Annotated in this window: 51 protein-coding genes (1 of these 51 cut by a window edge); 23 read left to right on the top strand and 28 right to left on the bottom strand. The window is 65.6% G+C overall.

Features of this window, described 5'->3' with window-relative positions; genetic code table 11:
* The 4 genes from pcaQ to mdlC form a co-directional block, all read right to left on the bottom strand.
* Positions 1-225 carry the 5' portion of a pca operon transcription factor PcaQ gene (gene pcaQ, locus R6258_RS11915; RefSeq protein ID WP_318450525.1) on the bottom strand. 699 nt of this gene lie to the left of the window's left edge, so the window shows 225 of its 924 coding nt (coding positions 1-225); it begins with the start codon at positions 223-225; the stop codon falls past the left edge of the window.
* 108 nt (positions 226-333) lie between these two features.
* Complete coding sequence (locus R6258_RS11910; protein WP_318450523.1) at positions 334-1,785, bottom strand: aldehyde dehydrogenase; 1,452 nt, start codon at positions 1,783-1,785, stop codon at positions 334-336.
* 52 nt (positions 1,786-1,837) lie between these two features.
* On the bottom strand, positions 1,838-2,857 hold the full coding sequence (locus R6258_RS11905) for a TRAP transporter substrate-binding protein (protein WP_318450521.1): 1,020 nt from the start codon (positions 2,855-2,857) through the stop codon (positions 1,838-1,840).
* A 65-nt stretch (positions 2,858-2,922) separates the two neighbouring features.
* Positions 2,923-4,509, bottom strand: coding sequence for a benzoylformate decarboxylase (mdlC, locus tag R6258_RS11900; protein WP_318450519.1), 1,587 nt, complete (start codon positions 4,507-4,509; stop codon positions 2,923-2,925).
* Positions 4,510-4,605: 96 nt separating this feature from the next.
* Between mdlC and R6258_RS11895 the strand changes: the two genes are divergently transcribed.
* Complete coding sequence (locus tag R6258_RS11895) at positions 4,606-5,505, top strand: LysR family transcriptional regulator (RefSeq protein ID WP_318450517.1); 900 nt, start codon at positions 4,606-4,608, stop codon at positions 5,503-5,505.
* A gap of 75 nt (positions 5,506-5,580) precedes the next feature.
* Here the strand turns inward: R6258_RS11895 and R6258_RS11890 are convergent, their stop codons facing one another.
* From R6258_RS11890 to R6258_RS11855, 8 genes are all read right to left on the bottom strand, one after another.
* Positions 5,581-6,873, bottom strand: coding sequence for a TRAP transporter large permease (locus tag R6258_RS11890; RefSeq protein ID WP_318450515.1), 1,293 nt, complete (start codon positions 6,871-6,873; stop codon positions 5,581-5,583).
* A gap of 1 nt (position 6,874) precedes the next feature.
* Positions 6,875-7,402 carry a TRAP transporter small permease gene (locus tag R6258_RS11885; protein WP_318450512.1) on the bottom strand — a complete coding sequence of 176 codons (528 nt, stop codon included), beginning with the start codon at positions 7,400-7,402 and terminating at the stop codon, positions 6,875-6,877.
* A 29-nt stretch (positions 7,403-7,431) separates the two neighbouring features.
* Complete coding sequence (locus tag R6258_RS11880) at positions 7,432-8,469, bottom strand: TRAP transporter substrate-binding protein (protein WP_318450510.1); 1,038 nt, start codon at positions 8,467-8,469, stop codon at positions 7,432-7,434.
* Between the two features lie 118 nt (positions 8,470-8,587).
* Entirely contained in the window at positions 8,588-9,769 is a 1,182-nt protein-coding gene (locus R6258_RS11875; protein ID WP_318450508.1) for an alpha/beta fold hydrolase, read from the bottom strand.
* A gap of 175 nt (positions 9,770-9,944) precedes the next feature.
* Positions 9,945-11,162 (bottom strand): 3-oxoadipyl-CoA thiolase, encoded by a 1,218-nt coding sequence (gene pcaF / locus R6258_RS11870; RefSeq protein WP_318450506.1) that lies wholly within the window; start codon positions 11,160-11,162, stop codon positions 9,945-9,947.
* A 2-nt stretch (positions 11,163-11,164) separates the two neighbouring features.
* Entirely contained in the window at positions 11,165-11,938 is a 774-nt protein-coding gene (locus tag R6258_RS11865; protein ID WP_318450504.1) for a CoA-transferase subunit beta, read from the bottom strand.
* Positions 11,938-12,756, bottom strand: a complete 819-nt coding sequence (locus R6258_RS11860; protein WP_318450502.1) for a CoA transferase subunit A — start codon at positions 12,754-12,756, stop codon at positions 11,938-11,940. The genes R6258_RS11865 and R6258_RS11860 overlap by 1 nt, the downstream gene beginning before the upstream one ends.
* Positions 12,757-12,914: 158 nt before the next feature.
* Positions 12,915-14,255 (bottom strand): adenylosuccinate lyase family protein, encoded by a 1,341-nt coding sequence (locus R6258_RS11855; protein WP_318450500.1) that lies wholly within the window; start codon positions 14,253-14,255, stop codon positions 12,915-12,917.
* 168 nt (positions 14,256-14,423) lie between these two features.
* Here R6258_RS11855 and R6258_RS11850 point away from each other — a divergent pair, with 168 nt between their 5' ends.
* The 14 genes from R6258_RS11850 to nadC (R6258_RS11785) all read left to right on the top strand — a co-directional run bounded on the left by R6258_RS11850 (position 14,424) and on the right by nadC (R6258_RS11785) (position 28,834).
* A complete protein-coding gene (locus R6258_RS11850; RefSeq protein WP_318450781.1) occupies positions 14,424-15,203 on the top strand; it encodes an IclR family transcriptional regulator C-terminal domain-containing protein in 780 nt (259 codons plus the stop codon).
* 42 nt (positions 15,204-15,245) lie between these two features.
* The gene (locus R6258_RS11845) at positions 15,246-16,028 is read left to right on the top strand and encodes an IclR family transcriptional regulator (protein WP_318450498.1); all 783 of its coding nucleotides are present in this window, start codon (positions 15,246-15,248) and stop codon (positions 16,026-16,028) included.
* A gap of 22 nt (positions 16,029-16,050) precedes the next feature.
* Positions 16,051-16,998, top strand: coding sequence for an AEC family transporter (locus R6258_RS11840; protein ID WP_318450496.1), 948 nt, complete (start codon positions 16,051-16,053; stop codon positions 16,996-16,998).
* Between the two features lie 96 nt (positions 16,999-17,094).
* Entirely contained in the window at positions 17,095-17,466 is a 372-nt protein-coding gene (locus R6258_RS11835; protein ID WP_318450495.1) for a hypothetical protein, read from the top strand.
* Between the two features lie 272 nt (positions 17,467-17,738).
* Positions 17,739-18,716 carry a PDR/VanB family oxidoreductase gene (locus tag R6258_RS11830; protein WP_318450493.1) on the top strand — a complete coding sequence of 326 codons (978 nt, stop codon included), beginning with the start codon at positions 17,739-17,741 and terminating at the stop codon, positions 18,714-18,716.
* Positions 18,717-18,741: 25 nt separating this feature from the next.
* Complete coding sequence (locus R6258_RS11825; protein ID WP_318450491.1) at positions 18,742-19,947, top strand: Gfo/Idh/MocA family oxidoreductase; 1,206 nt, start codon at positions 18,742-18,744, stop codon at positions 19,945-19,947.
* A 44-nt stretch (positions 19,948-19,991) separates the two neighbouring features.
* Positions 19,992-20,489 (top strand): MarR family winged helix-turn-helix transcriptional regulator, encoded by a 498-nt coding sequence (locus R6258_RS11820; protein WP_318450489.1) that lies wholly within the window; start codon positions 19,992-19,994, stop codon positions 20,487-20,489.
* A 43-nt stretch (positions 20,490-20,532) separates the two neighbouring features.
* Positions 20,533-21,282 (top strand): class II aldolase/adducin family protein, encoded by a 750-nt coding sequence (locus R6258_RS11815; RefSeq protein ID WP_318450487.1) that lies wholly within the window; start codon positions 20,533-20,535, stop codon positions 21,280-21,282.
* A gap of 336 nt (positions 21,283-21,618) precedes the next feature.
* The gene (locus tag R6258_RS11810) at positions 21,619-22,878 is read left to right on the top strand and encodes a Rieske 2Fe-2S domain-containing protein (RefSeq protein ID WP_318450485.1); all 1,260 of its coding nucleotides are present in this window, start codon (positions 21,619-21,621) and stop codon (positions 22,876-22,878) included.
* 63 nt (positions 22,879-22,941) lie between these two features.
* Positions 22,942-23,934: an ABC transporter substrate-binding protein gene (locus tag R6258_RS11805; protein ID WP_318450483.1), complete on the top strand. Its 993-nt coding sequence runs from the start codon at positions 22,942-22,944 to the stop codon at positions 23,932-23,934.
* Between the two features lie 80 nt (positions 23,935-24,014).
* Positions 24,015-25,016, top strand: a complete 1,002-nt coding sequence (locus R6258_RS11800; protein ID WP_318450482.1) for a TAXI family TRAP transporter solute-binding subunit — start codon at positions 24,015-24,017, stop codon at positions 25,014-25,016.
* Positions 25,017-25,049: 33 nt separating this feature from the next.
* Complete coding sequence (locus tag R6258_RS11795; RefSeq protein WP_318450480.1) at positions 25,050-26,966, top strand: TRAP transporter fused permease subunit; 1,917 nt, start codon at positions 25,050-25,052, stop codon at positions 26,964-26,966.
* 95 nt (positions 26,967-27,061) lie between these two features.
* On the top strand, positions 27,062-27,958 hold the full coding sequence (locus tag R6258_RS11790; protein WP_318450478.1) for an EamA family transporter: 897 nt from the start codon (positions 27,062-27,064) through the stop codon (positions 27,956-27,958).
* 27 nt (positions 27,959-27,985) lie between these two features.
* Positions 27,986-28,834 carry a carboxylating nicotinate-nucleotide diphosphorylase gene (nadC, locus tag R6258_RS11785; RefSeq protein ID WP_318450476.1) on the top strand — a complete coding sequence of 283 codons (849 nt, stop codon included), beginning with the start codon at positions 27,986-27,988 and terminating at the stop codon, positions 28,832-28,834.
* A gap of 99 nt (positions 28,835-28,933) precedes the next feature.
* On the opposite strand, the gene aroQ is transcribed toward nadC (R6258_RS11785), so the two are convergent.
* Genes aroQ through R6258_RS11770 form a run of 3 tightly spaced genes read right to left on the bottom strand, consistent with a single transcriptional unit; the run spans position 28,934 to position 32,132 of the window.
* The gene (gene aroQ / locus R6258_RS11780; protein ID WP_318450474.1) at positions 28,934-29,365 is read right to left on the bottom strand and encodes a type II 3-dehydroquinate dehydratase; all 432 of its coding nucleotides are present in this window, start codon (positions 29,363-29,365) and stop codon (positions 28,934-28,936) included.
* Entirely contained in the window at positions 29,362-30,228 is an 867-nt protein-coding gene (locus tag R6258_RS11775) for a shikimate dehydrogenase (protein ID WP_318450472.1), read from the bottom strand. The genes aroQ and R6258_RS11775 overlap by 4 nt, the downstream gene beginning before the upstream one ends.
* Positions 30,229-30,287: 59 nt before the next feature.
* Positions 30,288-32,132 carry a bifunctional sugar phosphate isomerase/epimerase/4-hydroxyphenylpyruvate dioxygenase family protein gene (locus tag R6258_RS11770; RefSeq protein ID WP_318450470.1) on the bottom strand — a complete coding sequence of 615 codons (1,845 nt, stop codon included), beginning with the start codon at positions 32,130-32,132 and terminating at the stop codon, positions 30,288-30,290.
* 392 nt (positions 32,133-32,524) lie between these two features.
* Here R6258_RS11770 and R6258_RS11765 point away from each other — a divergent pair, with 392 nt between their 5' ends.
* The 4 genes from R6258_RS11765 (at position 32,525) to R6258_RS11750 (ending at position 36,305) form a co-directional block, all read left to right on the top strand.
* Complete coding sequence (locus R6258_RS11765; RefSeq protein WP_318450468.1) at positions 32,525-33,526, top strand: tripartite tricarboxylate transporter substrate binding protein; 1,002 nt, start codon at positions 32,525-32,527, stop codon at positions 33,524-33,526.
* A 66-nt stretch (positions 33,527-33,592) separates the two neighbouring features.
* A complete protein-coding gene (locus tag R6258_RS11760) occupies positions 33,593-34,069 on the top strand; it encodes a tripartite tricarboxylate transporter TctB family protein (protein ID WP_318450466.1) in 477 nt (158 codons plus the stop codon).
* A 12-nt stretch (positions 34,070-34,081) separates the two neighbouring features.
* On the top strand, positions 34,082-35,581 hold the full coding sequence (locus tag R6258_RS11755; RefSeq protein WP_318450464.1) for a tripartite tricarboxylate transporter permease: 1,500 nt from the start codon (positions 34,082-34,084) through the stop codon (positions 35,579-35,581).
* 52 nt (positions 35,582-35,633) lie between these two features.
* Positions 35,634-36,305 (top strand): HAD family hydrolase, encoded by a 672-nt coding sequence (locus R6258_RS11750; RefSeq protein WP_318450463.1) that lies wholly within the window; start codon positions 35,634-35,636, stop codon positions 36,303-36,305.
* A 10-nt stretch (positions 36,306-36,315) separates the two neighbouring features.
* Here R6258_RS11750 and R6258_RS11745 read toward each other — a convergent pair whose 3' ends face one another.
* The 5 genes from R6258_RS11745 to ampD form a co-directional block, all read right to left on the bottom strand.
* On the bottom strand, positions 36,316-37,107 hold the full coding sequence (locus R6258_RS11745) for a hypothetical protein (RefSeq protein WP_318450462.1): 792 nt from the start codon (positions 37,105-37,107) through the stop codon (positions 36,316-36,318).
* A gap of 156 nt (positions 37,108-37,263) precedes the next feature.
* A complete protein-coding gene (glnE, locus tag R6258_RS11740) occupies positions 37,264-40,326 on the bottom strand; it encodes a bifunctional [glutamate--ammonia ligase]-adenylyl-L-tyrosine phosphorylase/[glutamate--ammonia-ligase] adenylyltransferase (RefSeq protein WP_318450460.1) in 3,063 nt (1,020 codons plus the stop codon).
* Positions 40,327-40,575: 249 nt separating this feature from the next.
* Positions 40,576-42,651: a dihydrolipoyllysine-residue acetyltransferase gene (gene aceF, locus R6258_RS11735; RefSeq protein WP_318450458.1), complete on the bottom strand. Its 2,076-nt coding sequence runs from the start codon at positions 42,649-42,651 to the stop codon at positions 40,576-40,578.
* Positions 42,652-42,770: 119 nt separating this feature from the next.
* Positions 42,771-45,455, bottom strand: a complete 2,685-nt coding sequence (aceE, locus tag R6258_RS11730) for a pyruvate dehydrogenase (acetyl-transferring), homodimeric type (protein ID WP_318450456.1) — start codon at positions 45,453-45,455, stop codon at positions 42,771-42,773.
* A gap of 306 nt (positions 45,456-45,761) precedes the next feature.
* Positions 45,762-46,322, bottom strand: a complete 561-nt coding sequence (gene ampD, locus R6258_RS11725; RefSeq protein ID WP_318450454.1) for a 1,6-anhydro-N-acetylmuramyl-L-alanine amidase AmpD — start codon at positions 46,320-46,322, stop codon at positions 45,762-45,764.
* Between the two features lie 76 nt (positions 46,323-46,398).
* Between ampD and nadC (R6258_RS11720) the strand changes: the two genes are divergently transcribed.
* Positions 46,399-47,253 (top strand): carboxylating nicotinate-nucleotide diphosphorylase, encoded by an 855-nt coding sequence (nadC, locus tag R6258_RS11720; RefSeq protein ID WP_318450452.1) that lies wholly within the window; start codon positions 46,399-46,401, stop codon positions 47,251-47,253.
* A 13-nt stretch (positions 47,254-47,266) separates the two neighbouring features.
* Here the strand turns inward: nadC (R6258_RS11720) and R6258_RS11715 are convergent, their stop codons facing one another.
* Together R6258_RS11715 and R6258_RS11710 are read right to left on the bottom strand one after the other, a co-directional pair.
* A complete protein-coding gene (locus R6258_RS11715) occupies positions 47,267-47,857 on the bottom strand; it encodes a GNAT family N-acetyltransferase (RefSeq protein ID WP_318450450.1) in 591 nt (196 codons plus the stop codon).
* 80 nt (positions 47,858-47,937) lie between these two features.
* Entirely contained in the window at positions 47,938-48,504 is a 567-nt protein-coding gene (locus tag R6258_RS11710) for a cupin (RefSeq protein ID WP_318450448.1), read from the bottom strand.
* Between the two features lie 184 nt (positions 48,505-48,688).
* Between R6258_RS11710 and tsaA the strand changes: the two genes are divergently transcribed.
* On the top strand, positions 48,689-49,435 hold the full coding sequence (gene tsaA / locus R6258_RS11705) for a tRNA (N6-threonylcarbamoyladenosine(37)-N6)-methyltransferase TrmO (protein WP_318450446.1): 747 nt from the start codon (positions 48,689-48,691) through the stop codon (positions 49,433-49,435).
* Between the two features lie 61 nt (positions 49,436-49,496).
* Here tsaA and purC read toward each other — a convergent pair whose 3' ends face one another.
* From purC to dapA, 4 genes are all read right to left on the bottom strand, one after another.
* Positions 49,497-50,210, bottom strand: a complete 714-nt coding sequence (gene purC / locus R6258_RS11700; RefSeq protein WP_318450444.1) for a phosphoribosylaminoimidazolesuccinocarboxamide synthase — start codon at positions 50,208-50,210, stop codon at positions 49,497-49,499.
* Positions 50,211-50,276: 66 nt separating this feature from the next.
* Positions 50,277-51,086 (bottom strand): MBL fold metallo-hydrolase, encoded by an 810-nt coding sequence (locus R6258_RS11695; RefSeq protein ID WP_318450442.1) that lies wholly within the window; start codon positions 51,084-51,086, stop codon positions 50,277-50,279.
* Positions 51,086-52,033 carry an outer membrane protein assembly factor BamC gene (locus tag R6258_RS11690; protein ID WP_318450440.1) on the bottom strand — a complete coding sequence of 316 codons (948 nt, stop codon included), beginning with the start codon at positions 52,031-52,033 and terminating at the stop codon, positions 51,086-51,088. The genes R6258_RS11695 and R6258_RS11690 overlap by 1 nt, the downstream gene beginning before the upstream one ends.
* Positions 52,034-52,070: 37 nt before the next feature.
* Complete coding sequence (gene dapA, locus R6258_RS11685) at positions 52,071-52,955, bottom strand: 4-hydroxy-tetrahydrodipicolinate synthase (protein ID WP_318450438.1); 885 nt, start codon at positions 52,953-52,955, stop codon at positions 52,071-52,073.
* 220 nt (positions 52,956-53,175) lie between these two features.
* Between dapA and R6258_RS11680 the strand changes: the two genes are divergently transcribed.
* Complete coding sequence (locus tag R6258_RS11680) at positions 53,176-53,652, top strand: peroxiredoxin (protein ID WP_318450437.1); 477 nt, start codon at positions 53,176-53,178, stop codon at positions 53,650-53,652.
* 3 nt (positions 53,653-53,655) lie between these two features.
* On the opposite strand, the gene R6258_RS11675 is transcribed toward R6258_RS11680, so the two are convergent.
* Positions 53,656-54,753, bottom strand: a complete 1,098-nt coding sequence (locus R6258_RS11675) for an AI-2E family transporter (protein ID WP_318450435.1) — start codon at positions 54,751-54,753, stop codon at positions 53,656-53,658.
* Positions 54,750-54,995 carry a sulfurtransferase TusA family protein gene (locus tag R6258_RS11670; protein WP_318450433.1) on the bottom strand — a complete coding sequence of 82 codons (246 nt, stop codon included), beginning with the start codon at positions 54,993-54,995 and terminating at the stop codon, positions 54,750-54,752. Before R6258_RS11670 ends, R6258_RS11675 begins: the two co-directional genes overlap by 4 nt.
* A gap of 98 nt (positions 54,996-55,093) precedes the next feature.
* On the opposite strand from R6258_RS11670, the gene R6258_RS11665 reads away from it, so the two are divergent.
* Positions 55,094-56,548, top strand: a complete 1,455-nt coding sequence (locus R6258_RS11665; RefSeq protein WP_318450431.1) for a M48 family metalloprotease — start codon at positions 55,094-55,096, stop codon at positions 56,546-56,548.
* The last annotated feature ends 75 nt before the right edge of the window (positions 56,549-56,623 follow it).

The raw sequence follows: 56,623 nt of genomic DNA, 5'->3' as shown, positions 1-56,623 counted from the left end.
CGGCCCGGCGTGACGCAGCAGCGCCATACCCGAGGGCGTGAGCGTCACGCCACGCGGCCCGCGCTCGAACAGCGCAGCGGCAACCGCGTCTTCCAGCTCGCGGATGGTCTTGGACATGGCCGGCTGGGTGATGGCCAGGGTATCGGCCGCCCGCGCGAAACTGCGCTGGCGGGCGACTTCCAGAAAGGCCTGCAGGTGGCGCAGCTTTATTCGCGGGTTGAGCATGACGCGCAAGGGTCCCTTGGCTATACGAAGCCTCGAATGTAACCCAGCGGCACAACCGGGTCAGCCTTCGAGGCCCGGGACGACGCGTTCGGGCCGGCCCCGAGCGGTTCAGATGGGATACTGGCGAGGACCGAGCTGCATGGTCATCCAGCGCAGCTCGGTGAACGCCTCGATACCGGCCTTGCCGCCGAAACGCCCGTAACCGCTCGACTTGACCCCGCCGAACGGCATCTGCGGCTCATCGTGCACGGTCGGCGCGTTGACGTGACAGATGCCCGACTCGATGCGTTGGGCGACGCGCATGGCACGCGCCGTGTCGCGGCTGAACACCGCCGCCGACAGGCCGTACTCGCTGTCGTTGGCCACCCGGAGCGCCTCCTCCTCGCCGTCGACGCGGATCATCGCCACCAGCGGACCGAACGACTCCTCGCGGTACAGACGCATCTGCGGGGTCACGCCATCGAGCAGCGTCGGCTGCATGATCACGCCCTCGGCCTTGCCGCCCGCGGCCAGCCGCGCGCCTTTCTCGACGGCATCGTCGATCAGGCCGTTGAGCTTGTCACCCGACTCGCGATTGATCAGCGTGCCCAGCGCATTGGCCGCGTCGCGAGGATCGCCGGCCTTCAGGCTGGCGGCCTTCCTGGCCAGCTTGTCGGCGAAGTCGTCGGCGATCGAGGCATCGACCACCAGCCTTTCGGTGGACATGCAGATCTGGCCCTGGTTGAAGAACGCACCGAAGGCGGCCGCCTCCACCGCGGCATCCAGGTCGGCATCGTCGAGCACCACGAACGGCGCCTTGCCGCCCAGCTCGAGCAGCGCCGGCTTGAGCTGGCGGGCCGCCTGCTCGGCGATGAGCCGGCCGACGCCGGTCGAGCCGGTGAAATTGATGCGCGCCACCGCGGGGTGCTCGATCAGCGCCGAGACCACCTCGGCGGCCTGCTCGGGGGCGTTGCTGATCACGTTGACCACGCCCTCGCCGAATCCCGCCTCGATCAGGATCTCGCCGATCAACTGGTGGGTCGCCGGACACTGCTCCGAGGCCTTGAGGATCACCGTGTTGCCACAGGCCAGCGGCGTGGCCACCGCGCGCGTGCCGAGAATGATCGGCGCGTTCCACGGCGCGATGCCCAGCACCGCGCCGCACGGCACGCGCACGCCCATCGCCAGGCTGCCGGGTACGTCGGAGGGAATCACCTCGCCGCCCACCTGGGTAGTCAGGCCCGCCGCCTCGCGCAGCATGCCGGCGGCCACCATCACGTTGAAGCCGGCCCAGGCCGGCGTGGCGCCGGTCTCGCCGACCATGCGTTCGATGAACGCGTCCTGGCGCGCCTCCATCAGCTCGGCGGCCTTGAGCAACTTGGCGCGGCGCTCGCCGGGGCCGGTCTGCGACCAGGCCTTGAAGGCCTCCCCGGCGGCATTCGCCGCGGCCCGGGCGTCCTCGACCGAGGCCGCCGCCGCCCGGGTGACGGTCTCGCCGCTCAGCGGATTGGCGCGTTCGAAGGTCCTGTCGTCCTGGGCGGCATGACGTTCGCCGCCGATCAGCAGTTCCAAGGTATTCATGGTGTGTTCCTCAAACCTTTGTCCGGGTGTCGTTAGCATCCTGACGCAATGCTCAGGCCTCGCACCGCTCGCGCAGGGCCAAGGCTTTTTCGTAGACCGCCTCGGCATTGTCGAGACCGCGCCCCTCAAGACTCTGCAGATAGTTCTCGGTCCCCTGCTTGAGCGGTGCGGCCCAGGCGGGGTCGTTGAGCGGATCCTCCACCACATGGATGGTGTCGCCCTGGGCCACGGCTTCCTCGCGCCCGGCCTTGTCGAGCTTATCGAATACCTGACCCGCCTTGAGCGACCACGGCATGCCGCTGTTGTCGTCGATCACCGCCTGCATTTCCGGCGAGAGGCGGTCATAGGCGTCCTGGCTCATCGTCGCCATGATGGCCCCGGCGTAGTACGGCACCTGCAGGTGATAGTGGGTCAATTCATTGATGCGAAACACCTTCATCGCCTCCCAGGGAAAGCTCAGGCCATCCATCACCCCGCGCTGCAGGGAGGTATAGATGTCCGGCGCCGGCATGCCCAGGGGCTGGGCGCCCATGCTGGCGAGCATTTCACCGGCGACTTCGCTGGGGCGACGGATGCGCAGGCCCTGAAGGTCGGCGGGCGTCTTGATCTCGGTATCGCGGGTGTGCAGATAGGCCGGTCCGGTGGTGAACAAAAACAGTACGTGGCTGTCTTCGTACTCGCCGGCGATATCGCCCTGATCGTAGAGGGTCTGCAGGATACAGGCGCCCTGCGAGGCGCTGTTGACGACGCCGGGCAGTTGGACGATCTCGGTGAGCGGGAAGCGCCCGGCGGTATAGCCCTGCAGGGTGACGGCGATGTCGGCGATGCCGTTGACCGCCGCGTCGTAGGCCTGGTCGGCCTTGGCCAGGGTCTGCGAGGGGTAGATTTCGACATTCAGCTGGCCGCTGGATTGCCGTTCGACCTGCCGTGCCCAGGCTTGGTAGATATCCTGGTTGACCGCCGAGCCGGCCGGCCAGAAATGCGCCAGGCGCAGGGTGGTTTCCGCCCCGGCCGAGGCGCACAGCCCCAGCGTGGAGGCGACGAGCAGCAGGCGTGAGATGGCGTGTTTCATGCGTTGTCCTCTCTTGTCATTGTTGGCGTCCCGCGATCCTGACCGACGCTCCGGGCGCCAGGCCGTCAGGGTTCGATAGTGGTGGTCGGCACCTCGATCAGCATCGGTTTCGAGGCGTCCAGCGCCCGGCGCAGGGCGTCTTGGAAGGCCTCGCGGGTATCGGTGCACACCGCCTCGACACCGTAGCCGCGGGCCAGGGCGCAGAAATCCAGCCCCGGCACGTCGAGGCCCGGCGCATCCTCGGCATCCAGCATGCGCGAGAACCAGCGCAGCGCGCCGTAGGTGTCGTTTTTGAGGATGATGAACACCACCGGCACGTCGTACTGGGCCGCGCTCCACAGGGCGCCGATGGCGTAATTGGCCGATCCGTCGCCGATCACCGCGATGACCCGACGCTCGGGCCGCGCGAGTTGGGCCCCCACCGCCGCCGGCAGGCCGAAGCCCAGCCCGCCGGCCGCCGGGAAGAAGTAGCTGTCGGGATGGCGCATCTCCACGCGCTGCCAGAAGGCGGTGACCGTCGAGGTCGACTCCTTGACGAAGATCGCATCCGCCGGGGCCAGTTCGTCCAGCGCGTCGAACACGCTCTCGGGGGCCAGGCGGCCGGGCTCGTCCGACACCGGCCGCGGCAGCGGCAACGGTTCGGGCATGGTCCGCTCGCTCTGCGTGAGGGCCGGCAGCAGCTTTTCCAGCGTGGCGAGCAACCCACCGACCAGGGCATCGCCCATCGGCGCCCGCGCGGCTTCCTGTGCGTCGCTGGTCAAATGGATCAGCTCGGCCCCCTCGGGCAGGTAGCGGCCCGGTGCGTACTGGTGATAGCGGAACACCGGCGCACCGACGACCAGGATCAGGTCGTGGCCTTCCAGCTTGTCGGAAATTCCCGAGATGGCCGCCGGCAGCACGCCACGGAAGCAGGCATGACGGGTCGGGAACGGGCAGCGCGAGGCGGACGGCGCCACCCAGGCCGGCATGCGCAGGCGCTCGGCCAGTTTCACGGCCAAGCCGTTGGCATGTTCCGCGTCGACCTCGGGGCCCAGCACCACGACCGGGTTGCGCGCCCGATTGAGGCGCTCGGCCAGACCGGCCAGTTGGGTCTCCGAAGGCGTGCCGGCATGCTCCACGTCGCGCCGGGTGACCAGCGCGGCATCCTCGGCGACCTCGCGTGCCCAGTCGTCATGCGGAACCGACACGTAGACCGGCCCCTTGGCAGGCAGGTTGGCCATGTGGATCGCCTGGCTGAGCGCACGCGGCACGTCCTCGGGACAAGCCGGCTCGTAGCTCCACTTGACCAATGGTCGCGGCAGCGAGGGCGCATCGACATTGGCCAGCATCGACTCGACCCCGACCATCGAGCGCGCCTGCTGGCCGGCGGTGAGCACCAGTGGCGAGTGCGAGTACCAGGCGTTGGTCAGCGCGCCCATGGCGTTGCCGGTGCCCGCCGCGGCATGCAGGTTGACCAGTACCGGCCGGCCGCTGGCCAGGGCGTAGCCGTCGGCCATGCCGACCACCACGCCTTCATGCAGGCCGAGGATGTAGCGAAAGTCCTCGGGAAAATCCTTGAGGAACGGCAGCTCGTTGGAACCAGGATTGCCGAAGACGACGCTCAGGCCCTGGCGGCGCAGGAGCTGATAGGTGACGGAATGCACGGTGGGCATGACAGGCTCCGAAATCATTGTGATTTCAAGCTACTCACCCTGCTAGAATCGATCAAATCAATAGATTTTCTACCGTAAATAGATAGTATTTATTCTATGGCGACCGTCGATCTCAACCTGGTGAGGGTCTTCGTCACGCTCTACGCTGCGCGCAGCGTGACGCTGGCCGCGGAGCGTCTGCACGTCACCCAGCCCTCGGTGAGCTACGCCCTGGCGCGTCTGCGCGAGCTGTTCGGCGATCGGCTGTTCGTGCGCTCCCGCGACGGCATGGAGCCCACCTTCACCGCCATCCAGCTCTATCCCGCGCTGCGCGATTCACTCGCCCAGATCGACAGCGTGCTGGAGGGCAACCGGGAGTTCGAGCCCCGCCATTCCCGCAGGCGCTTTCGCCTGGCCCTGACCGATCTCGGCGAAATGGCGCTGCTACCGCGCATCCTCGCCCACCTGCATGCCCAGGCGCCCGAGATCGAGCTCGAAGTCGTCCCTCTGGAGATCGACAAGGCCGAGGACTGGCTGGCCACCGGCAAGGTCAACGCGGTCATCTGCAGCCGACCGATCGCCGCGGCGAGCATCGAGCGTCGGGTTGTGCTCAGTGACGAACGCTACGTGTGCCTGCTCAACCGCGACCACAGCACGATCGGCGATTCCCTGAGCCTGGAGCAGTTCATCCAGGCCCGCCACGCCGTGGTCGCCGCCTCGACCGGGCACGGCCTGGCCGAGGACGTGCTGCGCGAACAGGGGCTGCAGCGCAAGGTCAGCCTGAAGGTATCGCACTTCTCGAGCCTGCCGCGCATTCTCCAGAAGAGCGATCTGCTGGCCATCCTGCCCGAGCAGATCGCCAGTACCTTCGCCCGCGAGGCCCCGCTCAAGGTCCTCGATCTGCCGTTCGAGGTGCCGCCCTTCGAAGTCGCGCTGCACTGGCAGGCCCACACCGCCCGCTCCCCGGCCCAGCACTGGTTCTGCGAGAGCATTGTCGCGGCCATTGCCGGCACATAGCCGGCAAGGAGAGACGCCGACGGCAGGCCGTCGGCGTCTCTCCTTGCCGGCGCTTATCGGGCGTCGTTCAGGACGCTACCCCGTGACCAGGTACAGGCTGAGCACCGGGAACAGGATCAGCAGCGTCAGACGCACGAAGTCCGAGACGATGAACGGTGTCACCCCCTTGAAGATCTCGCCCAGCCCGACATGCGGGGCCATCGCCTTGATCACGAACACGTTCATGCCCACCGGCGGGGTGATCAGGCCGAGCTCCACGGTGAGGACCGTGATCACCCCGAACCACACCGGGTCGATGCCCACCGCCTGGATGATCGGATAGACCACCGGCACGGTGATCACCAGCATGGCGATGGCGTCCATGAACATGCCGAGCACGAAGTACATCGCCAGGATGCACAGCAGCACGACGATCGGCGCCAGGTGCAGGCTGAACAGGTAATCCGAGATCGAGAACGAGATCCGCGACACCGAGATGAAGTAGCCCAGCGTCTCGGCGCCCACCAGCATGAAGAACACCACCGTCGACAGCGCCAGGGTCTCCTGGATCGCCTGCCACAGCCCGGCGCCGCGCATACCCTTGGCCAGCGCGTAGACCAGGGTGGCGAAGGCGCCCACGCTGGCGCCCTCGGTGGGGGTGAACAAGCCGAAGTAGATGCCCAGGATGATCAGCAAAAACACCGCGAAGAACGGCACCAGCCCGGCCAGCGAGGCGAGCTTCTCGGCCCAGCCGGTCGGCTGGCCGGGTACCGCCAGCGACGGCTTGAGGCGCATCATCACGGTCACCGTCAGCGAGTAGAACAGCAGGCCCATCAGCCCGGGGATCAGCCCGGCCATGAACATGTCGCCCACCGACTGCTCGGTGAGGATGGCGTAGATCAGCAGCGCGATACTCGGCGGAATCATGATGCCCAGCGTGCCGCCGGCGGCCAGCGCGCCGGTGGCCAGCCCGCGGTTGTAGCCGTAGCGCTCCATCTCGGGCAGCGCGACCCGGGTCATGGTGCTGGCGGTGGCCAGCGACGAGCCGGAGATCGCCGAGAAGATCCCGCACGAGCCCACCGCGGCGATCGCCAGGCCGCCCTTCCAGCCGCCGCAGATGACGCGGGTGGACTCGAACAGCTTGCCGGCCATGCCCGAGTGCGCGGCGAGCACGCCCATCAGGATGAACATCGGCACGGCGCTGAAGCTGTAGTTGGTCAGCACCTCGACCGGCACCGACTTGACCATCGAGATCGCCGCGTCCCAGCCGATCACCTGCGAGAAGCCGCCCACGCCGATGATCAGCATGGTCAGCGCCACCGGCACGCGCAGGATCATCAGCACCAGCAGCAGGCCCAGGCCCAGCGCGCCGATCGTTTCACTTGCCATCTCAGATCTCCTCGATCGATGCCACGCGGTAGTTGAACAGCAGGCCCAACAGGGCGAAGACCAGGCTGCGCACGCCGAGCAGCAGGCTCAAGCCGGCCGCCGTCGCGTAGATCGGTCCCATCGGCAGGCGCAGGTCCTGGGTGACCTCGCCGTGTTTCCCGGCGCTGACCGCCGCGTCCCACAGGCCGAGGGCCACCACCAGCCCCAGCGCGGTGAAGCCGAGCAGGTAGAAGCCGTTGAGGCGGGTCTTGAGGGTATTGTCGAGGCGATGACTGAACGCCTCGACCACCACCTGCCCCTTCTCGACGTTGGCGGCCATCGCCGCCAGCAGGGCGAACAGCATCAGGTAGCTGACAAGTTCGACGCTGCCCACCACGCTCCAGTTAAGCGCCCCGTCGCTGAGGCGATAGCCGTAGCGCAGCAGCACGTCGACGACGGTGACCGCCAGCATCCCCGCCAGGGCAATGCCGGCAATCAGCCGGCACAGGGCCTCCAGCCAACGACTGAAGCGAATGAGCCCTTGCTGCATGGTTGTCTCCTCGGGTCAGGATCCTGCGTTCAGGAAGATTGCGCGACGCAGGCCTGCTTGGCGTCGAGCGCGGCCTGGTAGACGTCACGCGCCTGGTCGAGACCGCGCGATTCGAGGTCGCTCAGGTAGCCCTCGATGCCATCCTTGAGCGGCTTCTGCCAGTCGGGGTTCTCCAAGGGGTTGTCGATCACGTTGATGGTCTCGCCCTTCTCCACGGCGTTCTTGCGGCCCGCTTCGTCCTCGGCAGCGAAGACCTGACCGGCGTTCTCGGCCCACTTCATGCCGGAGTTCTCGTCGATCGCCTGCTTCTGCTCGGGAGTGAGGCGCTCGTAGGCGGACTGGTTCATGGTGGCGACGAAGATCAGCGTGTAGAACGGTACCTGGGTGTGGTAGTTGAGCTGATCGCCCAGTTGGAAGCTCTTGATGCCCTCCCAGGGAATGCTCAGTCCGTCGATCACCCCACGCTGCAGCGAGGTGTAGATGTCCGGAGCGGGCATGCCCACCGGCTGCGCCCCCATGTTCTCGAGGATGTCGCCGGCCACCGCGGTGGGACGCCGCATGCGCAGTCCCTCGAGATCGCTAGGCTTCTCGACGTTGGTGTCCTTGGTATGCAGGTAGCCCGGCCCGGTGGTGAACATAAACAATACGTGCGAGTCGTCGTATTCCTGATCGATCAGGCCGTCGTCATAAAGTGTCTGCAGTACGCAGGCCCCCTGCGGCGCCGAGTCGGAAACCCCGGGCAGCTCGACGACCTGGCTCAGCGGGAAGCGCCCGGCCGTATAGCCCTGGGCGGTGACACCGATGTCGGCGATGCCGTTGACGGTAGCGCTGTAGGTCTCGTCGGCCTGGCTCAGGGTCTGCGAAGGAAAGAGCTGAACACGCAGCTCACCGCTGGAGTCCTCCTCGACCGCCTTGGCCCACTGCGCGAAAACCTGCTTGTTGATGGTGGAGACTTCCGGCCAGAAGTGCGAGAAGCGCAAGGTTGTCGCGGACTGGGCGGAGGTAGCGGCGACGGCCAGCCCGGTAACGGACAGGGCCAGCATGGCGCGGGTGAAGGTACGGTTCATGGGGAATCCCTTGTTATTTGGCGATGAAACCCATCGACTTTCATCTTTGCGGTTAAACCATGGTTCGTCTATTAGACGAACGTTAGTTCGATTGACGAACTTCTGCCGAGACGCACCTTCAGGGCGCCTTGCCCCAGCCCAGTTGCTTGGCCAGCGAAAACGCATGGTTGGCGGCCGGCACGCCACCATAGATGGCGACATGCATGAGCACCTGGCGCAACTCGGCTTCACTGAGGCCGATACGCCGGGCCGTCTTGAGATGCAGTTGTAGCTCCTCGCGACCCAGCGCGGCGAGAATACCGGTGGTGATCATGCTGCGCTCGCGGCGGGTCAGGTCGTCGTTGCTCCACAGCTCGCCCCAGGCCAGGCGCGTGATCATCTGCTGGAAGGGCGCGTCCAGACTGGTCGCCTTGCCCGAGGCGCGGGCCACGTGCTCCTCGCCGAGCACCTGCTTGCGGGTTTCCAGGCCCGTCGCGTAGTCGACGCCGCGCTCGCCGACATCGTCCAGCGCCACGGCCCAGGTCGCCAGCAGCACGGCCGCCAGCCGTTCGGGCGCCTCCACCGACGGCACATGGCCGACGGCGTCGAAGATCTCCAGGGGCGCGCCGTCGCACTCCGCGGCCAGCGCCTCGAGCGTCGCCGGCGGCGTGGCCAGATCCTCGCTGCCGCCGAGCAACTGGATCCTGACCGTCTTGTCGTGCAGCCGGCCGGTGAAGGTGTCGCACCCCAGCATCTCGCACAGCCGGGCGTAGGACTCATCGTCGCCACGCCCCATCTGCACGCACCAGCCGGCCTTGAGTGCCGGATCGGCCGCGACCCGTGCCGGCGCGAACCAGCGTGGCACGATCTCCCCGGCCATCGCCGCCAGGCCCTCGTCACGCACGCGTCGCGCGCGGGTGTTCCACAGCTCGGCGTTGCCGATCACCGCCCCGGTATTGGTCAGGGTCGCCGACGCCAACCGCTCGGCGTGGGCGGCGATCAGTTGCTGGCCGATCACCCCGCCGATCGAGGTGCCGACGAAGTGGAAGCGACCCGCGCCAGCGTGATCCGCCAGGGCCAGCGCCTCGAGCGCCAGGTCGGCCGGCGTGATGTCGCCGCCCCGCTCGGGCCAGGCCTCGCTGGCCCCGTGCCCCGGCAGGTCCCAGGTCAGCACGCGATAGCGCGGCAACAACCGGGCCAACAGGTCGTCCCACACCGCCTGGGTCATGCCCAGCGGATGCGCCAGCATCACCAGCGGGTTGGCCTGGCTGCCCAGCAGGCGATAGGCGACGCTGCGGCCATTGATGTCGAGAAATGCCATTCAAACTCTCCTACGGCAAAGCGCCGACGCGAGGCCTGGCGCCTTGTTCGACATAGATCGAAGAACGCGGCTTCGCCGCTTTAAGACGGAAGACCGGTGCTGCGCACCTGGACGAGGAGCTCTTCGGTGTTCCCCTTTCTTCTTCCATCTTCGCTCTTCCCTCGTTTCTCTTGCGTCAGACCCGCTCGATCACCGTGGCAATCCCCTGTCCCACGCCCACGCACATGGTGCACAGCGCGAAGCGCTTGTCGCTTAGCGCAAGCTCGTGGGCCGCCGCGGTGATGATGCGCGCCCCGGACATGCCCAGCGGATGGCCCAGTGCGATCGCCCCGCCGTTGGGATTGACGCGCGGGTCGTCGTCGGCAATGCCCAGCTCGCGCAGGCAGGCCAGTGATTGCGAGGCGAAGGCCTCGTTTAGCTCGATGTGGTCGAGCTGGTCGAGCGACATATTCAGCCGCGCGAGCAGCTTGCGGGTCGCCGGCACCGGACCGATGCCCATGATCCGCGGCTCGACGCCGGCGGTGGCCATGCCGTGGATGCGCGCGATCGGTACCAGGTTGTGGCGCTTCATCGCCGCCTCGCTGGCGACGAACATCGCCGCCGCGCCGTCGTTGACGCCCGAGGCGTTGCCCGCGGTGACCGAGCCCATCACGCTGGAGCCGGCGGCGCGGAACGGCGTGGGCAGGGTGGCGAGCTTCTCGAGGGTGGTCTCACGCGGGTGCTCGTCGGTATCGAAGACCAGCGCCTCCTGCTTGCGCCGGGGAATCTCGATGGGCACGATCTCGCGCGCCAGCCGGCCGCTGTCCTGGGCCTGCTTGGTCCTGAGCTGCGAGGTGTAGGCGAACTGATCCTGATCCTCGCGGGAGATGTTGAACTGCTCGGCGACGTTCTCGGCCGTCTCGGGCATCGAGTCGACCCCGTACTGTTCTTTCAATAGCGGGTTGATGAAACGCCAGCCGATGGTGGTGTCCTCCATCACCTGGCCGCGCGAGAACGCCGAGGGCGCCTTGCCGACCACGTACGGCGCCCGCGACATCGACTCGACGCCGCCGGCGATCATCAGCTCGGCCTCGCCGGCGCGGATGGCGCGCGCCGCGGTGCCGATGGCGTCCATGCTCGAGCCGCACAGCCGGTTGATGGTAGTGCCGGGCACGCTGGTCGGCAGCCCCGCGAGCAGCAGCGCCATGCGCGCCACGCTGCGGTTATCCTCGCCGGCCTGGTTGGCGCAGCCCATGATCACATCGTCGATGGCCGCCGGGTCGAGATCCGGCGCCCGTGCCAGCAGTACGCGGAAGATATCCGCGGCGAGATCGTCTGGGCGCACGCTTGCCAGCGCGCCGCCGAACTTGCCGACCGCCGAGCGGATCGGATGACACAGATAGACGTCAGTCATGCTTATTCTCCCGCATGGTGGCGATCGGTCCTGTCCTTGAGTTCACGCAATACGGTCAACTCATTCTCGCTGGGCGCATCGGTGGTCTCGAGCGTCTCGGCGAAGCGGATCTCCCAGCCGGTGGCTTCCTGGACCTGCTCGGCGCTGACCCCGGGGTGCAGCGAGACGACCACCAGTTCCTTGGTGTCGGGATCGGGGCGCATCACGCACAGGTCGGTGATCACCCGGGTCGGGCCCTTGCCGATGTTGGGCACGCCGTCGCGGCCCTTGCCGTCACGGCCGAAGCCCAGCGTGGTGACGAAGTCCACCTCGCTGACGAAGGTGCGCTTGGAGTGCTTGAGGGTGATGAAGATCTCGCCGGCGTTGGTGGCGATCTCGGGCGCTCCGCCGCCGCCCGGCAGGCGCACCTTGGGCGCTGTGTAGTCGCCGATCAGGGTGGTATTGAGATTGCAGTAGCGGTCGATCTGCGCGGTGCCCAGAAAGCCCACGTCGACCTTGCCGCCCTGCAGCCAGTAGCGGAACATCTCGGGCACCGACACGGTGGTCAGCGCGGTCTCGCACAGCTCGCCGTCGCCGATCGACAGCGGCAGCACCTCGGGCTTGGTCTGCAGCGTGCCGGACTCGTAGATCAGCACCACGTCGGGCGCGTGGGTCAGCCGCGCCAGGTTGGCCGCCTCAGAAGGCAGGCCGATCCCCACGAAGCAGGTACTGCCGTTACCCAGCGCGCGGGCGGCGGTCACGGTCATCATTTCCGCGGCGGTGTATTCGGTGGTCATCAGGCGTTTCCTCCCGCATTGAAGACGTTCTTCTCGAGCCATTCGCTGAAGGCGTCGCGGTCGCGGGCGATGGCGTCCCACTCCTTGTAGAAGCGGTTGTTGCGCGGGTAGTAGCCATGGGCGTACGACGGGTAGGCGCCCTTCTCGGCCACCGCCACGGCGCTGATCGCCCAGCCGGGAATCACGCAGGCGTTGGGCGTGGCGCCAAGCTCGTCGACGATCTCCTCGACGGTGACGATGCTGCGCTTGGCCGCCAGCACCGCCTCCTTCTGCACGCCGATGATCCCCTCGACGAGCACGTTGCCCTTGCGATCGGCCTTCTGCGCATGCACCACGCTGACATCGGGGCGGATCGACGGCACCGCGGCGAGCTTCTCGCCACTGAACGGACATTCGATGAACTTGATCTGATCGTTGACCTTGGGCAGGTCGCTACCCACATAGCCGCGCAGCACCGCCAGCGGCAGCCCCGAGGCGCCGGCCTCGTAGGCGCAGGCCATCGCCGCGTGACTGTGTTCGAGGATCTCCACGTGATGCGGGTAGTCCTTCTCCACCGCGTCGCGCAACCGGTGCAGCGAGCCGACGCCGGGGTTGCCGCCCCACGAGAAGATCAGCTTCTTGACGCAGCCGGCGCCGATCAGCTGGTCGTAGATCAGGTCGGGGGTCATGCGGATCAGGGTCAGGTCGCGCTTGCCCTGGCGGATGATCTCGTGCCCGGCGGCAAAGGGGATCAGGTGGGTGAAGCCCTCCATGGCCACGGTGGCGCCGTCGTCGACGTAGCGCGCCACCGCGTCATGCAGGTTGAGGAATTCGGCCATGATGTCGCCTCTCAACGCATAATGTTCGCTTAGTGAACACAGGTTTGTAATACGAACAAGCTAATCCAGAACGACGCGATGCGTCAAACGCGAACGGGCCGCTTGCGCGGCCCGCCGATCTTCCTTTGGAATAGAAAATAGCTTTTAAAAAAAATGGCTTATCTCCGCCCGAGACGCTCAGCGACGCGTTCGACGAGCTGCCGACTACTACCAATGTATAATTCCGGCCGTACCGCCTGGCGTAGCGCCGAGGCTTCGGCGGCGCTGCCCGCGACCCGCGCGTGGGCCAACAGCGCGTCGGCATAGGCGACACCGTCGCGGCGCGCGGTTTCACTGGCCTCGCGGGCCACAAGCTTGGCGTCGTCGCTGCTCAGGATCGTCTGCAGCACGCGTGCCGCCGGCTCGGCCATGATCGCCCCGCCGGTCATCGCCAGGTTGCGCGCCATGGCCTGCTCGTCGACCTCCAGCCCGCCGAGCAAGTGGCCGAGGGTTTCCAGCGCGCCCTCCAGCAGCAGCACGCCATCGACCAGCGGCGCCCATTCGGCGTGCCACTCGCCGAGCCCACGCTCCAGCGGCTGGGCGCCGGCATTGGCGAGCACGCCCAAGGCGCCGTGGATCTGACGCGCCGCGGCGCGGATCCGCGCGCAGCCCACCGGATTGCGTTTGTGCGGCATCGACGACGATTCGCCGACCCCGGCCTCGGCCGGCTCGGCCAGTTCGCCGACCTCGGTCTGGGTCATCAGCGCCACATCCAGCGCGATCTTCTCGGCGGCCACGGCGACGCCATCCAGCGCACAGCCCAGGGCATGGATCGGCTGACGGTCGGTGTGCCACGGCAACCAGGGCTCGCTGAGCCCCAGCCGCCGGGCCATGCCGGTCATCAGCGCGACGCCGTGCTCGCCTTGCCCCGAATGCACGCCCACCGCGCCGCCGAACTGCAGGTAGAGGCCGCTGTCGATCGCCGTATCGAGGCGCTGGCGAGCCTGATGCAGCCCCCACAGCCATTGGCCGATCTTGGCGCCGAAGGTGATCGGCAGTGCCTGCTGCATCAGCGTGCGCCCGACCATCGGCGTGTCGCGGTGACGTTGCATCAGCGCCGCGCCATCGGCGAGACTCTGCCAGACCAGCTGCGAGCAACGCTGCAGGCGCGGCTTGAGCAGCAGCATCAGCGCGCTGTCGACGATGTCCTGGCTGGTCGCGCCGCGATGAAAATGGCCTTTCAGGTCGTCGGCGAGCGCCGCCCGGGCCTGCTTGACGAAGGGAATCGCCGCATTGCCGCCCTTGGCGGTCTCCCGCGCCAGCGCAGCGATGTCGAAGTCGGCCTCGTCGAGCTGCGCGGCTATGGCCTCGGCGCTGCCCGCCGGCAACAGACCGAGCGCCTGCTGCTCGGCGGCGAGCGCCAGCTCGACGTCGCACATCGCCCGCACCAGCGCCGTTGCCTGGCACGCCTCGCGCCCGGTATCGCTCATGAAAGGATGGCGTAACAGCAGGTCATACATGCGCTTTTCTCCAGTTGGCATGCCACTAATGGCGAATTGGCGGACACGTGTTCGCAATTCGAACTCTATGCTAGAGTCACAGCGACCTGCCGACAACGTCTCCGGGTCCACAGCACAGCGCTGTTTTCTATAACGCAACACAGGAATAGTGGCGCCATGACGACGCACATGAAGGATGAGCCCCTGAGTCCCGACGATCGAGACTTCGTCACCGCGCTGGCCAGCGGCCTGGATGTCATCCTGGCGTTCGATCACGCCAACCCGCGCATGACCCTGAGCGAGGTCGCCGCCAAGACCGGCATGAACCGGGCCCGGGCGCGGCGCTTCCTGCTGACCCTGAACTCGCTGGGCTACGTGCGCAAGCAGAACCGCCACTTCGAATTGGCGCCGCGAACCCTGCAACTGGGCTACGCGTTCCTGTCGGCCAACAACTACCGCACGGTGATCCAGCAGCACCTCGAGGACATCACCGCACAGATCGGCGAATCGTCGTCGCTGGGCGTGCTCGACGGCAGCGACGTGATCTACGTGGCACGCTCGGCGGCGCCCCATCGGCTGATGGCGATCACCCTGTCGGTGGGCACCCGGCTGCCGGCAGTCGCCACCTCGATGGGGCGCGTGCTGCTTGCGCAACTGCCCGAGGACGAGCTCGAGGCATTGCTCGAGACGGCCACGCTCGAGCGCTATACCGAACGCTCGATCGTCGACAAGGACGAACTCCGCGTGCGGCTGCGCCAGGTCCGCCAGCAGGGCTATTGCATCGTCGACCAGGAACTCGACTCGGCGCTGCGCTCGCTGGCAGTGCCGGCGTTCGACGCCAACGGCAAGCTGCTCGGCGCCATCAACGTCAGCACCAACGCCGCCCGTATCGACCTGGCCACGCTCACCGAGCGCTTCCTGCCGCTGTTGCAGGAGAAGACCCGCCAGATCGCCATCCAGGTCAGTTGACGTCTCACCGCGCTTCAAGCGTCGTCATGAAAGGAAGGATAGATGGCAGGCAGCCTGATCGAACGCACGCTGCGGGTACTCGAGACCCTGTCCAGCGAACCCGACGGCATTCCCCTGCAGCGGCTGGCCGAACGCCTGGACATTCCCAAGAGCGCCGCGCATCGCATCTGCAACGAATTGATCCGGCTGGGTTACGCCCGTCAGGAAAGCCGCACCGGCCATTACCGGCTATCGACCCGCTTGGTTGCACTGGGCTTTCGCTACCTGGGCAGCACCGGCGCCAGCGACGTACTGCAGCCCATTCTCGACCGACTGGCAGCCGAGACCGGGGAACTGGTGCGCCTGGGGGTGATCGAAGGCGATCGTCAGACCTGGATCGCCAAGGCCCAGGGCACGCGCACCGGGCTACGCTACGACCCCGACATGGGCCGCGAGGCGCCGCTGCGCTATACCGCCTCGGGGCAGGCCTGGCTGGCCAGCCTGGACGACCGCACCGCCCTGACCCTACTCGCCCGACAGGGCGACGACGATCCCGAGCGCTTCGGTCCCAACGCGCCGCGCACCGACGCCGAGCTGCTCGAGCGTCTGGCGCTGGCTCGGGAGCGCGGTTACACCTGCTGCGTCGACAGCTCGGCGCTGGGCACCTCGGCCTTCGGCGCGGTCATTCGCCACCCCATCAAGCGTCATCCGATCGGCGTGATCAGCGTTGCCGGGCCCAGCGTGCGGCTCACCGAAAGCCGCATGCACGAGCTGGCCCCCAAGCTGCTGCAGGCCGTCGAGGAACTCTCGCATTGCAGCCAGTCATCGCAGCTTTTCTCCGAGTGACTCGCTCGACAAGGACGTTGCCGTGCTCGAAATCTTCGCCATCACCACACCGATCTTCCTGCTGATCGGTATCGGCTACCTGGCCGTGATGACACGCCTGCTCGACAAGGGCCAGGTCCAGAGCCTGGGCGGTTTCGTGATCAGTTTCGCGCTGCCCGCGCTGATCATCCGCGCGCTGATCCAGCGGCCGATCGACGAGGTCTTCAATCCCGTTTACCTGGCGGCCTGCGGGCTCGGTTCGGGGGCGCTATTCGCCGCGGCCCTGGGCTTCGCCCGGCTGCGCGGCAAGCCGCTCGGCGAGAGCGCGATCTTCGCCCTCGGCACCTCGTCGGCCAATAGCGGCTTCATCGGCTATCCGATCGCCGCCATGGTCGTCGGCCCCACCGCGGCGATCGCCATGGCGCTCAACATGGTGGTGGAAAACCTGCTGATGATTCCCACCGCCCTGGCGCTGGCCGAGGCCGGCCGACAACAGGGTGGCTCGTTCTGGACCGCCCTGTTCAAGACGCTGCGACGCCTGACCCGCAACCCGATCCTGATCGCCATCTTCAGCGGCCTGGTCATCGCCGTCAGCGGGCTCGAACTACCCGCCCCGGTGTTCAAGACCATCGACATGCTGGCCACCGCGGCAGGCCCCACGGCGCTGTTCGTGGTCGGGGGCAGCCTCTACGGGCTGCAGCTGCGCGGCATGCTCTCCGAGGTCAGCCAGGTGGTGTTCGCCAAGCTGCTGCTGCATCCGCTGGCGGTGTTCCTGATGCTGCTGTGGCTGCCGCCGCTCGACCCGGCGCTGGCCACGGCGGCGGTCATCCTCGCCAGCGTGCCGATGCTCAGCGTCTACCCGATCCTCGGCCAGCGCTACGGACACGGCGAGCTGTGTACCGCCTCGCTGATGCTCGCCACGCTGTTGTCGTTCGTCACCGTGAGCACTCTGCTGTGGTTCATCGAGGCGCAACGGCTGCCCATGCTCTAGCCTTGGCGAACCGCAGGGAGCGGGATCGCGCGTCATGCAGCGGAGTTCGACGACGCCTTCCTTAGAAAGGATGCTGGCTGAACCGCGAGACACACCATGAACGAACGCTCCTTTTCACTCGCCGCCCTGACCGTGCTCGAACTCTCGCCGCCCGAGATGGTCGAGGTCGCGGCACGGGCCGGCTACGACCAGGTCGGGCTGCGATTGGTCCCCGCCACGCCCGAGGAGCATCACTTCCCGCTGGTCGCCGACGCCATGGACGAGATCATTCGCCAGGCCCGTCAGGCGCGCTGCTTCCCCGGCGAGGGCGACATCGATCTGGCCGGCCTGTTGGCGGTGCTGCCAAGCGACGTTCCGCTGAGCCTGGAGATCCCCACTCAGGAACTGCGCGAGCGCGGCGTGAGCGCTTTGACGCGAGCCCGCCGGGCGCTGGCAGCGAGCCGGCGTCTGCTCGACCCCACCTGCTGAAGCGACACCGTGCGGGGCGGCAGCGCCTTGCGCGGTGCCCGCAACACCCTTGCAACCCCCGGCTCATGGACCGCCCCATGCGACCGTGAACCCGGCTCGCCCGCTCGACGTATCGCTTCGCACTCCTTCATCCGCTAGTTGCCTTGGCCGTTTGCCCGAGCCGTCCTCATCCGCACGGCTAAAGTCGCATGTTTCCCCTGCTTGCGTTTTGCCGTCGAAAATACTTAGATATAAAAGCATTTTGTGCCATCAATGACAAAACGGGGTTCCCCATGGCTAGCACTCCCGCCGAAGTTCCCATGAGCGCACTCGAAGTGACGGCGCTGGACATGATCGCCGAAGGGATCTATCGCATCGAATTAGCGCACTCCGAGGGCGCCGAGCTTCCCGAGTTCACACCCGGGGCGCATCTCCACATCCGCGTACCCAATGGTCAGGTGCGTCGCTACTCCCTGTGCAACGATCCCGAGGAGCGCCACCGCTACGTGATCGCGGTCAAGCGCGAGGAAACCGGGACCGGTGGCTCGAAGAGCCTGATCGACGAGACCCGGGTCGGCGACAGGCTGCAGGTCTCCGACCCGCACAACGACTTCGAGCTCAAGGGCAATCCGGCGCGCTACGTGTTCATCGCTGGCGGCATCGGCATCACTCCGATCATGGCGATGATCCACCATCTGCGCGCCACCGGCGGCAAGCCATTCAAGCTCTACTACCTCACCCGAGACGAGGCACAGACCGCCTTTCTCGATGAGTTAAGCGGCCCCGAGTACCGCGGCAAGGTGGTAATCCACCATGACCAGGGCGAACCCGACAATGCCTACGACCTGTGGCCGGTGCTGGAGCAGCCCAAGGGAGCGCACATCTACTGCTGCGGCCCGCGCGGCCTGATGGAGGCGGTACGTGACATGACCGGCCACTGGTCCTCGGCGAGCGTGCATTTCGAGGATTTCGGCACGCGCAAGTCGGCGCCGACGGAGGACGACAAGCCGTTCATTGTGCGCCTTTCCGCAACCGGCGAGGCCGTGCCGGTCCCGGCGGGGGTCTCGATCCTCGAAGCGCTGAGGACCAATGGCCATCATGTGCCCTACTCCTGCGAAAGCGGCACCTGCGGCTCCTGTCGCACGCGCCTGGTGGAGGGCGAGGCGGAGCATCGCGACCTAGTGCTCTCCGAAGCCGAGCGCCGGGACAACATCATGGTATGCGTCTCGCGCGCCCGCTCGGCGGAGCTGGTGATCGACCTGCCGGAGTAAGCCGACCGACCGCGCGGAGATGAATATGACAGAGCCTCGTTTGCAACTCGGCATCGCCGGCCTGGGCCGCGGCTTCATGCTGCTGCTACCGACCCTCGCGGCGCACCCCGGCATACGCCTGGTCGCGGCGGCCGACCCCCGCGAAGATGCCCGCCGGCAGTTCACGGCCGACTTCGCCGCCGCCACCTACAGCGAAGTCGCCGAGCTGTGCGCCGACCCCGATGTAGAAGCCGTCTACATCGCCACGCCTCACCAATTCCATCGCGAGCATGTCGAATTGGCGGCGGCGCACGGCAAGCACGTGCTGGTCGAGAAGCCGATGGCGCTCTCGCTCGCGGACTGCCAGGCCATGATCGCGGCGATGCGCCGGGCCGGGCGCTGGCTGATGGTCGGACACAGCCATAGCTTCGACGCCCCCTACTTGCGGACCCGCGAATTGATCGATAGCGGCGACTTCGGCGCGGTACGGATGATCCACGCGCTCAACTTCACCGATTTCCTCTACCGACCGCGACGCCCGGAGGAGCTGGATACCGCGAGCGGCGGCGGCGTGGTCTTCAGCCAGGCGGCGCACCAGGTCGACATCGTGCGCCTGCTCGGTGGTGGCCGTGCCAGTAGCGTGCGCGCCATCACCGGCCGGTGGGACGCCGCCCGCCCCACCGAGGGCGCCTACGGCGCACTGCTGAGCTTCGACGACGGCGCCTTCGCCAACATGACCTACAGCGGTTTCGCGCATTTCGATAGCGACGAATTCTGCGGCTGGTCCGGCGAACTGGGCCAACCGCGCGACCCGCACCGGTACGGTCACGCCCGGGCACAGCTCGCTCAGGTGCATGGCCCCGAGGAGGAGGCTGCGCTCAAGAACACCCGTACCTATGGCGCGGGCCTGTCGCTGGCCAATAGCCGCCTCGAGGGGATCACCCACAATCATTTCGGCTTCGTCGTGGTGGCCTGCGATCACGCCGACCTGCGGCCCTCGCCGCAGGGCGTACAGGTCTATGCGGATAGCCGGCGCTACCTGGAGACGTTGGCGCCCCCGACGATTCCGCGCCGCGAGGTACTCGACGAATTGATCGACGCCGTGCGCCACGGCCGAGCGCCGGTCCACTCCGGTGAGTGGGGACTGGCGACCATGGAAGTCTGCCTGGGCATGCTCGAGTCCTCGGCCACCGGTCGCGAGGTTGCTCTCTCGCAGCAGGTGGGACTGCCCCACCGCGCTGCGCTAAGGTAGGCGTTGGCTGGGAAGATCCATGGGCTCGTCACAAGGAAACAGCGATGGCACGAAGCAACCGACGAAGCAATAACCAAGAGACCAGAACGGTACTCCGACACTGGCAGGAGGATGTTCCCGACGACCGTCTGGCCCACCTGGTACGCGATGCCGGACGCGTACTCACCAAGAGCCTGCAGGCGAAGCTGGCGGATCACTCCGTCAGCTTCGGCCACTGGTCGTTTCTGCGCATCCTGTGGGTGACCGAGGGGCTCACCCAGCGTGAGCTCAGCGAACAGGCCGGTCTCATGGAGCCGACCACCTACACGGCTCTGAAGGCCATGGAGGCCAATGGCCTGATCGAGCGGCGCCAGCTCAACGGCAACCGCAAGAACATCCACATCTATCTGACCGAGAAGGGCCGCGATCTCAAGCAGATCCTGATTCCGCTGGCCGAATCGGTCAACGATAGCGCGGTGCGCGGCGTCGACGACGACGACCTGCTGGCGACCCGGCGCACCCTGCTCGCCATTATCAGCAACCTGGCGGAAGCCAACGAGTAACGCACCCACCAGACGAAACCCCATACCCAGCCAAGGATATGCGATGAACAACAATACGCCGCAGGCCGTTGCCGGAACGCCGGACATCGACGAGCTTCTGCAGGACCTGGTCCATGCCAACCACATTCTCTTCAACGAAGGCGTTGTCGATGCGTTCGGCCACGTCAGCGCCCGCCACCCCGACCGCCCCGAGCGCTTTCTGCTCGCACGCAACATGGCGCCAGGCCTGGTCGGCGCAGAGGACATCATCGAATTCGACCTCGACGGCACGCCCGTCGATGCCGACGGGCGCAAGGTCTATCTCGAACGTTTCATCCATGGGGAGATCTATCGCGCACGACCGGATGTCATGGCCGTGGTTCACAGCCATTCGCCCTCGGTGGTGCCGTTCAGCGCGGTCAAGTCGGCTCCGCTGAGGCCGATGTGTCACATGAGCGGCTTTCTCGGCGAGGGTGCTCCGATATTCGAGATTCGCGATGTAGCCGGCGAGGCGACGGATCTGCTGATCAGAAGCGCCCCGCTCGGCGAATCGCTCGCCCACTCCCTGGGCAATAACAATGTCGTGCTGATGCGCGGACACGGCGCGACGGTAACCGGCCCGACTCTCAAGCGAGCGGTCTATCGTGCAGTCTACGTCGAGGTGAATGCGCGCCTGCAGGCCGATGCCCTGCGCCTCGGCCCGGTCGAATACTTGACCCGAGACGAAGCCAGAACAGCGATGGAGTCGACCGAAGGTCAAGTGGAAAGGCCGTGGCAGCTATGGAAGATGCGCGCTCAGGCCAACCGCCGGTAGTCACCAGCATTACCTCGCGATAGGCGCTACGCCGCCTATCGCCAATCATGCCGAACCGCCGTCGCAATGGCGGCATTTTTCATGCCTGGACACTCCCTCGGGCGGTTCACGCATCGGGCCTTTTTCTAGACCAAAGTCGCTCCTGCGCGACGTCAAAATACGACTTTTGGCGTGTTTGATATCGCCATCGCTTGGACTATCTTTGATCTATAACTTAGATATCTAAGTATTATGCCGACCAACGCTTAGATGCTGCACCAATGAATCTGGAGATCTCTGGTTATGTTGACTCAACAAGAAAACGAGCTCCTCTGTCTTGTCGAAGGTGATGCCCCGATGGGGCAGATCATGCGCCGCCACTGGCTGCCCGCGTGCCTCACAGAGGAGGTCGCGGAACCGGACGGCGACCCGATCAGGGTGCGCCTGCTGGGTGAAGATCTGGTGGCATTCCGGGATACCGATGGCCGTGTCGGGGTGCTGGACGAAATGTGCCCGCACCGTCGCGCGTCGCTGGTGCTGGGACGCAATGAGGAATGTGGCCTGCGTTGTCTGTATCACGGCTGGAAAATGGACGTAGAGGGCAATGTCCTCGAAATGGCTTCCGAGCCCGCGGAATCGAAGATGGTCGAGAAGGTCAAGCACAAGGCCTATCCGACCCACGAGGAGGCCGGGTTCGTCTGGGTCTACATGGGGCCCGCCGACGAGCAGCCGGAATTCACGGCACCGGTCTTTCAGCCGACGCCGGAAACCAAGATATCGATCTCAAAGGTGATCATCGACTGCAACTGGGCGCAGATCCTCGAAGGCGCCATCGACTCGGCGCACTCCTCGTCGCTGCACTCCACCGACATGGTGCCGGCGCGCATCGGCGGTGCCGAGGCCAACGACAAGCTCTGGCTGCGCCCCTCGACGGACAAGGCGCCACGCCTGCAGTTGCAGAAGACCCGCTTTGGCTTTCGCTACGCCGCGCTGCGCCGGCCGATCACCGATGCCAAGACCCACGACTACGTGCGCACGACACTGTTCATCGCGCCCTATACCGTGCAGATCCCGCCAAACAATCTCTACGACATCGCGATTCTGCACGTGCCCATCGACGATACGCATACCGCATTCCATTTCATCGCCTGGGGCGATGAGGCCACGACGCCGGATACCGAGTCCTGGCGCAAGTTCCTCGGCACGCAGATCGGTATCGACCTCGACGCCCGCTTCCGCAAGTTCCGCACGCGCGAGAACAACTACTGGCAGGATCGACGGATCATGCAGCTCGGCACCAGCTACACGGGTATCCGGGGCATCCCCAACCAGGACATCGCCATGTGGGAAACCATGGGGCCCATAGCCGACCGCTCCCATGACCGGCTGGGCGCCAGCGACCTGGCCATCGTCGAGTTCCGCCGCCAGATGGTCCAGGCCGCCAAGACCATGCAGCAGGGTGGCCCGGCGATCGGCACCAGCGAGCCGCGCATTCCCCATTACAAGCTCAAATCCTTCCAGGGCGTTGTGCCCAAGGAGACCGACTGGCGGCAATTGGGCACCGCTCCCGAGGAAGCCGAGCTCTACACGACCGAGACGGACACCGAGACTCGGTGACTGTTTGCGTAGCCGCAGGAAATAAGTGGCCACAAGACAATAAACAATGACTCAGGACCGCCGATGAACAAGCTAGAGCTCTCCATTGCCGTGGGCAACTACGATCGCATGCGCCCCCTGATCGATGGCGAGGTGCAGATCGACGGCGTGAACCCGGTGTTCATGCTGCACGACCCCGAGGAGATATTCTTCCGTGCCTTCCGCCATGCCGATTTCGACATTACCGAGCTATCGCTGAGCAGCTTCACGGTGAAGACCGCCGCGGACAACTGCCCCTATGTGGGCGTGCCGGTGTTTCCCTCGCGCGCCTTCCGCCACACCTCGATCTACATCCGCACCGACCGCGGCATCGAGACCCCCGCCGACCTACGCGGCAAGCGCATCGGCGTGCCTGAATACCAGCTCACCGCCAATGTCTGGGCGCGGCTGTTTCTCGAGGAGGACCATGGCCTCAAAGCTAGCGACGTCACCTGGCTGCGTGGCGGCTACGAGCAGCCGGGACGGGTCGAGAAGATCGCTCTCGACCTGCCCGAGGGCGTCCATGTGGAAAACATACCCTCGGGCGAGACCCTCTCGGGCATGCTGGCCTCGGGCGAGCTGGACGCGGTGATGGGGCCGCGCGCGCCCTCCTGCTTCGATCGCGGGCACCCACACGTCGGCTATCTCTATGCCGATCCGCAGCAGGCAGCGTCCGACTGGTACCGACGCACCGGCATCTTCCCGATCATGCATCTGCTGGGTATCCGCAAGACCCTGGTCGAGCGACACCCCTGGTTGCCGTTTTCCGTCTACAAGGCCTTCGAGCAATCCAAGGCGCTGGCCCTGGCCAAGCTCAGCGACACTGCCGCCACGAAGGTGACCCTGCCCTTCGTCGAGGATCAGCTCCAGGCCGCGCGAAAGCTGATGGGCGATGACTTCTGGTCGTACGGTTTCGAGCCCAATCGGCGCACCTTGGAGCGGTTTCTCAAGCAGCACCACGCGGAAGGCTTGTCCTGCCGGCCGCTGGCTCCCGAGGAGCTCTTTCACCCCGCCACGCTGGAGAGCTTCAAGATCTGACCCCTGCAGAGTCAGTGGCAAGCAACACAACAACAACGTCCAAAAGATGCAAGACCGGCTCAACAATAAAAGGTGAAGAGATGAAAGTATCAATCCGCAAGACCCTACTGGCCGCCGCTTTCGTCGCCCCCGGCCTGATGATGAATACAGCCCCCGCCGCCGAAAGCTACAACCTGACGGTGGCCGGCGCTTCGCCGGGCGGGCTGTGGTCGCTGCTCGGCGCCGGACTCGATTCCGCGCTCAAGGCGGAGTATCCCGGTTCCACCGTGACCTATCAGACCTCGGGCGGCGGCATCGCCAACGTCGCGGTATTGCAGCGCGGCGACGCCAGCCTGGCGATCATCGAGGACGCGGTATTGCAACTGGCGCGTGACGGCGAGGCGCCATTTCGCGAGCCGGCCAAGGACGACATCCGGGTACTTTCCTATCTCTATACCTGGGCGCCGATGCAGGCATTCATCCGCGAGGAGTTCGCCAAGGAGCACGGCATCGAGACCTTCGCGGACATCGCCGAGGTCAAGCCGCCCATCACGATCGCCATCAACAAGCGCGGCAACATCGCCTCGAGCGTCGCCGTAGCCATGCTGGACGCAATCGGCGCAAGCCCCGAGGAAGTCGAAAGCTGGGGCGGAAAGATCATCTACGCCGCGTCCGGCGAGCAGTCGAGCCTGATTCAGGACCGGCGCATCGACATGTTCCTCAACAGCCTGTTCGTGCGCCAGAGCTCGATCATGCAAGCCGGCGGCAGTGTCGATCTGTCGCTACTGCCCATATCCGAAGAGACCATCAGCACGGTCACCGCGAAGACCGGCACCCAGCCCTTCGTCATCCCCGGCGGGGCCTACGAATGGGCGCCCAACGATACGCCGACGGTGTCGATCAGCGCCGCCCTCGCCGTTCGCAGCGACATGAAGGACGAGACCGCCTACAACCTGACCAAGGCGCTATACGAGAACTACGAGAAGATTGCCAACGTGCATCCGGCGATGAAGAGCCTGACTCCCGAAATCATGGCCTCGGTCGAAGTCATTCCCTATCACGATGGAGCCTTGCGTTACCTGAAAGAAGCGGGTCTTCGTTAACCGGTAGAGCATCGTTGCCAAGAGGTTCCTTCGATGAATTCAAAACTAGCGACTCTGTTGGGGACCGGCACCAAGCGGCCTCTCACGGGCAAGCTGGGCATGGCGGTGCACGGATGCGCCGCCCTGGTGGCCCTGGCCGTCGTGTACACCACCACGGTGGTGTACATCGATCTGTACGTCATGACCGTGGTGTTCCTGTCCGCCATGCTGGCCTTGCTCTTTCTCACGGTGAGCGCCGGCCCCGGGGCGCGCGTGGATCGCCCCAGCATGCTCGATTGGCTGTTCGTCGCAGCCAGCATCGCCGCGGGGATCTATTTCTTCATGGAAAGCGAGCGGATCGCCGAGCGCATCACGCTCCTGTTCCCGCTGGAGATGCCCGACCTGATCGCGGCCAGCGTGCTGCTTGTACTGACCATCGAGGCGACACGACGTACCGTGGGCTTCGGCCTGACCAGCGTCGTGCTGGTCTTCGTGGCCTACAACCTGCTGGGACATTCCTTGCCCGGGGCCCTCGGCTTCCGCGAGGTGAGCTACAACCACTTCCTCGACATCATGATGTTCACCTCGGACGGCCTGTTCGGGGTACCGCTACGGGTCGCCGCAACTTACGCCTTCCTGTTCGTCATGTTCGGCACCTTTCTGGCCAAGGCCGGCGGCGCTGACTTCTTCTACGACCTTTCGTCGGCGATCGCCGGCCAGCGGGTGGGCGGCCCGGCCAAGATCGCCGTCATTTCCTCGGGCCTATACGGCACCATGTCGGGTAGCCCCACCTCGGACGTCGTCACCACTGGCTCGGTGACGATTCCCATCATGCAGCGTCTCGGCTACAGCAAACCGTTATCCGGCAGCGTCGAGGTCGCGGCGTCCACCGGCGGTAGCCTGCTGCCGCCGGTCATGGGATCGGCGGCCTTCATCATGGCCGAGTACACCGGCATCGAATATCGCGATATCGCCATCGCCGGCTTGGTACCCGCCCTGCTCTACTACCTCTGCGTCTACACCCAGGTGCATCTGCGTTCGCAGAAACTGGGACTGCGCGGGCTATCCAAGGAGGAAACGGCGCCGCTGGGCAAAACGCTCAAGAACGGCGGGCTCTTCATCCTGCCTCTGGCGGCCTTGTCGATGGCCCTGCTCATGGGATATTCGCCGACCTACGTTGCGGCCGTCGCCACGGCAGTAGTGCTGATGGTATCGGCGGTACGCAGCTCGACCCGCATGGGTCCCAGGGCGATCTGGGACGCCCTGGCGGTGACGACGCTACGCATGGTGTCGGTAGTCGCCGCCTGCGCCGCAGCGGGCTTGGTCATAGGTGGCATATCGATGACCGGCCTGGGCAGCAAGTTCGCCGACCTGGTTTTCCTGCTGGCGGGCAACAGCGCCTTTCTGGCCCTGGTCATCTCGGCGGTGCTGGCCATCATCCTCGGCATGGGCATGCCGACGCCATCGGCGTTCATTCTCGCCGCGGTGCTGGTCGGCCCCACGCTCACGGCCATGGATTTCAGTACCCTGCAGACCAATATGTTCATCCTCTATTTCGCGGTGCTCTCGGCGATGACACCACCGGTGGCGGTAGCGGCCTTCGCCGCATCGGCGATCGCCGATGCCAAGCCGCTGGAAATCGCGCTCGGCGCCGTAAAACTCGCGGTCACCGCTTTCATCGTGCCGTTCGCCTTCGTCTATGGCGAGGGATTGCTGCTCGAGGGAGGCTGGACCGATATCGTCGTCTCATGCGCCACCGCCATCGTCGGCGTGCTGTTCCTCAGCATCGCCGTGGAAGGCTATTGGCGCCAGCGTCTGGCCGCCCTGCCGAGAATCGGCTTCGGCATTGCCGGCCTGTTGTTCATCACCCCCAGTTGGTGGGCGGTTGCCGCCGCCATAGTCTGCGTAGCGATCGCCATCGTGGCCTCCCCCCACCTGCGGCCCAACGGCCACAACCTACCGGCAGCGTAAGTCCAGGCGCGCGATACGGCAGTACCGGCCCCTACGGGCCCGCCGGTACTGCTTTTTTTCGGCCGCCATAATGCCCAAACGAGGACAACGGCTTGATGGGAGAGATCGACATCGCCGCCATCGCCCTGGCGCTGCTCTCCGCGCTGATGTTCGCGATCACCTTCCTGCTGATAAGGATCGGTGTCGGCGCGGCCTCCTCGTTCACCGCGCTATGGCTCACGCTATCGGTCAATGTGGCGCTGTTGTGGAGCTGGAGCCTGCTGACGAAAGGATGGCAGTTCGGCGATTGGAGGGAATGGCGCTTCTTCATGATGGCCGGCCTGTTCGCGCCGCTGCTGGGACGCCTGTTCCAGTTCCAGGGCATGGCACGGCTGGGCGCCAGCATCACCACGCCGCTGACGCTGACCCACCCGGTCGTATCGATCGCCCTGGCCATGCTCTTTCTCGATGCATCGGCGACGCTGCCGGGACTGCTCGGGGCCGGCCTGGTGCTACTGGGCAGCCTCCTCGTCAGCGCACAGAGTGGCGGCAGCCAGGAGTCCGGTTCCGGCGAGGTTTCGCGCCTTAACCTACTCTTCCCGCTGGCGGCCTCGTTCTCCTATGGCGTGTCCGTGGTGTTTCGCAAGGTCGGTATCGACGCCGGTACCGATGCGGTAACCGCCTCCGCCGTGACCACCACCGCCTCCTGGCTGTTTGCCTCGCTCTACCTGCTCGGCGGTGTTCGCAGCGCCATCCGCTGCTCCCGTCGGGAGTTTGGCTTCTTCATGCTGGCGGGGGTCTTCTCAAGCCTCGGCCCGGTGTTTCTCTACCTTGCGCTGCAGCACGGCAGCCTGACCATCGTCGCGCCCTTGGCGGCCACCACGCCGCTTTTCGTGCTGTTGGCCTCCTGTGCCTTCTTGCGCGACACGGAGATCGTCAACCGCTGGGTGGTCTTCGGCACGCTGACCACGGTGCTCGGCGTCAATATCGTGATTTTCTTCGGCCTGGCGTAGCCAGCCACCCCCCGATTCGGAGTGAACATGCATACCCTCGACAAGGCACGACTCGAACGCGACAGGCAGGCCAACGTGACGGCAGCGCTCGCCGAGGATCTAGGCACAGGCGACATCACCGCCCAGCTCGTCCCGTTACAGAGCCGGGCGCAAGCCCATATCACGGCAAAGGAGAACGCCGTGGTGTGCGGTACCGCCTGGGTCGAGGCCGTTTTCAAGCGCCTCGACCCGAGCGTCACCCTCGATTGGCGCGTCAGCGATGGCGATCGCGTCGCTCCGGATGAGCGGCTCTGCCAACTGACCGGCCCGGCCCGTGCCCTGCTCAGCGGCGAACGCAGCGCGCTCAATTTCCTGCAGACGCTCTCGGCCACGGCGACCCGCAGCCGGCGCTACGCAGACATGGTCAAGCACACCTCGGTGAAACTACTCGATACGCGCAAGACCTTACCCGGACTGCGCCTGGCGCAGAAGTACGCGGTGACCTGCGGAGGCTGCCATAGCCATCGCATGGGCCTGTACGACGCCTTTCTGATCAAGGAGAACCACATCGCGGCCTGTGGCGGAATCGCTTCGGCCGTCGACATGGCGAGGCGGCTCGCGCCGGGCAAGCCCGTCGAAGTGGAGGTGGAGAATCTCGACGAACTCCAGCAGGCCCTCGAGGCCCAGGCCGACATGGTCATGCTCGACAACTTCGACACCGATGCCCTGTGCACGGCGGTACGCATCGTCGAAGGCCGCTGCGCACTCGAGGCTTCGGGCGGCATCACTCATGCCAGCCTGCCGCGCATCGCCGAGACCGGCGTGGATTACATCTCGATCGGTACGCTGACCAAGGATCTCGAGGCGATCGACCTGTCGATGCGTCTGTCGCTCTAGCGACGAACGAAAACCGCCACGGCACAGGCCGTGGCGGTAAAAGTAAACGAGAATGGAAAGGTGGTTCGAGAGGTTGAGGAAAGCGGTATCCGCCGTGAATCAGAGCAACGCATCCAGCGCCAGCAGATAGCCGCGGCTGCCCAGCCCGGCGATGATGCCGTCGGCGCGCAGCGAGACGTAGGAGTGATGGCGGAACGCCTCGCGCTTGTGGATGTTCGACAGATGGACCTCCACGACCTTGCCGTCGAAGGCGTTCAGGGCATCGAGAATCGCCACCGAGGTGTGGCTGTAGGCCGCCGGGTTGATGACGATCAGCACGGTGCCGTCGGTGCGCGCGGCGTGGATGGCGTCGATCAGCTCGCCCTCGTGATTGCTCTGCTGGCAGCGAATATCCCAACCGTTCATCGCCGCTTTCTCGTACAGGCGGTTGTTGATGTCGTTCAGCGTCTCGTGGCCGTAGATTTCCGGCTGACGCGTACCCAGCAGGTTGAGATTGGGACCGTGCAGGACCAGCACCTTGGACGAACTCATGCCTCGTTCTCCTTCATCAGTTCACGCTTGTAGTGGGCAAACAGCGCCGCGGCCTGTTCCTCGACCAACGCCCGCTTGTCAGCATCTTCGCAGAAGAACTTGAAGGCATCGACACCCTGAAACACGAACAGGCTCACGCCGCTGACCACCTGCGCGCCCACCGCCTTGGCCGCGGCGATGAACTCGGTCACCGCCGGTACATAGACGGCGTCGAATATCCACTGGTGGGCCTGGATCGCCGAGCCGGGCAACGGGCAGCCGGGGCTCTTCTCGTGACCGATCGGCGTGCAGTTGACCAAGCCGTCGCAGCGCGCCGCGGTCGCTTCCACCGCCTCGGCGGCGATCGTCGACGCGGGGAAGCCGGCGCGCTTGAGCTCCTCGGCGAGCCGGCGCGACTTCTCGGGGTCCAGGTCGAGCAGGATGATCTCTTCGGCGCCCAGCTTGCCCAGACCAAAGGCCACCGCCTTGCCCACGCCGCCGGTGCCGACCAGCAGCACGCGCCCCGGCGGGCGCTCGCCGAGGGTCGCCCGGTAGCCACTGATGAAACCGGTGAAGTCGGTGTTCTCGGCCTGGATCGTCGCGCCCTTGAAAACCAGCGTATTGGCCGCGCCGACCAGCCGCGCGCCCTCGCCCACCGCCGAGGCCACCTGGAGCGCGGCTTCTTTATAGGGGTAGGTGACGTTGACGCCACGATAGCCCTGCGCCATTACCTTACGGACCTGGCAGTCGAGCGATTCGATGGGTTGTTCGTTGGCATCGAAGAGATCGTAGCTGGCGGGAATGCCCGTCAGCTTGCCCAGCCGGACGTGCAGGTCCGGCGAGCTGGAGTTCATGATTGCCTTGCCGATCAAACCGAGTTTCATGCACGTCCTCCATTGCGGGGCCGTCCTGGCGGGCTCCCGGTTGCATAGCGTGGTTGCGTTCAGCGCTGCGCCGCCTGCGCGGCCAGGCGGATCGGGGCGTTTACCGCGCCGAACTGCGAATAATCGCCGCGCCGCTCGACCACCTCGAAGAAGAAGCGTCCCATGAAGGTCTCGGTATAGGCGTGGAAGAATTCACCATCGTTGTTGCGATCGTAGAGGATGTTGCGCGTGCGCATCGCCTCGAGGAGTTCATCGTCGAGCTCGAAACGCGCCGCCAGATCGTCGTAGTAGTTGGCTGGAATGCGCAGCATCGGCAGGCCGCGCGCGCGCATGGCATCGACGGTCATGAATATCTCGCGGGTGGCGAAGGCGATCTGCTGCACGCCGCCCTGATGCTCCGACAGGAAGCGCCCCGACTGGGTGTCCGCGGCCGACGAAACGTTGAGCGGAATGCGGATCGAGCCGTCGGGACTGGTCACCGTCTGGCTGATCATCATGCCGCGCGGATCGGCTATCTCGTGCTCGCTGCCGGCGGCGAAACCGAACACGGTGCGATAGAACAGCAGCCAGCCGAGCTGCTGGGTGGGCGGCAGGACGTAGGACATGTGATCGACGTTGGTCAACCCGGTCCCTTCGTCATGACCGTCGCCGAACAGCGTGAAGTCGGTTCGCCACTGCACGTCGCGGGCCTGGGCATCGTTGACCAGGTAGACCAGGCTGCCCTCGATCCCGCGCAGCGCCGGGATCTGCATCTCGCCTTCGCCCACCGGACCGCGAAACAGCGGCGCCTGATAGATCCGCGCCCGGGCCATGGCGGTGTCGAGATCGCTGACCCGAAAGCCCACCGCGCACACCGAGGTGCCATGCAGCAGGCGGAAGGTGTGCGCGAAGCTGTCGGTCTCGAAGTTGAGCACCAGATGGATGTCGCCCTGGCGCCACAGCTCGACGTTCTTGGAGCGGTGCCGTCCGATGTGCTGAAAGCCCAGCGCCGAAAGAAATTCGCCGAGCGGCGCGGCACTGTCCTCGTCGAGGGTGAACTCGATGAAGTGAATGCCGCTGTAGTCGGGTTGCGCCGGGGCCGGCTGCGACCAGGGCGCGCCTTCGGCGCATTGCTCGAGCCAGATCAGCGAGCGCAGCCCATCCTTGGCGGTGGCGTCGCTCGGCGCGGCGCGAAAGGCGTCGTTGAAGATCTCCAGCGACAGCGGCCCGCTATAACCGGTCCTGGCCAGCGCCTGCATGAACGCCTCGAGCGGCAATCGGCCCTGGCCGGGGAAGCAGCGGAAGTGCCGGCTCCACTGCAGCACGTCCATGTCCAGCAGCGGCGCGTCGGCGATCTGCACGAAGGCGATCTTGTCGGCGGGAATGCCCGCCATGGTGTCGAGTTCGAAGCCGCGCGACAGGATGTGGAAGCTGTCGAGCACCACCCCCAACGCCGGGTGATCGGCGCGCTTCACCGCCTCCCAGGCCACGCGGTAATCGCTGATGTGGCGCCCCCAGGCCAGCGCCTCGAAGCCGACGCGTAGGCCGCGCCGGCCGGCCATCTCGGCCAGTTCGCGAAGGTCGTCGACCACCCGCTGCATGTCGTCGATGCACTGCGGCGAGACGTTGCTGCAGACCAGCAGGAAGTCGGTGCCCAGCTCCTCCATGAGATCGAACTTGCGCTCGGCGCGCTCGAGATTGCGCCGGCGCTGCGGCTCGGGCATCGCCTCGAAATCGCGAAACGGCTGGAAGGCGACGATCCGCAAGCCGAGCGATTCGCACAATGCGCGGACGTCGCGTGGCGAGCCATCGAAGGACAGCAGGTCATTCTCGAAGATCTCCACCCCGTCGTAGCCTGCGCGGGCGACAGCTTCCAGTTTACTGCGCAGGTCACCGCTAAGGCAGACGGTGGCTATGGCTCGCATGACATACTCTCCTGATTTGTCGGACAAGATACCGTCGTCGACGTTGATACCCTACTGTAAGATAGCGGGCGCTGGACGACCCATTGTTCGCATAGCGTTCTTTAGTTCGCATTATGGACTGCTGGAGCACAATCCTGTCAAGCGCGCTCACCCAGCGAGCCCTCTGGAATCGGGGCCTCAAGCGCCATCAGGCCAGTTCTAGCACGATGTTCCAAATTTGATTCGACATTGGTCTTAGTCGGGCGTTCGACGATTGACAGCATCGCAAGCCGTCTCTAGCTTGTTCGCAGATAGGACGACGATTCGCCTATCGAACACAATGCATACCATTGCGACGATGCCGGACACACTCTAAACAACAAAGCGTCGCACCGTCTGGAGGACAACAGCTCATGATCAAGCAACTACTGACCGGCCTGGCGATCTCGGCCGGCACCCTGGCCGCCGTTTCGAGCGCCTTCGCCGACTACCCGGAACGCAACATCGAGGGAATCATCCAGTGGGGCGCGGGCGGCGCCACCGACAACGTCGCACGCAGTCTGACGCCACACGTCGAGGAGGCGCTGGGTACCAGCATCGTACTCACCAACCGTCCCGGCGGCACCGGAGTGATCGGCATGAGCACCGTCATGCAGAAGCCGGCCAACGGCTATACAGTGCTTTACGGTGCGGAGAACCCGCAGTTGTATTCGATCATGGGCCTGGCCGACTTCGACTACAGCGCCATGACCCCGATCAACGTGATCGGCCAGGGCCTGGTGGTGATCGCCGCCCCGGCGGACAAGGAATGGAAGAACTTCGGCGACCTGCTCAAGTACGCCCATGAGCACCCGGGCGAGTTGCGTATGGGCGGCACCGGCGCCGGGGGCCTGCCCAGCACGGTGCTGGCGATGATCAACTCCGTCGATAGCCTCGACGTGCGCAACGTCACCTTCGGTGGCGATGGCCCCGGCATCACCGCCATGCTCGGCGGGCATATCGATTTCATGCCGCTGAGTCTGGCCGCCGCCCAGGAGCATATCGCCTCCGGCCGGCTCAAGGGGCTGGCCGTGGTGACCAAGGAATCCATCGAGGAGCTGCCGGATACCCCGCCGATCACCGAGGCGCTGCCCAAGATGGAATCCTATCTACCGTGGGGCCCGTTCTGGGCGGTCGCCGTGCGCAAGGATACGCCGGACGATATCGTCGCTACGCTGAGCGATGCCTACGAGAAAGGCGTGGCCAACGAGCAGTTCCAGCAGTTCCTTTCCGAGAACGGCGCCAAGTCGCTCAATCTGCAGGGTGAGGAAGCCAAGCAGTTCCTGGAGCGCTGGCAGTCCGTCACGGCCTGGGCCCTGGAAAAGGCCGGTTCCGCCAAGGTCTCCCCCGAGGAAGTCGGCATTCCCAAGCCGTAACAGCTAGCTAGCAAGAACGGCGGAAGGGCCCAGCCCCTCCGCCGTTTGCTCATGGAGACTCTCCCCATGTCCAGTCACACCAAGCTCCAGCCCGGCGAGCGTGCATTCAATCTATTGCTGCTTCTGTTCAGCCTGGGCGTCCTCTACGAGGCCTACCGGATTTCGGGGGCCGGTTTCGAGTCGATCAACTCCCCCGGGGCGTTTCCCGTCGGCTTGAGCGTGCTCTTGATCGTCTCGATGCTGGTCATCATCGCAGGCCAGTTCCGCAAGGAGAAGCCGAACACACGCGGCGCCCTCGACGAAGCTCGCCAGTTCCTGCACGAGCACTTTCCCCTGCCGATCGTGATCTTCTCGGCGCTGGCCATCGGCTATCTGTTCCTGCTCGAGCCACTCGGCTTCGTGGTCGCTACCCCGATCTTCCTGTACGTGGCCATGGTCTATCTACGTCATGGCCGCTTCGTGTCGTCGGCGATCATCGCCGCCGTCTCCATCGCCATCATCTATGCCCTGTTCAAGCTGCTATTCCAGGTCTACCTACCCTGACGAGGTCCTCCCATGGCTGACTCGCTTGCCTATTTCCTGATGTCATGGACCGACCTGTCGCTACTGCTGCTGACGGCGGTCGGTACCTTCGCCGGCATCTACATCGGCGCCATCCCCGGTCTTTCGGTCACCATGGCGGTGTCGATCCTGATTTCCTTCACCTTCGCCTGGGATGTCAACGACGCCTTGGCATTGATGGTAGGCGTCTTCTGCGGTGGCGTGTACGGCGGCTCGCGCACTGCCATCCTGCTCAATATCCCCGGTGCACCCTCGGCGGTGGCCACGGCATTCGACGGCTACCCGCTGGCCCAGCGGGGCGAGGCCGGCCAGGCCATCGGCCTGAGTACCGTGATGTCGGTGATCGGCGGCCTGCTCGGCGTGCTGGTGCTGGCCAGCACGGCACCGGTGCTGTCCGAGTTCGCCCTGCAGTTCGCGCCACGCGACTACTTCCTGATCGCCGTGCTCGGTCTCATGCTGGTGGGTAGCCTGGCGGCGGAGTCGCTGTCCCGTGGCATCTTCGCCGCCGCGCTGGGCGCCATCATCGGCCTGGTCGGCATGGATCCGGTGACCGCCGAACCGCGCTTCACCATGGGCAACATTCAGTTGCTGGGCGGTATCCACTATGTCGTGGTGATGATCGGCCTGTTCGGGGTCGCCGAGGCGTTCTTCCAATTGCATCAGCTCAACGTCAAGCCGGTACGCCAGAACGTCGACAAAATCATTCCCTCGTTGCATTTGGTGCTGAAGTTCCTCCCACTGTCGATTCGCACCTCGCTCATCGGTGTCATCGTTGGCGCGCTGCCCGGGACCGGCGGCGACATTGCCGCCCTGTTCGCTTACGACCATGCCAAGCGCTCGGTCAAGAAGCCTTCCCGGCCCTTTGGACAGGGGGCGTATGAAGGCCTGGTCGCCCCGGAAAGCGCCAACAACGCGGCAGTGGGCGGTGCCTTCGTTCCCATGCTGACCCTGGGCATGCCCGGTGACGCGGTAACAGCGATAATGATCGGCGCCCTGGTCATCCATGGCCTCAATCCCGGCCCGATGCTGATGGTGACCTCGCCGCATATCTTCTGGTTCGTGGTGGGCGCGCTGGTGCTGGCCAATATCTTCCTGCTGATCTTCGGCCTGATGGGCATCAAGATCTTCGCCAAGGTGGTCGAGCTGCCCAAGGGGATCCTGATCCCGTTGATCCTGGTGCTGTGCGTGGTGGGCAGCTACTCGCTGAACAGCAGCATGACCGAGGTCTACTGGATGCTCGGCTTCGGCATTGTCGGCTACTTCCTGAAGATTTTCGGTTTCCAGACGGGCCCGGTCATTCTCGGCGTGATTCTCGGCCCGCTGATGGATACTACCTACCGCCAGGCGATGTCCTCGGTGGGTGACGACAGCGGTGCCTTCCTGCTGGCCCTGGTGACCAATCCGCTCTCGCTGATATTGAGCGTGGCGGTGGTACTGCTGCTGTTGAGCAACACGCCGCTCAAGGCGATGCTAGCCAGGCGCAAGTCGCGCTAACATGTTACGCGGGCCCGATGACGGGCCCGCTCGCGTGATAACGAGCACTCTCATGCCGCAGCCTCTCGAACATCGCTTCGACGCGCTGGTCTTCGATTGCGACGGGGTCATTCTCGATTCGGCGCGCCTCAAGCGCAGTGCCTTCGCCGACTTCTATCGCGACGAACCCGAGCCGCTACGCCAGGCCATTCGCGCCTACCTGGCGCGCGGCGGGGGCCAGCCACGCGACGTCAAGTTTCACCACATCGAAGCGCACATCCTCGGCCGGCCGATCTCCGAGGCGCGCATCCGCGCGTTATCTCGCGCCTTCGCTGAACACATCGAATCGCGGGTCGCCGAGGCGCCGATGCTGCCCGGCGCGCATGAGTTTCTGGAACGCTGGCGAGATCGCCGGCCGTTGTTCCTGCTCTCGGCGACACCTCAGGCGGAGCTACGAAGAGTGATCGCGCAGCGTGGCTTGAGCGGATTGTTCGACGACGTACTGGGCGCGCCGCCGGACAAGGTCAACGGTCTGCGTAACCTACTCGATCATCATGGCTTCGATGCGGCGCGCACGGTGATGATCGGCGATTCCTACAACGACTATCGGGCCGCACGTTCCAATGGCACGCATTTCGTCGGCATCCTTGCCGACGACGCCAGCCATTCGCCGTTTCCGGCCAATAGCGTTACCCTGCCGGACCTCACCGATCTCGAGGGCGGTCTCGCCCGGCTTGGAGGCTAGCGGACGCCACTTATCGCGCCCCTTCGCGGACCTTTTCCTCTTCAGCCTCTTCTTCTTTCCACTTGATCGTGGAAGCCTCGAAATTGGTCGAGTTCAATTCCTGGATCTGCTGACGCAGCTTGCGCCGCATACGCATGGAGGCCATACGCTTGGTATCCCAGGTGGCCGGGGTCAAGGAGTAGTCGTTGCCATCATCTTCCAAGTCGAACGAGCGTTCGGCGCCGATTGGCAGATCCTCGGGACCATAGATGCCGATCAGGCGGATGGTCAGCTTGTGCAATTGCAGATCGCCCTTGGGCCGATAGTGCTCCATTCCAATGCCTTGCTGGCGCAGCATGCGGCGAATCAGGTCATGGAAAGTGCCGATGTGCACGAACTCACCCGACCCCAGGGGCCCCTGACGGGTGTTTTCGTTGACGGGCGACTCGCTGAGCACGCGCCGCGACTTTCGGCTCTCCTGCTCGCCGCCTTTCTGCTCGCCGCCCCCCTGCTCGTCGTCTTCGCTGTACGACTGTTCGAAATCGGTGATGTCCATGATGATGTCGCCCCGCGAGGTCTCGAGCGTGGCGACGATGTATTCGATGAAGATCGATTCGACGCTCATGTTGCTGATGATGCACAGCGCGTTGATGTTCTTGTTCTTGCCGCGATTGATGATCAACCGTGGACGACGCTGGCGACGAAAGCCCAGATACAGCAGCTGCGCGTAGACCAGCCAGATCAGCAGTGTGCCGAAATTGATGACGAGACTGAGTATTTTTTGATGCTGCGAGATCCATTCGAGCATAACGATCCTTGTCATTGGCCTCCCGAAAACTGGCGAGGACTCCGGCCTCGCGATGGGGACGTGAGACTAGTCGAGCGCTACTCGCCCTGCATTATCCTGTAGCAAGCCTAGCCAAAACTGACCAAAAATCCGCATGCCTGTGGCGCGCTGCGCCAAGCAGTTCCCGCAGGCTCAGTCGCCCGGCTCCAGCCAGCGTTGCCAGAGGTCGTTCACCGCCCGACGATGGTCGGCGAAATCCTCCGCCGATACGCGCCCGCCCTGCTTGGTCAACGCCTGGCGATGACTGGTGTCACGGTAGGCCAGGTACGCCTCGCGCAGCGACTTGGCGTCGCTAGCCGGCAGACGTCCGGTCGCCTCGAGGGTTTCCAGCAGCCGCATGTTGTCGCTCCATTCGAGCAGCGCCGGCTCGTCATGGCTCATCGCCAGCACCGCATACTGGCAGAGGAATTCGATGTCGATCATGCCGCCGGCATCCTGCTTGATGTCGAAGCGCCCCGCTTCGCGTTCGCTCGCCCCGCTGCCGAGGTGATCGCGCATCTTGTGGCGCATCGCCACCACCTCGTCACGCAGTGCCTGCGTATCGCGCGCTCGGCCCAGCACCTCGCCGCGGATCGCCGCGAAGCGTTCCCTGAGCGACGCGCCATCGGCCGCCGCGGCACCGGCCGCCGCGGCACCGGCCGCCGCAACATCGTCGCCGGCGACGACCCGGGCACGCACCAGCGCCTGGTGCTCCCAGGTCCAGGCCTGGTTGCGCTGGTAGTCGGCGAAGGCATCGAGACTGCTGACCAGCAGCCCCGAGTTGCCCGAGGGACGCAGGCGCATGTCGACCTCGTAGAGCGCCCCGGCCGGAGTCACCGCGGTCAACAGATGGATGATGCGCTGGCCCAGGCGGGTGAAGAACACTGGATTGTCGATCGCTCGCTTGCCGTCGGTGCTGCCCTTCAATGCGCCGTCATGGATGAATACCAGATCGAGATCCGAGCCGTAGCCGAGCTCGATGCCGCCCAGCTTGCCATAGCCGACGATCAGGAATTCCGGCACCTGGCGGCCGACCCGCGAGCCGTCGCGCCGCTGCGGGCGGCCATGCTTGCGGACCAGATTGCGCCAGGCCATCACCAGCACCTGATCGAGGACCACCTCGGCGATGAAGGTCAGATAGTCGCTGACCTTCATCAGCGTGCGCGCCCCGGCGATGTCGGAGGCCGCCACGTGCAGCACCTGGGCATGCTTGAAGACCCTCAGCGCCTCGAGCTGGGCCTCCTCGTCGTCCTCGGGAATCCGCGCCAGCGCCTGGCGTAGTTCGTCGGCCAGGCGTGCCTTGTCGGCCGGCGAATAGAGGGTCGCCGGGGTCAGCAGTTCGTCGAGCAGCACCGGATGGCGGGCCAGTTGCTCGGCGATCCACGGACTCGCTCCGCACAGACGCATCAGGTGGTCCAGCGCATCGGGGTTCTCGCGCAGCAGCGCCAGATAGGCGGTGCGCCGCAGCACCGCCTCGATCAGCGGCAGGGCACGCTCCAGCGCGGTGGTCGGCGCCGCGCTGTCGGCGGCGGCATCGAGCAGCAGCGGCATCAGCGCATCGAGTCGCTCGAAGCCGATCCGCTGCATGCCTTGCACGGCGCGCGATTGGCGCAGGCCCTCGATCCTGCGCAGCGATACCGATGCCTCGAAGCCCGCCCTGTCGAGCAGCGCCTGCGCCTCGCTCTCGGCCAGTTCGCCGCGCCACAGCGCACGCCATTCGTCGAGAGGCACCGTCGCCTCGTCGGCAACCGCCTCAGCCGCCGGCGTCTCGGTATCCTCTTCGGGATCGGCGATCACCGCGTCGAAATGCCCGCGAATACGCTCGCGGACCTCGTCGAGCCGGGCGACCAGCGCCGGCCAATCATCGAAGCAGGCCTCGGCACGGCTCATGCCCAGCGCCACCCGCTCGCGTTCTCCGGCGGCGTCGGGCAGCGTCTGGGTCTGGCGGTCGTCGAGCGCCTGCAGGGCGTGCTCGAGATCGCGTAGGAAGACATAGTCCGGGGTGAGTTCGTCGACCACCGCCTGGGGCAGCAGCTCGAGCGGCGCCAGGCGTTCGAGGGCCGTCTTGAGCGAGGCAACCTGCAGCTCGGTGTCGCGTCCGCCGCGGATCAGTTGGAAGGCCTGGACCACGAACTCGGCTTCGCGGATGCCGCCGGGCCCCAGCTTGATGTTGCCGGTCATGCCCTTGCGACGCACCTCGCGATTGATCAGCGATTTCATCTCGCGCAGCGATTCGATCGCCCCGAAATCCAGGTACTTGCGGTAGACGAACGGGCGCAGTTCGGCGAGCAGCGCGCGGCCGGCGTCGATATCGCCGGCCACCGGGCGCGCCTTGAGCATTGCGTAGCGCTCCCATTCACGGCCCTGGTCCTGGTAGTAGCTGGCCAGCATGGTGAAGCTGCCGACCAGCGGACCGCCGTCGCCCAGCGGACGCAGGCGCATGTCGACGCGAAACGCGAAGCCATCGGCGGTGACGGCGTCGAGCGCGCCGATCAGTTTCTGGCCCAGGCGGGTGAAGTATTCCTGATGATCGTACTCGCGCTTGCCACCGCGGGTGGTGCCCTTCTCGGGATAGGCGAAGATCAGGTCGATATCCGACGACAGGTTGAGCTCACCGGCACCCAGCTTGCCCATGCCCAATACCACCAGGCGTTGCGCTTCGCCGTCCGCAGTCGCCGCCGGGCGCCCCCAGCGCGGCGCGAAGTGTTCCTCCAACCAGCCGAGCGCACCTTCAAGACAGCTCTCGGCGAGCCACGAGACGCTGGCCGCGGTCTGCCACATATCCTCGCCGTCGGGACGAATCAGGTCGCGCCAGACGATGCCCAGCATGCGCGCGCGCCTGAAGCGTCGCAGCGCGGCGTGCAGCTGGCTCTCGTCGGCGGCCCGCTCGAGGGCGTCGGCCAGCAGCCGGTCGTACTGCTCACGCTCCGGGGCGCGATCCAGCTCGCCCTCGGCATCCAGGTAGGCCAGCCAGCCGGGGTAGCGGATCAGACTCTCGGCGACCAGATTGGAGACCGCCAGCACCCGGGCAAGCTCGCCACGGCGCGCCTGGGGCAATGCCGCCCAGGCTTCGCTCGGCGGCTCTTCCTCGTTGCGCTCGGCGCGGGCGTCCGCCTCGCCGAGCGCCTCGCGCAGACGCTGCTCGAGCTGGCCCAGCCGCGGATGCAGCGAAGCGGGAATGTCGGTCGTCGGCAAAAAGCCTTCGGAAAGCGCCATGAGTAGGTCCTGAAACGGTGTGTGGCCGGGCGGCAGCCCTTGATTTAGCAGGCCCTTGTCTTTGCTCGTCCTAGCATAGCGAACGGCCCGCCGACACTGAACCGCTGCACCTCGTCAAATGGTCGTCAGCCGCTCACCCAACCCGACAGACATGAAAGACAGACATGAAAAACGGCGCTCCGTGTGGGGCGCCGTCTATTTTTTGCTGCATGCGCGGGCCTGGTGCCAGACCCGCCCGGTGTCAGCCGATCACATCAGCATGCGCCGGATATCGCTCAATGCCTGCGACAGGAACGCCGTGAAGCGTGCCGCATCGGCGCCATTGACCGCACGGTGGTCGTAGGAGAGGCACAGCGGCATCATCAGCCGCGGCGCGAACTCGGCCCCGTTCCAGACCGGCTTCATCTGCGACTTGGAGATCCCCAGGATCGCCACTTCGGGCGCGTTGACGATCGGCGTGAAGGCGGTGCCGCCGATCGAGCCGAGGCTGGAGATGGTGAAGCAACCGCCCTGCATCTCCTCGCGCTTGAGCTTTTTCTTCTGCGCCTTACCGGCCAGCTCGACGGACTCCTTGGCCAGCTCGATCAGCGATTTCTGATCGGCATTGCGGATCACCGGCACCATCAGGCCATCCGGCGTGTCCACGGCGATGCCGATGTGCACGTACTTCTTCCACACCACGGTTTCGCCGTCGCTCTTCAGGCTGACGTTGAACTGCGGGTACTGACGCAGCGCGTAGGCGCAGGCCTTGATCAAGAACGGCAGCGGCGTGAGCTTGGCGCCCTGAGCCTCGGCTTCGGCCTTCATCGACTTGCGGAAGGCTTCCAGTTCGGTGATGTCGGCCTCGTCGAACTGGGTGACGTGGGGCAGGTTGACCCAACTGCGATGCAGGTTGGTCGCCCCCATCTTCATCAGCCGGCCCATCGCCTTCTCTTCGACCTCGCCGAACTGGCTGAAGTCGACGTCGGGGATCGGCGGAATGCCCGAGCCAGCGCCCGCCGCCGGCGCGGCCTTGGCGCCACCCTCCTGCTGGGCCTTCATCGCCTGCTTGACGTAGGCGTGGACGTCTTCCTTGAGCACACGATCCTTGGGACCGCTGGGCTTGACCCGCCCCAGGTCGACGCCCAGTTCCCGCGCCAGCATGCGTACCGCCGGGCCGGCGTGCACCAGCTTGCCGTCACGCGGCTGGTCGGCCGGTGCAGCCTGCTGGGCTCCGGAGTCGGCTTTCTGAGACTTGGCGTCGGCCTTGCCGGCGCTCTTGTCAGCCCCTTTGTCGGAAGCCGCCTCCTTCTTGGGCGACTCGCTCTTCTTGGGCTTGGCCGGCTTGGCGCCTGCGACTTCCACATAGCCGATCAAGTCGCCCTCGGAGACGGTGTCGCCCTCCTTCACGGCGAGCTCGACCAGCTTGCCCTTGAAGGGGCTCGGCACGTCCATCGAGGCCTTGTCGGATTCCAGCGTGATCAACGGATCTTCCTCGTTGATCTCGTCGCCCTCGGCGACCGCCAGCTCGATGATCGGCACGTTCTCGCTGCCGCCGATATCGGGAACGCGAATCTCCTTGCGCTGGCTTTCGCCTTCCTCCGAGCCTTCAGCCTCTTCGGCCTCGTCGCTCTGAGATTCGTCGGTCTCGCCGGCCGCCTCGTCACCGCTCGACTGCTCCGGCTCGCTCTCGGACTCTTCTTCACCGCCTTCGCCGGCAATCTCCATGGTACCGATCAGGTCGCCCTCGGAGACGGTGTCGCCCTCCTTGACCGCCAGCGAGACGAGCTTGCCGCTATACGGGCTCGGCACGTCCATCGAGGCCTTGTCGGACTCGAGCGTGATCAGCGGATCTTCCTCGCTGACCTCGTCGCCCTCGGCAACCGCCAGCTCGATGATCGGTACGTCTTCACTGCCGCCGATATCGGGCACCTTGATCTCGACGGTACGCTTGCCGCCCGACTTCTTGGCCGGCTGGGCCTCGCTCTTGGACGAGCCGGCATCGGCGCTCTTTTTGCCTTGCTGGGGCTTGTCCTGCTTGGCCTCGTCCTGCTTCTCGTCGGCGTCTTGCTCGTCTTTCGATGCCGCTTGTTCGTCGTCGCCGCCACCCTCGGTCTCGAGCTCGAGAATGTCGTCGCCTTCGGAAACGGTATCGCCTTCCTTGACCAGTACCTTGACCACCTTGCCGCCCTTGGGCGCCGGCACGTCCATGCTGGCCTTGTCGGACTCGAGGGTGATCATGGTGTCTTCGGCGGCGATCTCGTCGCCTTCGGACACCGCGATCTCGATGATTTCGACGTCGGTGCTGCCACCGATGTCGGGGACTTTGATGATTTCGCTACTCAAGGTCGCGCTCCTTTCTAATCATGCTCGCCGCAGGCGCAAATCGTGCAGGGCAGGCGGGCTACGCTGGCATGTCTCTCAGAATAGCTCGCCTGTCACCTGATCAGCCGTTCGCAGGCGCCTCAGGAGTCCACCGGGTTCGGCTTGCTCGGATCGATGCCGTACTTCTTCATGGCATCCACAACGACCTTGCGGTCGACTTCACCGCGCTCGGCCAGGGCGCGAAGCGCGGCTACGGTGACGTAGTAGCGATCCACCTCGAAGAAGCGCCGCAGTGCCTCGCGCGTGTCCGAACGCCCGTAGCCATCGGTCCCCAGTACATGGAAATCGCCGGGCACCCAGGCCCGTACCTGATCGGCATAGAGCTTCATGTAATCGGTCGACGCGATCACCGGGCCCTCGCGACCTTCCAGCTGCTGCACGACCCAGGGCTTTTCACGCTTGTCGTCCGGCGACAGGAACTGGTTGCGGTCGTAGTCGAGGGCCTCGCGACGCAGCTCGTTGAAGCTGGTCACGCTCCATACGTCGGCGACGACGCCATGCTCGTCGGCCAGCATCTCGGCGGCGGCCTCGACCTCGCGCAGGATGGTGCCACCGCCCAGCAGTTGCACGCGCGGCGCCTTCTTGCCCGTCTCGCCCTCGCGCAGCAGATACATGCCGCGCACGATGCCCTCTTCGCAGCCTTCCGGCATCTCGGGGTGCGAGTAGTTCTCGTTCATCACCGTCAGATAGTAGAAGCAGTTCTCACGGTCCTGGAACATCCGCTTCATGCCGTCCTGCAGGATCACCGCGACTTCGTGACCATAGCAGGGGTCGTAGGAGCGGCAGGTCGGCACCGTCGACATCAGGATATGGCTATGGCCGTCCTGATGCTGCAGGCCCTCGCCGTTGATGGTGGTGCGTCCGGCGGTGCCGCCGATCATGAAGCCGCGTGCCTGCAGGTCACCGGCGGCCCAGACCAGGTCGCCGACGCGCTGATAGCCGAACATCGAGTAGTAGATGTAGAACGGGATCAGCGTCACGTCATGGTTGGCGTAGGCGGTTGCCGCGGCCAGCCAGGCGGACATCGAACCGGCCTCGGTGATGCCCTCCTCGAGGATCTGACCCTTCTTGTCCTCGCGGTAATACATGATCTGGCCGGCATCGACCGGATCGTACTTCTGGCCGCCGGAGGCGTAGATGCCCAACTGGCGGAACATGCCCTCCATGCCGAAGGTACGCGCCTCGTCGGGGATGATCGGTACCACCCGCGAGCCCAGTTGCTTGTGCTTGACCAGGCCGTTGAGGACGCGCACGAACGACATGGTGGTCGAGACTTCGCGATCGCCCGAGCCCTTGGTCTGGGTGGCGAACATCTTGTCGTCCAGCCCCGGAATCTCGAGAGTCTCGTATTCGGTACGCCGCTTGGGCAGGAAGCCGCCGAGCTTCTCGCGCTGGATGCGTAGATACTTCATCTCGGGGCTGTCGTCGTCCGGCTTGTAATAGGGAATCTCGCCGTTCTCGAGCTGCTTGTCGGAGACGGGGATGCCGAAGCGATCGCGGAACGCCTTGAGGGCGTCGTCTTCCATGGACTTGATCTGGTGGGCTTCCATGTCGGCTTCGCCGCTGCCGCCGCCCATGCCGTAACCCTTGACGGTGTGCGCGAGCACAACGGTGGGCCGATCGCCGGCGTTGTTGACCGCTTCGTGGTAGGCCGCGTAGACCTTCTGCGGATCGTGGCCGCCACGATTGAGACGGAAGATGTCCTCGTCGGAGTAGTCCTCGACCAGCTTGCGGGTCTCTTCGTACTTGCCGAAGAAATGCTCGCGGGTGTAGGCGCCGCCGTTGGCCTTGTAGTTCTGGTATTCGCCGTCGACCGCCTCGTCCATGCGCTTTTGCAGCATGTCGTGCTTGTCGCGCTCGAGCAGTGGGTCCCAGAGACCGCCCCAGACCACCTTGATGACGTTCCAGCCGGCGCCGCGGAACACGCCCTCGAGTTCGTCCATGATCCGCGAGTTGCCGCGCACCGGACCGTCGAGACGCTGCAGGTTGCAGTTGATCACGAAGATCAGGTTGTTGAGGTTCTCGCGGCTCGCCAGGTGCAGCGCGCCCAGCGATTCCGGCTCGTCGCACTCGCCGTCGCCGAGGAACGCCCAGACCTTGCGGTCGCGCATGTCGGTCAGCTCGCGCGAGTCCATGTACTTCATGACGTGCGCTTGGTAGATCGCCTGAATCGGCCCCAGCCCCATGGAAACGGTGGGGAACTGCCAGTAGTCGGGCATCAGGTAGGGGTGCGGGTAGGAGGGCAGCCCCTCGCCGTCGGCCTCCTGACGAAAGCCGTCCATCTGCTCTTCGGTGAGCCGGCCCTCGAGGAAGGAGCGCGCATAGATACCCGGGGTCACATGGCCCTGGATGTAGATGAGATCGCCCTTGTGCTCGCCGTCGTCGGCGCGGAAGAAGTGATTGAAGCCGACTTCGTAGAGCGTTGCGCAGGATTGATAACTGGCAAGGTGGCCGCCCAGCCCCTTGTGCTTCTTGTTGGCACGCAGGACCTGGGCCATGGCGTTCCAGCGAATCGCCGAACGCAGCTTGCGCTCGGTGAACATGTCGCCGGGGATCTTCGCCTCGCGATGAACCGGAATGGTATTGCGATGGGGCGTAGTCACAGAGAACGGCGGTACCCTGCCATCGCGACGCAGTCGGTCGGCCAGACGACTCAACAGATACTGAGCACGCTCCTCGCCTTCCCGATCGACGACCGATACCAGGGAATCAACCCATTCCGAGGTTTCGGTCGGATCGATATCTTCTCTTGCCTCCAGACTCATAAGACGTGTCTCCGAATGAAGATAAGGTGTCAGTCTGCCCCCACACGATATGTGGCGACATTGGGCGCTCTTCAGTGCGAGCCGACCTTTCTGAGGGTCGTGTCTCCGTCAAACAGGGTATGTAATCGTTTTACAAATATGCATGCGATAGTCACAAATGCCGGCCCGAAGATACCGCAAACGTACCTGTCTGCCAATTGGCGGCACTCTGGAAATCCTTTCCATCTCTGCATATTGCATAGCAACATTAGCCACTTACCTCTGGGTCTCTATCCTTTGGCCGTTGAGTGTAGCCTAGCTACAAATTCAGCACTTGGCGGCCAAACACTGACGAAAATAGGCCCAATCGAAACTCGGACCGGGATCACTCTTACGCAGCGGGGCGATTCGCGCATGGCCTGTGATGCGCTGTGCGGTCAGCTGCGGGTAACTCTCCAGCAGGCTCGCCACCACTCGCGCCAGCGCTCGATACTGGGCGTCGCGGTAGGGCTGGATGTCGTCGCCCTCGAGCTCGATGCCGATACTGAAGTCGTTGAGCTCGACACGTTCGCGTTCGCCGTCGAACCAGCGCGAGCGCCCGGCGTGCCAGGCGCGCCGCTCGAAGGGCACGAACTGCACCAACTCCCCGTCGCGGCGGATCAACAGATGAGCCGAGACGCGCAGCCCCTCGATCGCCCGAAAGTAGGCATGCGCTGCGCCATCGAGGCGATTGGTGAACAGCCGCTCGATCGCATCGCCGCCGAACTCGCCCGGCGGCAGACTGATGGCATGGATCACCAGCGCCGATATCTCGTCCTGCGGACGCTCGTTGCAGTTGGGCGACGCGACGCGGCGCGCCTCGGCAAGCCAACCCTGGGTAATCTGCACGCTTCCTCCCCTGCCGTAAGCGCCCGGCATTCCCTATAATGGACGCATTGTCGCACACCAACGAGCAGGGAAAGCCATGCACTACTACGAGGCCCTCGCCGAGGAGATCCGCACCAGCGCCGCCCGGCTGCTGGCCGAAGACGTCGGCCCCGGCGACATCACCGCCCAGCTGATTCCCGAGCGCCAATGGGCGTCCGCCCAGGTGATCACCCGCGAGGACGCGGTGCTGTGCGGCGTGGCCTGGGTCGACGAACTGTTTCGTCGGCTCGACCGTCGCGTCGACGTCACCTGGCATGCCGCCGACGGCGACGCCCTCGAAGCCGGTCAGGTATTTCTCGAGCTGGAGGGCCCCGCGCGCAGCCTGCTGACCGGTGAACGCCCGGCGCTCAATCTGCTGCAGACGCTGTCGGCCACCGCCACCCGCGCTCGCCATTACGCCGATCGCGTCGCCGATACCGGCGTGCGCCTGCTCGATACCCGCAAGACGCTGCCCGGGCTGCGCCTGGCCCAGAAATACGCCGTGACCTGTGGCGGCTGTTACAACCACCGCATCGGTCTCTACGATGCCTTTCTGATCAAGGAAAACCATATCGCCGCCTGCGGCGGTATCGCGGCAGCCGTGCGCGAGGCACGCCACATCGCCCGCGACCTTTCGGTCGAGGTCGAGGTCGAGAACCTCGACGAACTGGCCCAGGCGCTCGAGGCGCACGCCGACGTGGTGATGCTCGACAACTTCTCGCTCGACGACCTGCGCGAAGCGGTGCGCCTGACCGACGGCAAGGCGATCCTGGAAGCCTCGGGCAACGTCAGCGAAACCACCCTCGAGTCGATCGCCGCCACCGGCGTCGATTGCATCTCGATCGGCGCGCTGACCAAGGACGTCAAGGCGATCGACCTGTCGATGCGCATCGGTCACGTCGAGACCCGCTGATCGCCTGTACGGCTCACTCGTCGTGTGGCGTTTTGCCGCGCGACGCTTCGCGGGGCGACCCCTCGTCGAGCGGAATCCCGCGGGGTGCCCCCTCGCCGAGCGGAGTCCCGCCGAGCGGAATCCCGCCGAGCGCCTTCACGAGTCCGACCCGGGGTAGCGATTCACCCTGGCGCTCGACCCATTCGTCGCCGACGCGTTGCCAGCCACGCCGCTCGAGCGCATCAGCGAGCACCAGGCTGGCCTCGATGCGCAACCGCGTCATGCCCTGCTCATGCAGGCGTTGCTCGGCAAGCTCGAGCAGTTGCGTGGCGATGCCCCGGCGCCCCAGTGAAGGCCACACATACAGCGTTTCGATGCGCCCCTCGGACGTGTCGAGTTCGACGAACCCTACGCAGTGCCCGTCGCATTCGGCCACCAAGGTGGCATACAGCGCCTGGCGGGCGAGCCAGGCGCTGGCCTCGCGCGGCAGCGCGCTGACCCAGGCTTCGCGCTGCGCCAGCGTGTAGCGCCCGGCGGCGCCCTGCATCACCGCATGATGGAATACCTCGGCCTGATCCGCGGCGTCCCGCCCCAGCGCCGCCCGGTAACGAATCCGCTGCTGCATGGGTCACTCCCCCTCGGTCGGGTGCATCGCCAAGACGCCGCCCGGCATGGCCCGTGCCATGAAAATGATCGAGACCGTGATCAAGCCGCCCGCTCCTCGCTGAGCGCCTCGAAACGCGGAAAGCGTGAGGCGATGCGGCTGCCGGTCATGCTGGCCACCCGGTCGCGATGGTCGCTGTACAGGCGGATCGCGGTAAAGTCCGGCGCCGGCCCCATGTCGAACCAGTGCCGCGTGCCGGCGGGTATCGTCATCAGGTCGCCCGCAACGCAGCCCACCACATAGACCCGCTCGGCGAGATGCAGGTAGAAGATCCCCTCCCCGCGCACGAAGAAGCGCACCTCCTCATCGCTGTTGTGATGCTCCTCGAGAAACCGCTCGCGCAGTGCCGCGCTGTCGGGATGGTCGGGAGTCAGGCCGATCACCTCGGCGATGGCGAAGTCGGTCTGTTGGCGTAGCAGCGCGAGCTCCTCGCCATAGGCCGCCAATACCGTTTCCTGATCGGCCGCCGGCCCCAGCGCATGGCGCAGCGGCCAGTGTTCGAAGCGTATGCCGTGAGCCTCGAGCTCACCGCTGATCCGTGCATCATCACGCGTCGCCAGCAATGGCTGCTGGCCATCGGCTTCGTGATAGACCCGTAGAAAACTCATGAGCGTTCCCTCGCCAAGTTCGGTCATCAAACCAGCGCTCGATAAGACGCTGGCGGGCTTCCATGTCCAGGCCCAGTGTAGAGCCCATGGCCTTATAAGGTAGGCGCCCCCGCCCCTGCCGGCCAGCAGGCCGATCGTGTGCCCGGAGGGTGCGCAGTACCCGCCCCGTCGGCATAATGTCGCGATGCACGATATCGACTCAGCGCCCGGCGCCAGCTTCACGATGCAGGCCATCGGCCGCATCGCCAGCGATTATCCCGACAAGTTCGGCATCCCCCGCCAACCCGGCCTGGCCGATGAGGCACGTGCGGTGCTGACGCTGCTGCCGCCTTTCGACGAGCCGCTCGCGGTGCGCGGCCTGGAGGACGTCAGCCATCTCTGGCTGACCTTCGTCTTTCACCGCAGCCCCGAACGCTGGACGCCACTGGTGCGCCCGCCGCGCCTGGGCGGTAACGCCAAACTCGGCGTGTTCGCCACCCGCAGCACCCACCGTCCCAATCGCCTGGGCCTGTCGCTGGTCGAACTCGAACGGATCGATACCCGGGGCGGCGTACGCTTGCACCTGCGCGGTCACGACTTGGTCGACGGCACGCCGGTACTCGACATAAAGCCCTACCTGCCGTGGGCCGAATCGCGCCCCGCCGCGGCTGCCGGCTTCGCCCCCGCGCCGCCGCCCCGACACAGCGTGGCCTTCAGTGCCCTCGCCGAGGCGCGCCTGGCCGGGCGCGACGACGGCGACTCGCTGCGCCGGCTGATCGTTCAGGTACTTGCCCAGGACCCGCGCCCGGCCTACCGGGGCGGTCGCGACGCGCGCCGCTACGGAGTCGCGCTGAGGGACGTCGACGTGCGCTTTCGGGCCCACGGCGACGACTCATCGGATATCGCCTTCGAGGTCGTCGAGATCGTTCCGCTGACCGACCTCGGACCTTGACTGGGCATGTAACGACGAAAGCGGCCCGCAGGCCGCTTTCGCGCTTCCGGTAACCGCGTCCTCAGTCGAAGACGATACCCAGGCGCCGGCCGACTTCCTCGTAGGCCTCGATCACCCCGCCGAGCCCTTGACGGAAGCGGTCCTTGTCCATCTTCTCGCGGGTCTTGGCGTCCCACAGCCGGCAGCCGTCCGGCGAGAACTCGTCGCCGAGCACGATCTCGCCGTTGAACATCCCGAACTCGAGCTTGTAGTCGACCAGCAGCATGCCGCCGTCGAGGAACAGCTGCTTGAGCACGTCGTTGACCTGGAAGGTCAGCGCCTTCATCCGTGCCAGCTGCTCGGGAGTCGCCCAGCCGAAGGTTTCGGCCAGCGATTCGTTGATCATCGGGTCGTGCTGGGCATCGTTCTTGAGGAACAGCTCGAAGGTCGGCGGATTGAGCTCGCGCCCCTCCTCGACCCCCAGGCGCTTCACCAGACTGCCGGCGGCCAGGTTGCGCACCACGCACTCGACCGGGATCATCTCGAGCTTCTTGACCACGCATTCGGTATCCGACACCAGCCCGTCGAAGTGGGTCGGAATGCCTGCGGCCTCGAGCTTGCCCATGATGAAGGCATTGAACTTGTTGTTGACCATGCCCTTGCGGGCCAACGACTCGACGCGCTCGCCGTCGAAGGCGCTGGTATCGTCGCGAAAATGCAGTATCAGGCGCTCGGGGTCGTCGGTGCGGTAGACGGATTTGGCCTTGCCGGCATACAGCGCGTCACGTTTTTCCATGAGGAGTTTCTCTGAAAGCGTCATTGAAGGAGTCGTCGCCTGCCTGCGCCTGAGTCATAGCCACGTTCACGCGACGACCTGCCAGTCGAAACCGCGGTCCTGGGCGGACACCACCAACCGCGATTCATCGCCGTCGAGCAGCGGCACCAGGGCCTCGCGGGCAAGCTCCGGGCGGTTGTTGTGCTCCGAGAGATGCGAGCAGACGATGCGCTGCAGGCGATCGAGTCCGATCCGGGTGAGCAGCGCCTGTGCCTGGACGTTGGCCAGATGCCCCCAGTTACCGCCGACACGCCGCTTGAGACGCGGCGGATAGGGTCCGTCGGCAAGCATCTGCGGGTCGTGATTGCACTCCAGCAACAGCGCGTCGCAGCGCTGGAAACTGGCGACCACATGCTCGGTGGGATGGCCCAGGTCGGTGAGCACGCCGAGCGTGCGTTGGCGCGCATGAAAGCGGAACTGCACCGGCTCGCGGGCGTCGTGCGGCACCGTAATCGGGTCGATCTCGAGTCCGGCGATGGCGAAGCGTGCCTGGGGCACGATCAACTGATGCTGCGGCACCTCGCCGAGGCGCCGCGACAGCAGCGTGCCAGCGGTCAGGTAGACCGGCAGGCCGTGGCGCCGCGCCAGCGCGCCGACGCCGCTGATGTGGTCGCCGTGCTCGTGGGTGACCAGCACCGCGGCCAGCTGGCGGGGATGCAAGCCGTAACGTGCCAGGCGCTTCTCGGTCTCGCGCAGGCCGAAGCCGCAATCGACCAGTACGTGGGTCTCGCCGTCGCTGACCAGCGTGGCGTTGCCCTTGCTGCCGCTGCCCAGCGAGGCGAAGCTCAAGGCCTGCCCGCCAGGCAATCGGGCCGCTTGCGATACCCGCTCGTCCATCAGCGCAGCGTCGAGGCCAGGGCGTCGAGCACCGCGCGGGCCTCGCTGTCGGCCAGGCTCTCGCCATCCGCCGCGGCGACCGTCACCTGGCTCTCGCCGGCACCCGCCGGAGCGACATGCAAGCGGTAGCGACGCGGCTCTGCATCGGCGCCGAACCAGTCGAACCAGCCGCCGTCCTCCTCGCGCGGCGTATAGTCGACGAGGAAGTCGCCGGCGCTGCGATTCTGGTCGACCAGCTTGCGGCCCTCGCCGGTGAAGTTGTTGGTCAGCTGGTAATGCAGCTCCGACCAGGCGCGGTCGATGCCCAGCGCCAGCTGCAACTGCCAGCGGTCGTTGCGCTTGAGCAGGCGGATCCGTTCCTCCTGGGACAGACCCTGAGCGGCCAGCGAGACACCGCCGGCCTGCTCGCTGCGGCTATCGAGATACCCCTGCAGCGCGGCCAGACACTGTCCGCCCGCGCCCGGCGCACTGCAGCGCACTTCACTGGTCCCGTTGCGCAACCCCTGGCGGACCTGGAAATCGGCCTCGTCGGTGACGATTCGGCCCTGCGATGCATCCAGGGTGGAAGCAGTCAGGCCGCGGCTTTCGACGAAACCCTGCAATTGCGGCCATACGCTACCCGGCGAGGCATTGACCAGCAGCCAGCGATCGCTGCCCGCCTCGCGCAGCTCGACATAGGGCAGGTCCGCGTCGCGGCTGCCGGCCAGCGGCTGCGGGCGCGGCACCTGGAAGTCGCCTTCGGCGCTGAAGTCGTTGCTGGCATCCGGCACCGGCATGGCGTTCTGGTAGCGACTGGAACGGCGCGCATCGGGCAGATCCAGCGGCTGGCTCATCTCGGCGGCCTGATACTCGTCGCTGCGATCGTAGTAGTAGCCATCGCGGCCGCAGCCACTCAGGGCAACGGCGGCGGCCACGATCAGCGGCATCCATGTGAAGACGGGGTTCATGCTTCTACCTTCTTGTGGGTGCGGGCCAGAGCTGGCCTCAGTCATCCAGCACACCGGCCAGTTGCAGGGCCTCGCCGACGGTGGAGTGGTATTTCTCGGACAGCCAGGTCAGTGGCAGACGGATCCCGGGATCGGCATAGCCCATGCGATTGAGCCCCCACTTCACCGGGATCGGATTGGCCTCGACGCCCAGCGCGGTATGCAGCGGCATCAGCCGCGTGTTGATCTGGTGCGCACGCTCGGTATCCCCGGCCAGCGCGGCCCGGCATAGCTCGTGCATGGCGTGCGGCGCGACGTTGGCGGTCACCGAGATGTCGCCGTGGCCTCCCATCAGCATGAACTCGCAGGCGGTGGGATCGTCGCCGGAGTAGAGCGCGAAGCCCGTGTCACGCAGGCGGTCGACCAGCTCCTCGGCGCGCTCGAGGTTGCCGGTGGCGTCCTTGAGACCGACGATGTTGTCGATCTCGGCCAGCCGGAAGACCGTCTCGTTGTAAAGATCCGAACAGGTGCGCCCCGGTACGTTGTAGAGGATCACCGGCAGATCGCCGCCCTCGGCGACCGCCTTGAAGTGCTGGAACAGGCCTTCCTGGGTCGGCTTGTTGTAATACGGGCACACCGACAGGCAATAGTCGGCGCCGACCTCCTTGGCGTAGCGCGCCAGTTCGACGGCCTCGGAGGTCGCGTTGGCTCCGGTGCCGGCGATCACCGGGATACGCCCGTTAACTTCCTCGACCACGGTGCGGATGACGTCGAAGTGTTCGGCGAAGGACATGGTGGTCGGCTCGCCGGTGGTGCCGGCGGCGACGATACCATCGGTGCCGTTGTCGAGATGAAAGCCCACCAGGCGGCGCAGCGCCTCCCAGTCGATCTCACCGGATGTTTTCATCGGGGTCGCCAGCGCGACGATGCTGCCTGTGATCATCCTGCGATGCTCTCCTGTGAAGCGGCCGAGTCGGTCATGGACGACCTACCCGCCGATAACCCACGTAATCGGTGCCCGGTCCAGGCCCCAAATGGTACTCAGGCGACGAAAGCCTGTACAGATGCCGAAGCACCTTAACGCCGTTTGCCGTCGTCAAGGCTTTACAGCGCCCCCACGCTTGCGTGTAATCGCCGACGTCCATTCACGTCAGGAGTCAGCCATGAGCATCAGTGTCGGCCAGCCGGTCGCGGATTTCACCGCCCAGGCCACCAGCGACACCACCGTGACCCTCTCGCAACTGCGCGGCCGGCAGGTGGTGATCTATTTCTATCCCAAGGACAGCACCCCCGGTTGCACCACCGAGGGCGGCGACTTTCGCGATCACAAGGCCGATTTCGAGGCCGCCAACACGGTGATTCTCGGCGTCTCGCGCGACGGCCTGCGTGCCCACGAGAACTTCAGGGCCAAGCAGGGCTTCAACTTCGAGCTGATTTCCGACAAGGACGAGGCGCTGTGCCGCCAGTTCGACGTCATCAAGCTCAAGAAGCTCTACGGCAAGGAGCATCTGGGCATCGAGCGCAGCACCTTCCTGATCGATGCCGACGGCAACCTGGCCCGCGAATGGCGCAAGGTCAAGGTGCCGGGCCACGTCGCCGAGGTGCTCGACGCGGCCCGCGAACTGCACGCCCAGGGGTAAGTTTCAGTCCTGTAGATCGACCTGGCGCAACGGCTGGTCGCGCTGCGCGACGCTGCGTGGCCAGGCGCGCGCCAGCGCCTTGAGCAGGGTCGCCAGCGGGATCGCGAAGAACACGCCCCAGAAGCCCCAGATGCCGCCGAAGAACAGCACCGCGAGGATGATCGATACCGGATGCAGGTTGACCGCCTCCGAGAACAGCACCGGCACCAGCACGTTGCCGTCGAGCGCCTGCAGCACGCCGTAGGCGACGATCACGTAGAGAAACTGATCGCCCAGCCCGAAATGGAACCCGGCCACCGCGGCCACCGGCAGGGTCGCCACCGCCGCGCCGATGTAGGGGACCAGCACCGATAGCCCGACCGTCAACCCCAGCAGCGCGGCATAGGGCAGGCCGAAGAACCAGAAGGTGATGTACGCCGCGCCGCCGACGATGACGATCTCGATCGCCTTGCCGCGGATGTAGTTGGCTATCTGATCGTCCATCTCGTACCAGATGCGCGTCATCAGGGTGCGTTTTTGCGGCAGCAACGAGAGCATGAAGCGGATCAGCGGTTCGCGATCCTTGAGCAGGAAGAACACCAGGATCGGCACCAGCACCAGATAGATGATCAGCCCCAGCAGGTTGCCCAGCGAGGCCAGCGAGAAGGTCAGCGCACGCTGGCCGAGCTGGGTCGCCTCGCGTCCGGCGGTGGCGATCCAGTCGTCGATCTGCGCCGGGGTGATCACCGTCGGGTAGCGCGCCTGCATCTCATCGAGCCACCCCTGCACGCTATCGAACATCCGTGGACTCTCCTGGACCAGTTCGAGCAGCTGGTTCCAGACCAGTGGCAGCACGATCAGCGCCAGCGCCAGCAGCGCACCGACGAACACCAGAAACACCAGCAGTACCGACAACAGTCGCGGCAACCCATGACGCTCGAGCCAACTGACCACCCCCTGCAGCAGGAAGGCCAGCACCAGCGCCGTGAAGAACGGCGCCAGCATCTTGCCCAGCCAGAACACCGCGGCAAAGCCTAGCACCAGCACCAGCAACAGGACGACCGCCTCCTCGTCGGAGAAGTAGCGCTCGAACCAGGTCTTGAAGACCTCCTTCATGGTCATGCTCGGTTACCGCCCTTGCGTATCCAGTAGTGATAATCTGTGTCGCGCGTGTCGCGCTCCAGCAGTTCGTGGTCGCTGTGCGCGGCGAAGGCCTCGAAGTCGCGCCACGACCCGGGATCGCTCGCCACCACGTGGAGGATGTCACCCACCGTCAGGCGCGCCAACGCTTGCTTGGCCTTGAGCAGTGGCAACGGGCAGGCCAGGCCGCGCGTATCGAGTCGATCAGTGGGTTGCAGGGCCATGCCACCTCCCGGGAGAATGAAAAACCGTCTCGATTTAAAGGCACTTTGCCGGGTGAATCAATGTCGGACATAAACGCTTGGAGACGACGAGGAAGGCCATGTCGAGTGTCGTGAAGTCAGGGCTGCTGGCGGGACTGCTGGCATTCACCCCGCTACCGGTCGCCCAGGCCGTCGGCGGCGATTCGCTACCCGCGCTGGGCAGCGGTGGGGCCAGCGTCTCGGGCGGCGAGGAATACCGGCTGGGGCGCGCCTGGCTGCGCCAGTTCCGCGCCCAGACCCACACCTGGCAGGACCCGATCGCCGAAGCCTATGTCGAATCGCTGATCGCCCGGCTGCTGCCGTACAGCAATGTCGGCGATCTCGACTGGACGGTCGCCCTCATCGACAGCCGGATGCTCAACGCCTTCGCCGTGCCGGGCGGCGTGATCGGCGTCAATCAGGGTCTGTTCGCCTTCGCCAATGGCGAGGACGCCTTCGCCTCGGTACTCGCCCACGAACTCGGCCATCTGTCGCAGCGCCACTACGCGCGGCGCATGGAGCGTGCCGAGGAGACCCAGCTACCGACCATGGCGGCGATGCTCGCCGGCATGGTGCTCGCCGCCGGTGGCGCCGGCAACGCCGGGGTGGCGGCGATGATGGGCTCGCAGGCGGCCTTCATTCAGGACCAGTTGGCCTACTCGCGGCGCTTCGAACAGGAAGCTGATCGTGTCGGGCTCGAGGCGATGGCCGAGGCCGGCTTCGACCCCGAGGCGATGCCGGCGATGTTTCGCGCCATGCTGCGCCTGACCAGTCTGCAGGGCGGCAACCCACCGGAATTCCTGCTCACCCACCCGGTCACCGAATCGCGCATCAGCGATACCCAGGCGCGCGCCGATCAGTTCCAGGCTTCGCGGACCGCGCGGCGCGACACGGACGACCCGACCTATGCGATGGTCCGCGCCCGCGCCCTGCTCGGTCTCAACAGCGACAACCCCGCCCAGGCGATGGCCGAATTGCGCCAGGACAACGCGCCCCAGGCGGCGATCGCCTACCTCGAGGCGCTGACCGCCGCGCACGGCAACCGCATCGATGCCTCCCTCGCCCAGCTCGACAGCCTGGCCGACGCGTGGCCCGACCTGACGCTGATTCCCGCCAGCGCCGCCCAGATCGCCCTCGACGCCGGCCGTTACGAAGCCGCCCTGACCCGCAGCGAGCGTATCCTGCGGCTGACTCCGAATTACCTGCCGGCACAGTTGGTCCGCGCCCGCGCGCTGCTGCAGCGCGACCCCGGCGAAGCCTTCGCCGTGCTGCGCGACCTGAGCCGCCAGGCGCCCGAGAACCCGCACGTATACGACCTGCTCGCCGAAGCCGCCGGGCGCAGTGGCCACAAGACCTGGGGGCTGCTGGCCCGCGCCGAAGAGTTGCAGCTGACCGGGCATATCGACCGCGCCATCAAGCAGCTCGACATCGCCGAGGACAACGCCAAGCGCGAGGGCGACTTCGGCATGGCCAGCCGCCTGAAGGAACGCCGCAAGGACTACCTCGACTATCGCCAGGCGCTCCAGCAGTTTTAGCTTCGGGCTTCGGGCTTCGGGCTTCGGGCTTCGGGCTTCGGGCTTCGGGCTTCGGGCTTCGGGCTTCGGGCTTCG

The organism is Halomonas sp. HP20-15 (genome assembly GCF_033446685.1).
Lineage (GTDB): Bacteria > Pseudomonadota > Gammaproteobacteria > Pseudomonadales > Halomonadaceae > Modicisalibacter.
Note: the sequence above shows the minus strand (reverse complement) of the source record. Positions and strands in the feature narration are given on the sequence as shown.

What these genes read in the sequence shown, in the direction of transcription:
- R6258_RS11865 (WP_318450504.1), bottom strand. Translation starts at nt 11,938, where the DNA reads ATGACCACCGAATACACCGCCGCGGAAATGATGACCGTGACCGCCGCC.
- R6258_RS11715 (WP_318450450.1), bottom strand. Translation starts at nt 47,857, where the DNA reads ATGCAGCAGCGGATTCGTTACCGGGCGGCGCTGGGGCGGGACGCCGCG.
- mdlC (WP_318450519.1), bottom strand. Translation starts at nt 4,509, where the DNA reads ATGCCCACCGTGCATTCCGTCACCTATCAGCTCCTGCGCCGCCAGGGC.
- R6258_RS11810 (WP_318450485.1), top strand. Translation starts at nt 21,619, where the DNA reads ATGGGGCAGATCATGCGCCGCCACTGGCTGCCCGCGTGCCTCACAGAG.
- nadC (WP_318450452.1), top strand. Translation starts at nt 46,399, where the DNA reads ATGCACTACTACGAGGCCCTCGCCGAGGAGATCCGCACCAGCGCCGCC.
- R6258_RS11860 (WP_318450502.1), bottom strand. Translation starts at nt 12,756, where the DNA reads ATGGCCGAATTCCTCAACCTGCATGACGCGGTGGCGCGCTACGTCGAC.
- R6258_RS11805 (WP_318450483.1), top strand. Translation starts at nt 22,942, where the DNA reads ATGAACAAGCTAGAGCTCTCCATTGCCGTGGGCAACTACGATCGCATG.
- R6258_RS11750 (WP_318450463.1), top strand. Translation starts at nt 35,634, where the DNA reads ATGCCGCAGCCTCTCGAACATCGCTTCGACGCGCTGGTCTTCGATTGC.
- R6258_RS11775 (WP_318450472.1), bottom strand. Translation starts at nt 30,228, where the DNA reads ATGAAACTCGGTTTGATCGGCAAGGCAATCATGAACTCCAGCTCGCCG.
- R6258_RS11800 (WP_318450482.1), top strand. Translation starts at nt 24,015, where the DNA reads ATGAAAGTATCAATCCGCAAGACCCTACTGGCCGCCGCTTTCGTCGCC.
- R6258_RS11820 (WP_318450489.1), top strand. Translation starts at nt 19,992, where the DNA reads ATGGCACGAAGCAACCGACGAAGCAATAACCAAGAGACCAGAACGGTA.
- R6258_RS11910 (WP_318450523.1), bottom strand. Translation starts at nt 1,785, where the DNA reads ATGAATACCTTGGAACTGCTGATCGGCGGCGAACGTCATGCCGCCCAG.
- R6258_RS11830 (WP_318450493.1), top strand. Translation starts at nt 17,739, where the DNA reads ATGGCTAGCACTCCCGCCGAAGTTCCCATGAGCGCACTCGAAGTGACG.
- R6258_RS11795 (WP_318450480.1), top strand. Translation starts at nt 25,050, where the DNA reads ATGAATTCAAAACTAGCGACTCTGTTGGGGACCGGCACCAAGCGGCCT.
- dapA (WP_318450438.1), bottom strand. Translation starts at nt 52,955, where the DNA reads ATGATCACAGGCAGCATCGTCGCGCTGGCGACCCCGATGAAAACATCC.
- R6258_RS11885 (WP_318450512.1), bottom strand. Translation starts at nt 7,402, where the DNA reads ATGCAGCAAGGGCTCATTCGCTTCAGTCGTTGGCTGGAGGCCCTGTGC.
- R6258_RS11895 (WP_318450517.1), top strand. Translation starts at nt 4,606, where the DNA reads ATGGCGACCGTCGATCTCAACCTGGTGAGGGTCTTCGTCACGCTCTAC.
- R6258_RS11770 (WP_318450470.1), bottom strand. Translation starts at nt 32,132, where the DNA reads ATGCGAGCCATAGCCACCGTCTGCCTTAGCGGTGACCTGCGCAGTAAA.
- R6258_RS11815 (WP_318450487.1), top strand. Translation starts at nt 20,533, where the DNA reads ATGAACAACAATACGCCGCAGGCCGTTGCCGGAACGCCGGACATCGAC.
- R6258_RS11710 (WP_318450448.1), bottom strand. Translation starts at nt 48,504, where the DNA reads ATGAGTTTTCTACGGGTCTATCACGAAGCCGATGGCCAGCAGCCATTG.
- glnE (WP_318450460.1), bottom strand. Translation starts at nt 40,326, where the DNA reads ATGGCGCTTTCCGAAGGCTTTTTGCCGACGACCGACATTCCCGCTTCG.
- tsaA (WP_318450446.1), top strand. Translation starts at nt 48,689, where the DNA reads ATGCACGATATCGACTCAGCGCCCGGCGCCAGCTTCACGATGCAGGCC.
- pcaF (WP_318450506.1), bottom strand. Translation starts at nt 11,162, where the DNA reads ATGACTGACGTCTATCTGTGTCATCCGATCCGCTCGGCGGTCGGCAAG.
- aroQ (WP_318450474.1), bottom strand. Translation starts at nt 29,365, where the DNA reads ATGAGTTCGTCCAAGGTGCTGGTCCTGCACGGTCCCAATCTCAACCTG.
- R6258_RS11760 (WP_318450466.1), top strand. Translation starts at nt 33,593, where the DNA reads ATGTCCAGTCACACCAAGCTCCAGCCCGGCGAGCGTGCATTCAATCTA.
- R6258_RS11905 (WP_318450521.1), bottom strand. Translation starts at nt 2,857, where the DNA reads ATGAAACACGCCATCTCACGCCTGCTGCTCGTCGCCTCCACGCTGGGG.
- R6258_RS11695 (WP_318450442.1), bottom strand. Translation starts at nt 51,086, where the DNA reads ATGGACGAGCGGGTATCGCAAGCGGCCCGATTGCCTGGCGGGCAGGCC.
- R6258_RS11845 (WP_318450498.1), top strand. Translation starts at nt 15,246, where the DNA reads ATGGCAGGCAGCCTGATCGAACGCACGCTGCGGGTACTCGAGACCCTG.
- R6258_RS11880 (WP_318450510.1), bottom strand. Translation starts at nt 8,469, where the DNA reads ATGAACCGTACCTTCACCCGCGCCATGCTGGCCCTGTCCGTTACCGGG.
- R6258_RS11665 (WP_318450431.1), top strand. Translation starts at nt 55,094, where the DNA reads ATGTCGAGTGTCGTGAAGTCAGGGCTGCTGGCGGGACTGCTGGCATTC.
- R6258_RS11875 (WP_318450508.1), bottom strand. Translation starts at nt 9,769, where the DNA reads ATGGCATTTCTCGACATCAATGGCCGCAGCGTCGCCTATCGCCTGCTG.
- aceE (WP_318450456.1), bottom strand. Translation starts at nt 45,455, where the DNA reads ATGAGTCTGGAGGCAAGAGAAGATATCGATCCGACCGAAACCTCGGAA.
- R6258_RS11835 (WP_318450495.1), top strand. Translation starts at nt 17,095, where the DNA reads ATGAACGAACGCTCCTTTTCACTCGCCGCCCTGACCGTGCTCGAACTC.
- R6258_RS11680 (WP_318450437.1), top strand. Translation starts at nt 53,176, where the DNA reads ATGAGCATCAGTGTCGGCCAGCCGGTCGCGGATTTCACCGCCCAGGCC.
- nadC (WP_318450476.1), top strand. Translation starts at nt 27,986, where the DNA reads ATGCATACCCTCGACAAGGCACGACTCGAACGCGACAGGCAGGCCAAC.
- R6258_RS11765 (WP_318450468.1), top strand. Translation starts at nt 32,525, where the DNA reads ATGATCAAGCAACTACTGACCGGCCTGGCGATCTCGGCCGGCACCCTG.
- R6258_RS11690 (WP_318450440.1), bottom strand. Translation starts at nt 52,033, where the DNA reads ATGAACCCCGTCTTCACATGGATGCCGCTGATCGTGGCCGCCGCCGTT.
- R6258_RS11825 (WP_318450491.1), top strand. Translation starts at nt 18,742, where the DNA reads ATGACAGAGCCTCGTTTGCAACTCGGCATCGCCGGCCTGGGCCGCGGC.
- R6258_RS11670 (WP_318450433.1), bottom strand. Translation starts at nt 54,995, where the DNA reads ATGGCCCTGCAACCCACTGATCGACTCGATACGCGCGGCCTGGCCTGC.
- R6258_RS11850 (WP_318450781.1), top strand. Translation starts at nt 14,424, where the DNA reads ATGAAGGATGAGCCCCTGAGTCCCGACGATCGAGACTTCGTCACCGCG.
- R6258_RS11675 (WP_318450435.1), bottom strand. Translation starts at nt 54,753, where the DNA reads ATGACCATGAAGGAGGTCTTCAAGACCTGGTTCGAGCGCTACTTCTCC.
- R6258_RS11755 (WP_318450464.1), top strand. Translation starts at nt 34,082, where the DNA reads ATGGCTGACTCGCTTGCCTATTTCCTGATGTCATGGACCGACCTGTCG.
- R6258_RS11855 (WP_318450500.1), bottom strand. Translation starts at nt 14,255, where the DNA reads ATGTATGACCTGCTGTTACGCCATCCTTTCATGAGCGATACCGGGCGC.
- R6258_RS11890 (WP_318450515.1), bottom strand. Translation starts at nt 6,873, where the DNA reads ATGGCAAGTGAAACGATCGGCGCGCTGGGCCTGGGCCTGCTGCTGGTG.
- R6258_RS11745 (WP_318450462.1), bottom strand. Translation starts at nt 37,107, where the DNA reads ATGACAAGGATCGTTATGCTCGAATGGATCTCGCAGCATCAAAAAATA.
- R6258_RS11790 (WP_318450478.1), top strand. Translation starts at nt 27,062, where the DNA reads ATGGGAGAGATCGACATCGCCGCCATCGCCCTGGCGCTGCTCTCCGCG.
- purC (WP_318450444.1), bottom strand. Translation starts at nt 50,210, where the DNA reads ATGGAAAAACGTGACGCGCTGTATGCCGGCAAGGCCAAATCCGTCTAC.